Source organism: Segatella cerevisiae (genome assembly GCF_024054555.1).
GTDB lineage: Bacteria > Bacteroidota > Bacteroidia > Bacteroidales > Bacteroidaceae > Prevotella > Prevotella cerevisiae.
In genome coordinates this window covers 1-57,671 of the sequence record NZ_JAMXLY010000016.1, presented here as the reverse complement: position 1 = coordinate 57,671, position 57,671 = coordinate 1, and the positions used below count along the sequence as shown (strand labels likewise).

Genomic DNA, 57,671 nt, shown 5'->3' with positions numbered 1-57,671 from the left:
GCTTGCTTTGTAATTTCTTTCCAGACAAGTTGATGAGTTTGTCCCGCAGATAGATATAATCAAAATAGTCTCTTTGAGGCAAGCAATCGAAAATGCCCGGCATCCCTTTTTCCAAGGAGTCAACCATCTCCTGACAAACCCCGATCATCAGGAAAGGCCTCCCCATAGCGATGGCATCTTCCCGAAGTTGTTCTATCACCGCCACCGGACACGGGGAATCATCCGGTACACTATAAGTGCCATCTGCCTGAGGCACAGGTTTTGGAATAGGCGCCATATAAGCCAAATGTCTACCCGTATGGAATCGGAATATCAGATAATCATCTATGACAGCATACTGAGTATCATACAGGAAACGCCAACTGATAATATTCGCAAATGACAAATCACAATTTCGTCGTTTCCCCCATAAAGTATAATGTTGTATGAACTCCCTATCTCCCGTTCTTACATCCGAAAATTTAATCATGTCTTTAGGTTATGGAAGCCTTTCTTCCTATAACGTCATTTTACTGGTTAAGTAAAGTTGTCTTTTGTTTGACATAGTTTGCGAAAGCGGCATCGAAAGCCTGCCGGTCTTCTGCAGGTACATCCTGAGTACGTATAAAACTCTTGTAATAACTTCTGATGTCCTTGCGCATCTGGATCTGATCCAAGTTGCCGTTTTGCTTTTGTGCAAAATAGACGCGGAATATCTTATCCAGTCCTTCAGTAAACTTGGCATTGATAGCCGGGTCCAGATCACTTGCAGCAGCCTGACCTGTCGTATCCGGGGCCTGGGTCTGTTGTGGTTCAGGTGCAGCTGTCCTACTTTCAGGAACAGTATCCGTCGTGTCCTTGACAGCCTCTGTGGATGTCGAATCCTTTTCGCTCGAAGGAGAGCCGTTCTTGGAAAAGAGGATGACTGCCACCAAGATAATAACGATGAGGATGATGCCGACCACGAGAACACCTTTCTTCTTGGAGCCGCCCTCAGAACCTTCATGATTCAGGTCCTTGAGAAAAGTTTCAATGTCCAGATAACGTTCAGACCTGCCAAAGCGGCAGCATCTGTCAATGACATCCGGATATTCAGAGTACATCCCCAGGTCCTTCATGATCATTCCCAAAGAATAAATATCCGTCCTGCCGTCTACGGCAATCGTGCCGTCACGCTGCTCAGGGGCTGCATACCTCAACGAACTGGAAGGTTCGGAGAGATTATCGGCATAAGATACCCTGAAGTCAATCAACTTGACCTGATTATCCTTGGTGATCAGAATGTTCGAAGGTTTCAGATTGCGGTGCACGATATTCTTTCCGTGAATATAATCCAAAGCGTCGGCAATCTGCTCTACGATATCTTTTTTCTCAGCCGAGGTATGGTTTTCTGCAATATAGTCCTTCAGAGACCTGCCGTCGATGTATTCCAAGACGATGCATTTCCCATACTCCGGGTGATCAATAAAATCTATATATTTTTCAATATGCGGATGATCGAGATGATTGGCTGTAAGGAATTCCTTTTTCAAAAGGTGCTGTTCCTGGACCTTATCCCGATAAGGCTCTTTGAGTCCCTTCAGGACTACCCATTGGTCACCTTGATGGCATTTAATGAATCTATAAATGCCGGAAGATGGAATTTCCGTATAATCCGTATAGTTGATCTGTGACTCCCCTTTCTGATTTTCTTTCTGGCTGTCTACAGGTTCTTTATCATCTTTATCCATAAGTCTTTAGTCTTTGAAGATATTCTTATTAAAATCTGTCACAAAGGTAACACAATTCTTTTTAATGGAGAAAAAACAAGACAGAATATTCATTTATTTCTATAAAAAATCCGATCTTCTTATCGTTGCTGATCACTTCCAAGCCATTGATGAGGAATCCTCCTCAGAGAACGGGCAAAAGCATTGACGCTTTCTCCAGTTTCCTCAAGGCTTTGTTCCTGATTTGACGAACCCGTTCACGCTTCCAGCCGTTCTTTTCGCCTACCTGAGCCATGGTGAGTTTGTCTCCTCCAATGCCGTATATGCCACAGATGACAGTACGTTCACGGTCATCCAACAGTTCCAGCAGTTTCTTCACGCTTTCAGAATTGGAATCTGCCCACAACTGAGCATCAGTTCGAGGCGTATTCTTATCCTCTATCACGTGAAGGAGTTTCATCGTACTGTTCTGGCTGCCTCTAGGAACGCGCTCATCCAAGCTTCTTGAAGCTTGGAACCCGTAGCTTTTCAAGGCCTTCTCTATCGCTTCTTTGATGAATCCCGACGCATAGTTGACAAAGTGTTTTGATTTCGACGCATCATAAGTTTGAGCCGCCTTGATCATCCCCATATTTCCTTCGCCGACGAGGTCTTCAAAGTCCAACCCTTGATTTGTATAATGAAGAGCTAAAGAATAGACATATCCTTGATTGTCATTGACAAGCTTCTGTATCGTTTTCTGATCGTTCATAATAAAATGAAGTTTATTATTCTATTTCACAAAGATAGTCAAATTGGACGGAATGGAATATTTCATTCACTATCTTTAACAAATATGGACACCAAAAAAGTGACATAGAGAGCTACAAAATTGTATATTTGTAAACCTAAAATCAAAAGTGAAAATGAAAACGAGTAAATTCCTTCTTGTCCTGATGATCTTTTTCCTTGTCTTGCCTGTCAAATCCGAGAATCAGGAAAGTCGGAAGCGGTTGAAGGTAGGCCTTGTCCTGGGGGGCGGTGGAGCCAAGGGGGCTGCTGAAGCAGGTGTTCTGAAGATCATCGAAGAAACGGGAATGCCGATCGATTATATTGCCGGGACGAGTATCGGTTCCATTGTAGGGGGGCTATATGCCTGTGGGTACCGCTCCGCAGATCTCGATACCCTATTCTGCTCGCAGAACTGGAAAACGCTCCTCGCCGACAGAAATAGGGAGTTTGACGGGACTATTCTGAAGAAGAAAGACGGCATCACTTATTTTTTCGGTTTTCCCATCAGCCGTAAGAAGAGCAAATCAATTGAAGGGAATTTGGGAGCTATTCGAGGGGACAGTGTCGTGGCTTTTCTGGACCGACTCGTCAAAAGACCGGATTCCATTGATTTCCGCCAACTCCCTATTCCTTTTTCCTGTGTGGCAGTAGACCTGACAACCATGACAGAGGTTGTCCTGAAGAGCGGCAGACTGTCTCAAGCCATGCGTGCAAGTATGGCAATACCTGGCGTTTACACCCCTGAACAAATCGGAGATTATCGGTTGATAGACGGCGGGACGCTCAACAATCTTCCCGTAGACGTTGTCCGGGCAATGGGAGCTGATGTCGTCATCGCCATTGACTTGACGCAAAACAAACGCCAAGTGAGGGACAAGAGCATGAATCATAAACGGAAAGGTCTCAGTTGGCTGATTGAATGGGCCACACGAAGGCCAGATTTGGTGAAGTACAATCAGAACATCAAGGACTGTGACGTCTATATCAACCCCGACCTCAAAGGTTTCAATGCCGCCAGTTTCTCTCCGGAGAAAATCCAGGAGATGATCCAGCGTGGTGAAGCGGCAGGAGAAAAAGCAAGAGACCAACTTGTCGCTCTCAAGAAACGGGTTGACCGAAGTCGCAGCAAAACAATATCCAAATGAAATGAGCAGGAAAAACCGTTTGTCCTCCTGCTCTCTTTTTGAAATCAAAGTTTGCCACTGCGTCTACGGTAAAAACTCAAGAAAGGACGCATACCACACCTTTTTCTAATAGCATACAGTCGTCCCGATCTCATGTCGGAAAGTCACATTCAGAGTGGACGATCGGTCCCGACTGGTTCTATCTTGTCACCATCTTCTATTAATTTCACTTCTTGTTGGTCGCCAAAGCAAAGAAATAGTCACTCAAACGGTTCATATATTTCAGAATTTCCGCATCCACGGGATAGGAACGGTTGAGTGTCCAAAGCCGGCGCTCGCAAGTTCTCGTCTTACTCCTTGCCAAGTGCAGACATGCTGACAGGAGGTCACCGCCGGGGAGGACAAAATCAAATTTCTTATCCCCTGACAACTCGTCTATCCGATGTTCCAGATCTTCAGTGTCATCCTTCAATCGGATGGCTTTTACCTTTCCATTCTGTGGCAAAGCGACCATACTCATGATCTGTTTGAGATGCACTTGGACCGCCTGCAACTGATCGATCAAAGGATCCCCGTCCTTCAATAAGGCGACAACGATTCCAATGAAAGAATCCAGTTCGTCCATCTCTCCATTCGTCTCGATGCGGATATCATCTTTAGCCACTCTCTCCCCTTGTCTCAGCGAGGTATTGCCTTTGTCTCCACCCTTTGTATAAATTTTTACCATGAAGTTTTTTCTTAGAACGTTTATCTCTTTTTCGCAATCACATAGATGATCACCGGAGCACCGATCAAAGGTGTCACAGCGTTGAGCGGTATGACCCCATTCTCCCCTGGCAGACAACAGATGACGTTGCACAACAAGGCAATGATAGCACCTGTCAGGAGGGTGGCAGGGAGCAATTGCCTGTGATTGGACGTCGAGAGAATCATCCGGGCGATATGTGGCGTTGCCAGACCTATAAAAGCTATGGGACCGCAGAATGCGGTAGTCACGGCAGTCAGGATACCTGTGACAACCAATAGCCAGTTGCGGATCTGACGTGTGGAAAAACCCAGATTCTCTGCATACTGCTCTCCGAGGAGAATCGCATTCAGGGGTTTGATGAGCAGGATGGAAAGGAATAGTCCCACTGCGGTGACCGAAACGAAAACCGGCAGATCACTTAAAGAGACACTTCCGAAATTTCCCATTCCCCAGATCATATAGGATTTCACACCTTCGTCAGATGCGAAGAAGTTGAGCAGGGAGATCATAGAACCGGACAGATATCCGATCATGATTCCGATGATCAGAAGCATGATCGTATGATGGACAATGGTCGAAAAGAAAAAGATCACTCCGGTTACAATCATCGCCCCGGCAAATGCTCCCGCGAGGATCGCCAGATAACCCGAAATACTGTAAGAACCTGCAGTCACTGTGCCGCCCATGAACAGCATGACTATTGCCACGGCCAAGCCTGCACCACTGTTGATGCCGAACACATCAGGACCTGCAAGCGGATTTCTGAAAGCAGACTGCAGAAGCAAGCCACTCACGGCTAGTGCCGGACCTGCCAAGGTAGCAGTGATTGCCTGCGGTAAACGGGACTGGAGGATAATGAAGCGCCATGTCTCATTTTCAGGGTGATGCCCCAGCAGAATCCTCAGGACATCAGCTACTGGTATCCTGATGCTTCCAACTGCAAGGTTCAGGACAAACAGCATCACGATGAGGACCGCTGCCAGAATACAATATTTTATTCCTCTGTTCAAGACCCTACAAAATTACCCAATCTTTTTGAATTGGAGAAATCTCCTGCCGACTATTGCAACAATACTGGTTATCCGTTTAATTTCTTATAATACCGCAACCCTCCCCAATTTGTACCTGGATGCAGTATTTGGATCAAATCTCTCAAAAGGAAGTCCGGACGGAAAGGTGTCTGCTCAAAGAAAGGTACTTTAGAACTGTTGCACTCATAGATCTCACCGGTCTGAAAGGCCTTCAGGGCTCTATACCCCGGATATTCGGCCAAGAGTTGACTTTTGGTCATCGGTGAAGGTGCATCGTATTTAAATGCCCAGACATCCGAATTCCCGGCTTTTGCCAAAACCTGTTCGAAGGACAGAGACAAACTCCCACTGTGCTTGTCTTTTGAGAAAGCATATCGCCCGTGTGCATCTGCGATCATCTGTCCGATCGTGCTCGCCCCTCCCGGACAGTACCAAACACTGCCGGTCTTGAGCTCTGTGAGTATGGAGCGGCCTAAAGGCAGATGCGCAGCTCTCGTTTTAAGAGAAAGGTAGGTCTGACTCACAACTTGGAACAAGGAATCAGCTCTGTGCTCACACCCGAAGATCATACCATAGAACTTCATCCACTCTGCCCTACCCAAAGGAGAAGTCTCCATATAGTCGGCACATTCCACAATCGGCACACCTATCCGCTCTATTTTACCATAGCCCCCGCTATTATTAAAAGGTGAGAGCAGCAGAACTTCTGGTTTCAAACTGATGATCTTTTCAATGACCGGAGACATACTGTTACCGCAATCCGCGACCTTGCCCTGTTTTATACGTGACTGAACATCCGGGATCAAGATGTATTTCAGGTCACAGACCCCGGAAATGGCATTCGCCGCATGCAGATATTCCAGAAGTTGACAATGTGCCGTCGTCGCGATCATACTCCTGTTGACTGGCGTACGGATCACGTCTCCTTCAGGCAAATCCCGAGGCATTCTTTTTTCCGTCTTTGGGACGAGGATATACGTATGCAACAGTTGTCCTGCCTTCCATGGATTCTGGAGTTGTGCCACAGTATAATCCTTGTACTTGATGACGGTAATGCCTTTGGCATACTTGAAGGGGACAGTATCCCCTCCGACCGTGGAAGTTCTTGTCCTGGAATTTCCACAACCGAAAAGGATACTGCAAATAACAACAAAACTCAAATACCGTAATTGCTTCATATCTTATTAGTCAAGTGTTCAATTCACCTTGCCGTCAGGATTGAACAGCACATGTGTTGTCCCATAGCCGACATTCTGCAAGACCCGCAACTGTTTACCGTTTTTATCGAAGACATAGATGGAACAAGGTGCAAGATATTTTTCAGTATCCACCATATAGATATCTCCTGTTGAGGGATCGATACTCACTTGTCCGGGATTTGGCATTTTGTTCAGATCAGTTCCAGTAAACGTTGTCGTTTTTCCTGTAGAAATATCATAGCGGAAATAAGACACGGATGGGGCACTATAAAGCGCATAGATGCAGACCAGAGAATTTGACATCTGATCATATGCCATTACAGTAGCCGAAGCTATATGTGTCGCCTTGTCTGTATTGGCATCGATTACTTGGAGTTGATTGCCAGAATAATCCATATTGCTGATAAAGAAGACCTTGTCACCAACAGCAATCATCTGATCGTAAGGGTCCAACACAACAACAATATCCTTAGTCTTCTTGAACGACGCTTTGTCAATCACACTCACAGTATTACTACCAATCAATTCATAATCCGAATTGGCGACATAGATTTTATCATCAGCTATAGCAAGCCCTTCTGGATGGTCTCCCACTTGCACACTGTCTGTAATCGCATAATTAGTTGTGCTCATTTTGTAGACCTTTCCGGAATAAGCCGAGTAATACACATTGGTACCGTCTGTAACGATAGATCTCGGAGAACAGTTGCCTTTGAACTGGACAGTCTTGATAATCGTTCCGTCTAAGTTCAAGATTTCAATCTTATTGGCAGACGTACAAGTAACAAAGAGTTTGTTGCCTGTAATAACGGCATCTTGAGCATCACCCATTTCTTTTCCGTTGGCAGCTGAATAGATTTGAGATGTGACCCAGTCTTTATTTAAAGAGTCCAAACTCATAATGGATCCACTGTTAGTTTTATAATCTCCGTTGTTAATTATATACGCATAATGCGATGGCGTTGTGACCCCAGGATCAGTAACATTATCATCATCACTACTACAAGACCAAAGACTTACTGCTGCCACTAATAAAAATGACAGTTTCCATACAAACTTTTTCATATCAGGTTATTTTTAATTAATTAGATCTATTTATTCTTCAATACATTCTTTTTCAAAATCAGGAGTCCTCCTTCAGAATTTCACCGTAGCGGAGAACCGGAAAGTCATACCCGGCATAGGATAGAACCGAATGACCTCATAGTTTTTGTTTCCAAGATTCAGGAAATCCAGTTGCAGATGGAGTTGATCGGTCTTGCCCAAAGCCAGGTTCCTGGAGATAGAGATACTATGGTCGACAATGCTCGGCATATGGTTTTCCGGGCCGTTATAGGTCATCATGTACCTTGTTCCCGTCAACAGGAAATTATAGGTAAAGTCCACCCATGGAGAATGAATCATCACACTCGCACTGGCGGAATTCCTCGGAGTATAGGCAATTTGATTATTGTACGTGGGACCGCCTTTGGTGGTCTTGTCCAAGGCATGCAGGAAACCGTAGGTCAAGAGGAAATCAGTAGTCCAGTCCTTTGCCCATACCAAACCGGTATTCATCGTCACGTCAACACCCTGAGAATGGACCTTCCCAAGATTGGTCATTTTCCAGATGAACATTGTCGGAACTGCAACGATCTTATCGGTTACCAACCCATAATAGCCATCGGCAGTAAGCGCGATATGATCGACAAATCCTGAGAAATTTCTTGACCATGTCGTTCCGAAATTCCACTGACGTGTCTTCTCAGGTTTGAGTTTGGTATTGCCCATTAACAAATAATAGCGGTCGTTCAATGTAGGAGACCTGAAGATGTCCTTATAGGAAAGGCGGAATCGGAGTGGTTCGTTGAATGGCTGCCAAGACACACTGAAGGCCGGGCTCAGACGATGCAGGTCAGGAGCTGCCGTACTTTTACTGACTGTCTCATGAATGAAGGTGTACAACAGTGAGGCTGTAGCCGTCAACCGTTTCGTCTCATACTTGACGGCGAAGGCTGTCTGTGTATTTCTACGAATAGGGAAAGGACATCTGGCCAATGTCGTTGTCAGGTAATTATACTGATAATCCTCGGCCAGAGAAGCGCTCAGCCATCGGTTAAAATGATACAGGCCGGTGGAAGTCAAGTAGATCTCATTCTGCCGGTACCGCGTTTGTGTCGGCCCTGATGCCGGGACATCAAAATCACGCATCCATGAATAGTTCCACTTCGCTGCAGACTTCATTTGAAAACGGTCTGAAAAATCGTTCTCGTAAAGTGCTTGGATAAACACATTCTTTTCGGTCAGGCGTTCGGCACTATAAGTATTGTCATAAATGATTCCGCCGGGGACGCCTTTTTTGGAATTGAATCCATACACCTTGACATGAAGGGATTCCCGTGGAGTCATCAGCCAAGCTAGATTCATCTCTCCTCTCCAGGCATTGACGGTACTGTTATTGCGTATTTCGTTAATGGGTGACGTCCCGTTCATCATGTGATAACGGTAATTGCCGTCCACATGCTGATAACTGAAATAGGACGAGAGTTTGACCTTGCTGCTCAACCAGTCTGAAAGCAACACAGAGGGTTGCCACAACCCGTACGAACCCACTTTCAATGTTGTCGCTCCGGAAAAAGGATGCTTGGGATTATAGGATTCGCCATTGTCTGTCACAATGTTGATAGTTCCGGCGGACGCGTATTGCCGGGCACTCTCGAAGATATCATCCTGTTGACCGATGGTCAGATACAACCAGGAGACATTATCTAACGTGAAACGCGACAAGTCAACTTGCCCAGACTGGCAGTCACCAATTTCTACTCCATCATAATTGACACCGGTATGCTGGGAGCCAAGTCCCCTGATATTGACGGTCTTCAGGCCGCCTATACCACCATAGTCCTGAACCTGGACTCCCGCAAAATGCTTCAAGGCTTCAGAGACGTCGACCACTCCCATCCTCTCCATTTGAGAATGGCTCATAACTTCTACCGGAGATCCCGATTTCAAAGGGGATGGAACTGACTTACCATTGACCTCCACTCCTTCAAGGGCGTGTGAACGGAGGGAATCCTCCTGTGCCTGCATCGGTAATACACAGACACTAAAAGTCATGGCAAACACAACAATGAGAACTCTACTCATGAAATTTTGCAAACTTTATTATGGACTGATCCTAATCCCTCTCCTCGGAAGAATCAAGAAAAACAGACAACTGGCAGGTCTTCTGACTTGCAGCCTGAAACAATGGAACGGCCTTCCCGGCAAATACCAGTGGCACTTTGTTCCATCTAAAAAAGGCTACTTACAGCAGCGGGACTGTTCAGGTATTGCACCTGATTCCCTTTTGATCATTGGCAGATGAACCAATTGTCGCTGCAAAGGTATATAAAATATTTGAATTTCGGGGAAATATGTCCGCTTTTTATCTATAGCTGAATCCAGCGTACGGAAAAAATGCGCTCCCAACTTCTTCTTCTCCACAAAAGATTCTTTCCCTATACATTCAGACCATTATGGTGGATAATGGGTGACTAAAATGGTGGATATTGCTCTATATAAATAGGGAGACAAGGTTTTCACGTCCTCAAGGGACATAAAAACCATAGGGTCTTGATCTTGTTGCCTATCGTGCAAGTTTGAAGAAACCGGAATAATAGGAATGTAGAGAACTTCACTGATTGTGATGCAAAACTTTCGAAAACGGATACGACTCTGTCAAACACCTCAGTCCCTGAAATTCCGGTTTCCTGTCATCAAGGAATCAGACAACAGGAACTGATTTCAGAACCGGACAGGAGAAGAATCATCCTTCAACGGGAACAACCCGAAGAGTTCGCTGTCGAGGCGGTCTGTGATCTTGCGGAAATCTTCGATGCTCTCCTCAAAATGGATGTTGTCGCCATCGATAATCATCAGATTACCTTTATAATTCTTAATCCAATTCTCATAGCGCTCATTCAACCCTTTCAGGTAGTCTATGCGTATTCCCTTTTCGTACTCCCTGGCACGTTTTTGGATATGCCCGACCAGCGTTGGCACAGAGGAACGGATATAAATCAGTAAGTCCGGTAATTTCACGAGGGAGATCATCAGATCAAACAGGTCGATATAGTTGTCAAAATCACAGTCACTCATCAGTCCCATATCATGAAGGTTAGGTGCGAAGATACGGGCATCTTCGAAAATAGTCCGGTCCTGGATGATCGTATCCTTGCTCTTGGAAATTTCGACGACATCCTTAAAGCGTTTGCTCAGGAAATAGATTTGGATGTTGAACGACCAGCGTTTCATATCCTTATAGTAATCTTTAAGATAAGGATTATTGTCTACCGGTTCAAAGTGAGGTTTCCAACCATAACGCTTGGCGAGCATTTTCGTGAGCGTTGTCTTTCCGGCGCCAATGTTTCCAGCAACTGCAATATGCATTTTTTCAGATAGTTAAGTAAGTCGGATTAAATAATATGTTAATGTGATTCCGGTCTTGTTGTAGACGAATACAAGCCATAGATCTCGGCATCGATCTTCTCTGTTATCATACCGAAATCCCTGGGGACATGCTCGAAATCAAGTTCATCGACATCGATGATCAATATCCGGCCTTTATATTTGTGATAGATAAAATCTTTATAGAATTCGTTGAGGTGGTTCAGGTAATCCAAGGTCATCGTCCGCTCATAACTGCGGTCCCGCTTCTCAATGTTTTTCACAAGATGCGAAACCGAAGAACGCAGGTAGATCATCAGATCAGGCAGTTGGACCACGGACATCATGCACTGGAACAGATCCATATAGGTCTTGAAATCCAAGTCGGTCAGATAGCCCATGTCTCTGTTATTGGCAGCAAAGACATATACGCCCTCAAAAATCGAACGGTCCTGAACGACCGTTTCGTCAGTATTCCGGATCCGGAGGATATCCCGAAACCGTTGTTTGAGGAAATAGACTTCCGTATTGAAAGACCACCGATGGATATCCTGATAATATTTTGAGATATAGGGGTTATTCTCTACCGGCTCCAACATTTTTCTCCAACCGTAATGTCGGGACAGCATATTAGTCAAAGTCGTTTTCCCGCTTCCGATGTTTCCAGCAACTACTATATACACTTTTTCGTTATTTAATTGCAAAGGTAGAAAAAAACAAAGACGAGAGAAAGAAAACTTGAAATAAAAAGAATAAATATCCCGAAATAAGAGGAAAGAATTTCTTATTTGTTGACAAATATATCAATTTAATTTGCTACTTTTGCATCGCATTTGAGCAGAGTACACTATATTATGTAGTTATGTATTCAATAGGATATTAAAAAAGATAGTTTGAGGTAATGGGAATGAGACAGCTGAAAATTAATAGAAGTATTACAAATCGTTCTAGCGAAGCACTTGACAAGTACCTCGCAGAGATTGCACGTGAGCCAATGATCACCGTCGATGATGAAATCGAACTTGCCGAAAAGATCCGAAAGGGTGGCAGAGCTGGTGAACGGGCAAAGGAAAAGTTGGTGCGCGCCAACCTCCGATTTGTAGTCTCCGTAGCTAAGCAATACCAGCACCAGGGCCTTTCCCTGACAGACCTCATCGACGAAGGCAATATAGGTTTGGTAAAAGCCGCTGAAAAATTTGATGAGACCAGAGGATTCAAATTCATATCATACGCTGTATGGTGGATTCGTCAGAGTATCATGCAGGCCATAGCCGAACAAAGCCGAATCGTCCGCCTCCCTCTAAACCAGGTGGGAGCCGTAAGTAAGATCAGTCAGGCGACGAGTAAATTCGTCCAGAAGCATAACCGGCGGCCCTCTGTTCAGGAACTCTCTGAGATCCTGCATATGGATGAACTGAAAATTGAGCAAAGTCTCAATGCTGATTCCCACCACATGAGCATCGATGCCCCATTCGGTGACGACGATGACAACTCTATGGCTGATGTCCTGGCTTCCGGCAGTGATTCAAGGACTGACAAACAAGTGGACTATGAATCCATGAAGATCGATCTCGACAAGGTGCTTAACGGCGTTCTGAAAGACCGGGAATTGAAAATCCTCAAGGCTTGCTTCGGCATAGGTTGCCATGAAAGAGGCCTCGAGGAGATCGGTGAAGAGTTCGGCCTGACACGTGAACGTGTGAGACAAATCAGGGAAAAAAGCATTGCTAAGATCCGAGAAAGCGGCAACGCTAAGATCTTGATGAAATACTTGGGATAAACCAATTAGAATGAAGCACTTGACAAGAAAGAAAAATCTGTCAAGTGCTTTTTTTATCAGAGGAAATGTCATCCCGGAGCACTATGACATACCGGCATCAATAACACTTCCTATTATCCTTAAAAAGGCACTCCCCCATCCAATACCATCACAAAATCGACAGACAAGGAAATACTTTTTTATACTCAGATTGAAATTTTCAACAACCCGGAAATCATTCTTTTTCTGCAGACTGATATCCCGACAACCCGTGCAAGCCATCAGCCGGATGAAATCTTTCATTCATGAGATAGTGGGTGTCCGTCAACAGAACGCCGGAAGCTCTGTTCCACTAAACCTATGAGATCTATTCCGCTACACCTATTAAAATAGTTAACATATTGAAGTTTTCACGGCACAGCAGTTTCGAACCATTGCTTTTCCGGTCATATAGTTAATTAATAATAATATACCTCCCAAACAAATAGAGTTTTACAATAACTAAAATACCCGAACGTTAATACCATGATAAGTTTTCTTCCGAAAGGACTAATATGGTATGGTTTTTGTGGCTATAACCTTTTGAAAAGACTAAAGATATGAGACAACTGAAGATTCAAAAAAGTATAACAAACCGGGCTAGCGAGTCTCTGAACAATTATCTGGTGGAAATCGGGCGCATCCCGATGATCTCCATAGATGAAGAGACACAACTTGCAAGGATGATCAAAAAAGGAGGTAAGGAGGGTGAACGCGCTAAAGATAAACTTGTACGTGCCAACTTGCGCTTCGTCGTTTCTGTTGCCAAGCAATATCAGCATAAAGGTTTGTCTCTAACGGATCTTATAGATGAGGGTAATATCGGACTGGTGAAGGCTGCCGAAAAATTTGATGAGACGAGAGGATTCAAATTCATTTCCTACGCTGTATGGTGGATCAGACAGAGTATCATGCAGGCATTGGCCGAGCAGAGCAGGATGGTCCGCTTGCCTTTGAACCAAGTCGGTGCCTTATCGAAAATCAATTCGGAAATCTCCAACTTCGAACAGAAATTCCAGCGTAAACCCTCTGCAGACGAACTGGCGGAGTTGACTGACATCAACATAGACAAAATCGACAAGGCCATGAAAGCCGACAACCACGAGATGAGCATCGACGCGCCGTTCAGTGATGACGATGACAATTCCATGGCCGACATGCTGTCCTCTGACGACGATACACGTACTGACAAAAGAGCAGATGAAGAATCCATGAATTATGATATCGATTCCATCCTGAATCAGGTTTTAAGACCCCGTGAAATATCGATCATCAAGAAGAGTTTCGGTATCGGATGTGCCCAACAGGGATTGGAAGAGATCGGAGAAAGTTATGGTTTATCGCGGGAAAGGGTTCGTCAGATCAGAGAGAAAAGTATCATGAAAATCAGGAACAGCGGTTACGCCAAAATTCTTACGAAATATTTAGGATAGTCAACTTTCCGACTATCTTATTCCTATAATAAAAAATCCCCTTCCTGAAAAAACAGGAAGAGGAAACTATAAAGTTGGTATTTCTTTTATATCAGTTGATCACCTTCCTCACCGCCTCTTATTGATGAGGCTCTTTGAGGAGGTCATTGACGGTCTTTACCGGATTGAAAGTGATTAGCGGCACTTCCACAAAAACGGTATTCCAGTCACTCATGGCACCATTCCAAAGACCGGGCAGTTCCAATGCCTTGAGGTCACGGCCGTTCTTGCTCTTGTTGCTGACAAATCCTGTGGTACGATCCACATAATCCGGGAGATGATAGGGTTTGCCTTCAGCATCCTTTGTCGCACACACCAAGTCTACAGGGTTAAAGTGCGTACCGTGCCGGAACATCTCTACGGCTGCCGGATCCTCCTGATTGATCTGAGAAGATTCCAGGATCTGGGGACTGACCGTACCATCCTGATTATAAGCCAGGAAAGGTCCTCCGCCGGGTTCACCGACGTTTTTTACGACACCGCAGACACGGATAGGACGATGAAGTTTCTCTTTCAGGTAAATGACGAGTTCTGCATCCTCCAATTCCTTGATATCCGGTTTACGGCAACAGAGTTCCCGCTGCAGGAAATGGATGATATCTTCCAATTGCGCATGGTTATACTCCCCCTCGTCCAGCACCTTCATATAACTGAAGATCTTTTTCTGCAAGGTGACGAGCAGACCGGCCAAAACGCCTTTCCACTTCACCGTTTCAGGTTTTAAGCGGTCCTGAACGACATTGTCTATATTCTTGATGAAGATGACATCGGCATTGATCTCATTCAGATTCTCAATCAATGCGCCATGTCCTCCCGGACGGAACAGCAGCGTCCCGTCTGCATTTCTGAAAGGTGTCCCGTCAGGGTTGGCGGCAATTGTATCCGTTGACGGTTTTTGTTCGGAAAAACTGATGTCATACTTGATGCCGAATTTTGCCTCATATTGCCCTGCCTTCTCTGCCACCTTCTTCTTGAAAAGGGGAAGATGGTCATGGCTGACCGTGAAATGCACGTATGCTCTTCCATTAGAACTGGCATATAGGGCAGCCTCAACAAGGTGTTCCTCCATAGGTGTGCGTGTACCGTCCTTATAGCGATGGAACAGGAGCAGACCTTTGGGCAATTCTCCATAATCCAAGCCTTTTGCTTCAAGAAGATAAGACACCACGGTCTTGTAGGCCTTACTGTCTATCAATTCCAAGACACCTTTCCCCTCTTTATCTCTGCAAACCTTATCCAGAGCATCAAAGAAAGCGAAATTACGGATGTCTGTAAAGAATGTTTTTTCGAAATCAGTTGTAGGCACATCATAGTCGGCGTTGAGAAAAGCAAAGATATTCTTGAACATCCTGCTTGCCGCCCCTGAAGCGGGTACGAATTTGACAATGCGATGCCCCTTCTGCTTATAGTCTTCCCAAGCTTGGGAATAGGTCTCTATTTCTTCAGGACTTGGAGCCAGTATTCCTTTGCCCACTGCGGCTGCTGAGTCCAGATGAAGAAAAGGAAAACCGTTCTTGAGTTCGTCCAATTGATGATTAACTTGATCTACACTGATACCCTTTGCAGATATCTGTTTTATGTCTTCTTGATTTAGCATGACATTAACATTTGGATTAGTTAGGACAAATATAGTTACTTTTTCTGAAAAACCGAAATTTTTCAATAAAAAACAGTATCTTTGCGATAGAAATTAGTTCAATCTGCGCATGGACAACGAGGAAGAATTCAGTTTTACTCCAGAGGAGAAGAAAGAGGCTATTGATATCATCGAGCATCTCAAAACAGCCATTGGGGATTTTCTGAAGCCTGATGACCTGGACAAACTACGTCAATATATCAAAGACGGTATTGAAGAAAAGCATTTCCAGCGTGATGTCTTCGGGTTGAACCCCATCCTTCACGCTCTGCAGACCGCTCAGATCGCCGTTGACGAGATCGGATTGAAAAGAGACGGCGTCCTTGCTATCATTCTGTATCAAGGCGTCATCAACGGCTATTATACCCTCGAACAAATGAGGGAACAGTATGGCGACGGTACGGCACACATTATCCGGGGTCTCACCAGGATACATGATCTCTACAAAAAGAACCCTGTCATAGAAAGTGACAATTTCCGCAATCTTCTGATCTCCTTTTCAGAAGATATGCGCGTCATCCTGATTATGATCGCTGACCGCGTCAACGTCATGCGGCAGATCAGGGATACCAAGGCCGTCGAAGCCCGTCAGGAAGTGAGCGAAGAGGCAAGTTACCTCTATGCTCCCCTCGCCCACAAACTCGGCCTTTACCGATTGAAAATGGAATTGGAAGACTTGAGCCTCAAATACCTTAATCATGATGCTTATTACATGATCAAGGACAAACTCAATGCGACCAAACGTTCCAGGGATGCCTATATCGACCGTTTCATTCAACCGGTTAAAGAAAAACTTGAAGCTGCGGGACTCAAATTCAGGATTAAGGGCCGTACCAAGAGCATTCATTCCATCTGGCAGAAAATGCAAAAACAGAAATGCGGATTCGAAGGTATCTATGATCTCTTCGCGATCCGTATCATTCTCGATGCACCTACTACTCAGGAGAAGATGCAATGCTGGCAGGTCTACTCCATCGTCACTGATATGTACCAGCCTAATCCGAAAAGATTGAGGGACTGGTTGAGTGTGCCCAAATCCAATGGATATGAAAGCCTGCACATCACTGTTCTCGGCCCTGAAAAGAAATGGGTGGAAGTCCAGATCAGGACTGAGCGTATGGATGAGATCGCAGAACATGGCTTGGCTGCCCACTGGCGCTATAAGGGCATCAAGAGTGAAGGGGCTATTGACGAATGGCTCGCCAATATCCGGTCGGCCTTGGAAAACAATGACAACCTCCAACTCATGGATCAGTTCAGAATGGATCTGAATGAGGATGAGGTGTACGTGTTTACCCCGAAAGGTGATCTGCTCAAACTCCCCGCCGGTTCTACCGTTCTGGATCTTGCTTACCGGATTCACTCCAATATTGGGAATCACTGTGTGGGTGCCCGGATCAACGGAAGTGTCGTCAGTTTCAGAGAGACATTGCACTCAGGTGATCAGGTCGAGATATTGACCCAAAACAACCAGAAGCCGAAAAGGGATTGGCTGAACTATGTCAATACCAGTAAGGCCAGGTCCAAGATCCGCCTCGCACTGAAAGAGACACAGATCAAAGACGGACTTTATGCCAAGGAACTGTTGGAACGCCGGTTCAAGAACAAGAAGGTGAACATTGATGAAAGTGTCATGGGACACCTCATCAAGAAATTGGGATATAAAGAAATCAGCGACTTTTATAAAGACGTCTCAGACGGCAAACTTGACCCGAATGACATTATCGACAAATATCAGGAAGTCAGAGATCACCTTCTCAACATCAATAATCAAAAGGAAGCCAGGAGTGCCGAGGAATTCGAGTTCGAGGATCCTAATAATGAAGTCCTCATGAAGGATGAGGATGTCTTGACGATCGACCAAGACTTGAAAGGCATTGATTACAAATTGGCACAGTGCTGCCACCCTATTTACGGTGACCCGATCTTCGGTTTCGTGACGGTCAACGGTGGCATCACAATCCATCGTCAAGATTGTCCGAACGCACCCGAACTGCGCAAACGTTTCGGGTATCGCATCGTCAAAGCAAAATGGTCTGGAAAAGGTACACAGCAATATATGATCACACTCCGTATCATCGGCAATGATGATTTGGGAATAGTGAGCAATATCGCAAATGTGATTTCCAAAGAAGACAAACTGACAATGAGATCGATCAATATCGACAGTCACGACGGCCTCTTCTCAGGTAACATCGAAGTTTTGATCGGTGATGCCTCGAAAACCAATGCCTTGATCAAGAAATTGAGAACAATAAAAGGAATCAAACAGGTCATCCGACTCTAAGGGGAATACCTGCATAGACAAAAGGAACACGATAGAATACCAAGGCATAGAAATTGATGAGGTTTTCATATATATAAGAGGTATGAAACTCATATACCTGATGAAGATAGAGTTTGCCCGACAAACTCTATCTCAATTTGTTTCTTTTTGAAACCATTCTCAGCCGAATGTACAGATTTTCATTCAACCGTTTTGAGGGAAAGTCTGACCGTCGCAAGGAGTTTGTCCTTTGTTGCCTTGATCATCAGGATCACACTTTCACTTCTTTTTCCAATGTCAAGATAAGAGATATTAGACCTGACAGTTATTCCGTCATCTGCTTATTTATTACACACTTTGGGCAATCTGTGCAATAACTTTCTTCATACCTATAAAAAATCCCCTTCCTGCGACTCAAAACATGAATATTTTCAAGTTGCATTCTCTTATTTTCAAGAAATATGATTATCTTTGCACGGTCTTTAATAAAGGAAATCCGTGAATAAGAGCGGCTTTTCCACAAAGGATAATTGTAGAAATAATCATATTGTAATAATAGAATCTTATTATGAGCAAACAAGTTGAAAAGATTAAAGAGCTGGTCGCCAAACGCGAACAAGCCCGTCTTGGAGGAGGCCAAAAAGCCATAGACAAGCAACACGCACGGGGCAAGTATACTGCCAGAGAGCGTATTGACATGCTGGTTGACAAAGGGAGTTTCGAAGAATATGATATGTTCAAACTCCATCGTTGCCATCAGTTCGGCATGGAGAAGAAACAGGTTTATGGTGACGGCGTAGTAGCAGGTTCCGCAACCATCGACGGCCGTCTCGTATATATCTATGCTCAGGATTTCACAGTTCATGGCGGCTCTCTCTCAGAGACCATGTCTCAGAAAATGTGCAAGATCATGGATATGGCTATGAAGATGGGTGCTCCTGTCATTGGCATCAATGACTCCGGTGGTGCTCGTATTCAGGAAGGTATCGCTGCCCTCGCAGGATACGGGGAAATCTTCGAGCGCAATATTCTTGCCAGTGGAGTCATCCCGCAGATCAGTGCGATCATGGGGCCGTGTGCAGGCGGTGCCGTCTATTCCCCTGCCCTGACTGACTTTATCATGATGACTGAGGGTACCTCTTATATGTTCCTAACAGGCCCGAAGGTCGTGAAGACCGTTACGGGAGAAGTGATCGACGCTGAACATCTGGGTGGCGCCAGCGTGCACGCTTCCAAGAGTGGCGTAACGCATTTCACTGCTAAGACTGAAGAAGAGTGCATCGAACTCATCAAGACGCTTCTCTCTTACATTCCGTCCAATAATACAGAAGAGGCTCCCCGTGTGGAATGTAATGACCCGATAGACCGGACGGAAGATTCCCTGAACGAAATCATTCCGGAAGACCCTAACCAGGCTTATGACATGTATAAGGTCATCGCCGCCATTACCGACGAAGGAGAATTCTTCGAGGTCCAACCTAAGTTCGCAAAGAACATCATTACCGGTTTCGCACGTTTCAACGGACAGAGCGTAGGTATCGTCGCCAATCAACCTGCAGCCTATGCCGGTGTTCTCGATGTCAATGCCAGTCGTAAGGGAGCCAGATTCGTCCGCTTCTGCGACGCCTTCAATATTCCTATCGTATCTCTCGTAGATGTACCGGGATTCCTTCCGGGGACAGGTCAGGAATACAATGCCGTCATCTTGCACGGTGCCCAACTCCTCTATGCTTATGGTGAAGCTACAGTGCCTAAGATCACCGTCACTTTACGTAAAGCTTATGGCGGGAGCCATATCGTCATGGGGTGCAAACAGTTAAGGGCTGACCTGAACTATGCCTGGCCTTCTGCTGAGATCGCCGTTATGGGTGCCAGCGGTGCCGTTGCCATCCTTTGTGGAAAGGAAGCAAAGGCAAAGAAAGCTGCCGGTGAAGATGTCAAATCCTTCCTTGCAGAAAAGGAACAAGAATATACGGATACCTTTGCCAATCCTTATCAGGCTGCGCAGTTCGGCTACATCGATGATGTGATAGAGCCTCGCAATACCCGTTTCCGGATCTGCCGCGGATTGGCTCAACTGGCTACAAAGCGTCAGAGTCTCCCTGCCAAGAAACACGGCTGCATGCCAATGTAAAATCACCTGACTATGAAGAAAATCATGGATAAGAATATATATGCGGCAATAGCAATGGCCCTTTATGAATATGAAGGGAACAATGTGCACGACAAGGAATCCGGCACCATTACCATCAAGAAGCATCATACGCTATGGAATGCCAAATTCCAGAGTATGACAGCCAAGCCTTCCGCTAAATAAGAGTTTACAACTTCAAATTTCTATTACGAATGAAAGAATTCAAATATACCATCGATGGGAAAGAATACAAGGTAACGATCGGAGACATCGATGAAAATCATGTAGCTGACGTTACGGTAAACGGAGATTCTTTTAAGGTCCAAATGGAACAGCCTGCAGAGCCTGAAAAGAAGAAAGTGGTTCTCGGACAACCTGCAGCTGCTGAAGAAGAGGCTGCACCGGTATCTGCAGGAAACGTGGACAGCAGCAAAGCTGTCAAAGCTCCTCTGCCGGGCACGATCACGGGCATCAACGTGACTGTCGGCCAACAGGTCAAGGCCGGTGACACTCTCGTGGTCCTGGAAGCCATGAAGATGGCCAACAACATCGAAGCTGAAAAGGACGGAAAAGTGACTGCTGTCTGTGTAAAGGTTGGACAGGCAGTACGGGAGGAAGATCCTCTTGTCGTCATTGAATAATAACAGAGTTTTTAGAAACAAGGGCAGGTCTGAATACGGGCCTGCCCTTTTATATAAAGATGAAATGGACAAGGACAAACAGACAAAGAATGCTGTCATCATCGTGAGCGGAGGAATGGACTCCATCACCCTTTTGTATGACAAGAAAGATGAAATAGCCTTAGGCGTGAGTTTCGATTACGGGAGCAATCACAATGCACGGGAGATACCATTCGCCCGTTTACATTGCAAACGGTTGGGCATCCCTCACCTGACGATCAACCTGGATTTCATCCACCGCTATTTCAAAAGTTCGCTCTTGGAAGGCAGTGAGGCAATACCTGAGGGCAATTATGACGAAGAGAACATGAAATCTACAGTGGTGCCTTTCCGGAACGGGATCATGCTTTCCATCGCCATAGGTTTAGCTGAAAGCAAAGGCCTTCAACAAGTCATGATCGCCAATCACAATGGTGACCATACGATCTACCCGGACTGCCGGCCTGAATTCATAAGCGCCATAGACCAGGCAGCCACTGCCGGTACTTTCGCCCATGTGAGGGTGACTGCGCCTTATACGGAGATCTCCAAGGCAGACATCGCCCGTATCGGCAAGCGACTGGGCCTCAATTATGCAGAAACATGGAGCTGTTATAAGGGTGGAGAAAAGCAGTGTGGAAAATGCGGGACCTGCAGGGAACGGAAAGAAGCCCTGAAGGAAGCAGGCATTGACGACCCTACTGAATATGAAGAATAAACCCGAAATTGTCAAGCAGAGTTGACATTCAGACCGGACAATCGTCCGATTTCAAAAACCAATCGCAAAAAATATTAAAAACTACCGTTTTCATCTTATTTCTGTTTTCTTTTTATTAACTTTGTGTGCAAGTAAGAAGCAAAATAATAGACAATAAGAAACAACCTTTAAATATTAACGTTAAAATGAAAATCGAAGATTTCAATTTTGCCGGTCATAAGGCAATCGTACGTGTTGACTTCAATGTCCCATTGGATGCTGAAGGACATGTCACAGATGACACCCGTATCCGCGGAGCTCTGCCTACACTGAAGAAAATCCTCAATGATGGTGGCGCTCTCATCATGATGAGCCACATGGGCAAACCCAAAGGGAAGGTAAAACCCGAATTGAGTTTGAAGCATATCGTCAAAGACGTTTCCAAGGCTTTAGGCGTTGATGTCAAGTTTGCTCCTGACTGTGCCAATGCCGGAAAGGAAGCTGCCGGACTGAAAGGTGGCGAGGCTTTGCTGCTCGAGAACCTGCGCTTCTATCCAGAAGAGGAAGGAAAACCTGTAGGGATTGACAAAACAGATCCGAAATACGATGCAGCCAAAGCTGACATGAAAAAGCGTCAGGTCGAGTTTGCCAAGAAACTGGCTTCCTATGCAGACGTTTATGTCATGGATGCCTTCGGTACAGCTCACCGCAAGCACGCCTCTACTGCCGTCATCGACCAATTCTATGACAAGAACCACAAGATGCTCGGTTTCCTGATGGAGAAAGAAGTAAAGGCTGTAGACAATATCCTCAACAACATCAAACGCCCGTTCACGGCTATCATGGGTGGTTCCAAGGTCTCTACGAAGATCGGTATCATCGAGAACCTTCTGACCAAGGTAGACAACCTGATTCTTTGCGGAGGCATGACTTATACTTTTGCAAAGGCTCAAGGTGGCCATATCGGTAAATCCATTTGTGAGAATGACAAACTCGATATTGCTTTGGACGTTATCAAAAAAGCTAAAGAGAATCATGTCAACCTGGTATTGGGAACTGATTCCGTAGCTGCTGATAAATTTGCAAATGACGCCAATACGAAGGTGACACCTTCCAACGCAATCCCTGATGGTTGGGAAGGCCTTGATGCCGGTCCTGAGAGCCGTAAAGCTTTTGCAAAGGCCATCGAAGGCAGCAAGACGATCCTTTGGAACGGTCCTGCAGGCGTATTCGAATTTGATAATTTTACCGGTGGTTCAAGAGCTATTGCTGAAGCCATTGCCAAGGCTACCAAAGATGGAGCTTTCTCACTCATCGGTGGCGGTGATTCAGTAGCTTGCATCCACAAGTTCGGCCTTGCAGACCAAGTCTCTTATATTTCTACCGGTGGTGGTGCTTTACTGGAAGCCATTGAAGGCAAAGTTCTGCCTGCCATTGCCGCTATAGAAAAATAATTATCATCTAAAACAACACAGAAAGAGATGAATAAGGGACACAAGTTGCTTTTCTTGTAATCCGTTATTCATCTCTCTTTTTTTTACCATGGATTGGTTTATCAACTTATTCACAGCACAAGATTCCGTTGCCCATATTGCTCTTCTCTACTCCCTTGTCATTGCAGTAGGAATCAGTTTGGGAAAGATTAAAATCTGCGGTATATCTTTAGGGGTCACCTTCGTCCTTTTTGCAGGAATCATCGCCGGCCATATCGGTTTTACAGCGCCGACGAACATCCTTGATTTTACAAGAGATTTCGGACTGATCTTGTTTGTGTTTTGCATCGGCCTTCAGGTCGGACCCGGCTTCTTCGAGAGTTTCAAGAAGGGCGGTATCAGTCTGAATGTGCTTTCATGCATCATGATTGTTCTGAACATCGTGGTGATGTTCGCCTGCTACTATATCTTCTTTGATACCAAGGATCCTAAAAATCTTCCGATGATGATTGGCGCAATGTCCGGAGCTGTTACCAATACGCCTGCATTGGGAGCTGCCAACGAGGCAATGCAGAGCGTGTTCCGAAAAGGCGCCAACTTTGATATTGCGAATGGCTATGCCTGCGCCTATCCTTTGGGGGTACTTGGAATGATCGGAGCGACGATCGCCATCAAGTATATCTGCAGGATCAACTTAAAGGAAGAAGATGAAAAACTGAAAGCTACGGAAGATGAGAATCCGGGAGCTAAGCCTCATACGATGTTTCTGAAAGTCCAGAATGTCTATATTGCCGGAAAAACACTCCAAGAAGTCTCACAATTCTTAAAGCGTGATATTGTATGCACGAGTCTCATGCATGACGGTTCTCTGGAAACACCCAAAAGAGATACGGTCTTCCAGTTGGGAGATGAGATCCATGCGGTATGCGCCGAAGCTGACGCAAAGGCTGTTCAGGCTTTTATTGGTCCGGAAATACAACCGACCTGGCATGAAGAGGAGCAGAAACAACCGATGATTTCAAAAAGGATCATCGTCACTAATTCTGCCATGAACGGCAAAGCTCTCGGCAAACTGCATTTTGCCAGTGCCTACGGCGTGAATATCACCCGCATTACCCGACAAGACATCGACCTGTTCGCTTCCAGCAATTACCGTTTTTTGGTCGGTGACCGCGTTATGGTAGTAGGACATAAAGACAATGTAGACCAGGTCGCTGACATGCTCGGCAATTCCGTCAAGCGTTTGAATGCCCCGAATATCGTCACCATTTTCATAGGTATCATTATCGGTATCCTCCTGGGGAGTATCCCTATTGCAATGCCGGGAATCCCTGCCCCTCTGAAACTTGGCATTGCCGGCGGTCCATTGATCATTGCCATCTTGATCGGGCGTTACGGGTATAAATTCAGACTCGTTACCTATACGACGACATCCGCCAATATGATGCTAAGGGAGATAGGACTTGTCCTCTTCTTGGCCAGTGTGGGCATTAAGGCCGGTGCGGGTTTCTGGCAGACTGTCGTTCAGGGAGATGGTCTGAAATATGTCTATACCGGATTTCTGATTACTGTCATTCCAATCCTGATCGTAGGTATATTGGCACGTTTGAAGTTCCATTTCAACTATTATACGATTATGGGAATGATCGCCGGTACTTGCACAGATCCTCCTGCCTTGGCATACGCCAGTTCGATATGCAACAATGAAGCACCTGCCATCGGCTATTCGACGGTCTATCCTCTGAGTATGTTCTTGAGGATATTCACTGCAGAAATTATCGTTCTGTTTTTCTGTGGCGGTTAGGCGCTTGACCTATAGGTTTCATTAGAGCCTATACGAATGATTACAAGTGATGAAAAACCCGTTGGGACGCGTGTCCCAACGGGTTTTCTTATCTCTTAGTAGCGATGACTTCTTATGTAATGGAGGACTTCTCCATATCTCCTATTGGTATTCATAACTTTTCCGTCCTTCAAATCTTGTCCTTCCCAAATAGGAATAACGTTCCTGAAAGATGAAAGGGGTAAAACTTCTATTTGACCATCAGCCGCATCTGCCCGCTGAAGGAAATGACGATATCCACTTCGTAACTGCTTTCACTGTCAGGCGAGGCTATGACAGCCGTATAGGTCACGCCGTCACTGTCAATTGACCGGAAGACGATGTCACTCAAAATGCCTTGTTTGAGGAATGGAGCCGGAACCTGATGCTTGAAATCCTGTTTGTGGAAATCACGGGAAAAGACCTTGGATGCCCCTTGATAAAGAGAGACATTGACGATATTGTCATAATAGACATTGTCGACCTCTACGCCATCATCATTATAAGTGGGTTTGATAACCTTATAGGTCGTCGGATTGACCTGGACATAACTGTGGTAGCGCTTAGTTTGATACATCAGGACCGTATCCCGCTTCACGAGTTTGTTCTGATTGAGCGCTACTACCCGCTTCTGTCTGAAATTATCAATGTCAGAAGGGTCTTCACTCTTGATCAATTTCACGAGATCCCCGTTCTGGTTCTTGAATTGAAAGACGTGAGGCGACTGCCTGACAATAGGATATTTGACCGTTTCACTTCCTTCGAGATAAAAGGTGTCCTTGATGATTTTGAAATACGCCGGTTGACTCGTTGAGTCAGGATAATAAATGGTGTCGCCTTTAGCTCGAAAAGCCACGTCCTCCTCATCATCCTCGTCAACCCATATTCCTTGAAGCATTTTCTTTGCCTGCAAGTCCTCTTGGGGAAGCGCCTCATTTGCATTCCTGTGCCTGCATCCCGTCAAGACGAGCGCACACGCTAAGATTATATAATAGACAGTTTTTCGCATTACTTTCCAATACAATGATATTCGAAACCTATCTGATGAAGATCATCCGCATCATATATATTCCTTCCGTCCAATACAAGTCGACGTTTCATGCTGTTGCCAATGACATCCCATCTCGGCAAATGGAACTCCTTCCACTCGGTCAGGAGAAGGAGGGCATCTGCACCTTTGACAGCTTCATACATGTCCCTGCAATATTGAATATGGTCTAAAGGAATTTCTGAATTTTCTTTTTCTGCTTTCAATTTCATCCGCCGCTTGCATTCATCCATAGCGACTGGATCATAGACTTTCAACCGGCATCCGGCTTTCAGAAGAAGGTCGATCATGACAAGCGCAGTCGATTCCCGCATGTCATCAGTTTCAGGTTTGAAACTCAGTCCCCACAGTGCGATGACCTTGCCTGCAAGAGATTCCCCCGCATAAGCCTTTTGGAGTTTTTCAAATAGGATACCTTTCTGATAGGCATTGACATCTTCCACAGCCCTGAGTACCTTCATGCTATATCCCATCGTGTCTGCTGTCTTGATCAAGGCCTTGACATCTTTAGGGAAACAACTGCCCCCATAGCCACATCCGGCATAAAGGAATTTCCTCCCTATGCGCGTATCACTGCCTATGCCGGCACGCACCATATTGACGTCAGCACCGACAAGTTCGCAGAGATTGGCTATATCGTTCATAAAGGAGATTCGTGTTGCCAACATGGAATTGGCTGCATATTTAGTCATCTCGGCAGAGGGAATATTCATGAAGATGATCCGGAAGTGATTCATCATGAACGGCTTGTAGAGTTTGGTCAGAAGATGCTTGGCATGCTCGCTCTCTACCCCGATGACGACCCTGTCAGGACTCATGAAATCTTTGACGGCGCTCCCCTCTTTCAGAAATTCAGGATTGCTGGCCACATCGAACTTCACCTTCACGCCACGCCGGTCCAGTTCTGCCTGGATCGTATCGCGGACTTTCTTTGCCGTACCTACAGGGACTGTGCTTTTCGTGACTACAACTATATAATGATTCAGATTCTCCCCTATGGTCTTTGCGACCTCGAGAACATAGTGCAAGTCTGCACTTCCGTCTTCATCAGGAGGAGTACCTACGGCCGAGAAGACGATCTGCTGGTCGTTGAGGATTTCCGGCAAGGAAGTGGTAAACTTCAGGCGGCCGGCCTTCATATTCTTCTCGACCAACTCGTCCAGACCTGGCTCATAAATAGGGATTTCTCCCTTTTTCAATTGTTCTATCTTCGAGGCATTTGTATCTACACACGTCACATTGGCACCGGTATCAGCAAAACATGTTCCTGATACCATTCCTACATATCCGGTTCCTATTATGGCAATATTCACGATCTAACCTTTAGTTTAATTAATAGGTAGTCCTGTCAATCCGAATCAGGATCAATCAGTCAAACAATTCGGCATTCTTAAAGGAAGAAGCTTCAAGGTCTTTGGGAGAGGTGAGTACATCTTTTGGATCTATAGGCCATTGGATTCCGAGGTCAGGATCCTTCCAACTGATGCCTGCCTCACATTGGGGAGCATAAACATTGTCCACCTTATAAGTAAAAATGGCCTCTTTACTCAACACCAGGAAGCCATGGGCAAATCCCCGTGGAATAAAGAATTGGCGCTTGTTCTCCTCACTCAATTCCACCATGACATGCTTGCCGAAAGTCGGACTGCTCTTGCGGATATCCACAGCTACATCCAGAACCTTCCCTTTGATGACACGAACTAATTTAGCTTGGGAAAAACGACCTTTTTGATAATGGAGACCTCTCAGGACACCATAGCAGGATTTAGATTCATTGTCTTGGATGAACTCTACATGATGCCCGATGTGCTGGTCAAAGTCAGCCTGTTTCCAGACCTCAAAGAAATAGCCTCTAGCGTCCTTAAAAACTTTCGGGTCCAGAATCCAAACTCCCTTGATGTCAGTTTCTGTATATTCCATTTCCACAAATTTTAATTCATGCAAAGATAACATTTTCTCATGACTTGAAGAAAACAATCCTTCTTTTTTTGACTAAAACTCTTTTTAATTTGCATTATTCATAAAAAAGATTTAATTTTGCAAACGTGATTGAACTGCAAAGACATATTGAGATACTGCTTCTGAATAATGACTGTGTGATTATTCCGGGATTCGGTGGATTCGTAGCCCACCATGTAGAAGCAAGGTACGACGAGGGTGATGAAACTTTCTTGCCCCCGATCAGGACGATTGGATTCAATCCTCAACTCAAGATGAACGATTCTTTTCTGGTTCAATCTTATGCGGAAGCTTATGATATCAGTTATCCGGAAGCCCTCGAACGCATTGAGAATGAGGTCAATGAACTCAGACAATGCCTGGAGGAAGAAGGTAGCTACGAACTGAATAATATTGGTGTTCTCTATCTGAATGAAGACGGCAACTATGCTTTCGAACCGTGCGAAGCCGGACTCCTCACACCTGATCTGTATGGTCTGGGCGACTTTGAAATGGAGCCATTGAATGCTGTCATCCAAGTGCCCGTCAAACCCGTCCAGCCTATCAACCGGATCGAAGAGAAGCCTGCTCCGGCTTATACCGAGACTCCTATAGAAAAGGAAGTCACACCGGTGGAACAGGAGATTTCTTCTACGCCTGAAGATGACAGTCAATCCAAGACTATCCATATCAAGGTCAGTTTACTGCGCAATCTGGCAGCCGCTTGTATCGCTGTGATCGCCTTCGTCCTTTATTCCACCACATTGGGATCCAATCACGACGCTCATATTTTGAAGGGCAATATCGATGCCACCATGCTGACTAAAATCATGCCTCGGGAAGTCACGAGCGGAACTGTACTGAACCTGAAAAAGGAAAAGGCTGAAGCCGCTGCTGCGAAGGTCCGGAGTGAACAGGCTAAAGAACTTGCAAACAAAGACAACGGAAAGATAGCAGCCGATGACGGGCCTTACTATTGTATCGTTTTGGCTAGCCGAGTCACCTTATCAAATGCTAAGGACTATGTTGGAAAGCTCCAATCCAAAGGTTATAGTGACGCACGAGTATACAGGCATAAGGGATTAAGTACCAAAGTGATATATGGCAGATATTCTGATGAGGAGAAAGCTTACCATGAACTGAATCGTCTGAACGACAGAGAAGGTTTTTCTGACGGTTGGATTTTGAAAGTCAAAGACGAACCTTCGGAGGTTTCCGAAGATTGAAACAAGAAAAGATGAAACGTGTACGTTGCCCGAGATGTGAACAATATATCACTTTCGATGAAGGGAAATACCAGGATGCTGAAAAACTGATATTTGTCTGTCCGCATTGCGGAAAACGGTTTGGAATCCGCCTTGGCATTTCCAAGACATCTCCTAAAACCGGTAATGCCCCCAAAGAAAATTACGGGGCAATCCTTGTCATTGAAAACAGATTCCACTATAAACAGGTCATCCCCTTGCACTTGGGAGATAATGTCATCGGCAGATATATGAAAGGTGTTTCCATCAACTGCGCCATTGAGACCTCTGACCCAAGCATTGACATTACCCATTGTATTCTGAATGTCGGTTTGGACAAGAAAGGTCAACTCAAGTATGTTCTCCGTGACGGTCCAAGCAATACCGGCACCTTCGTAGACAATGAGATACTCGGTGACCGGGAACGACGCGTTCTCGAAGACAACAGCCTTTTTACAATCGGCGCCACTTCCATCATTCTTCTGACGGCAGACCATAAAGATTCCTAAAATTCAGACTCACCTTTCTTTAAAAGTGCAGTCTAAATTCATCTGACTGCTCTTTACCGTGCGAAATCCACTGATTCAGATCTGGGATTTCAGATAATCCGAATCCTCAAGACAGCGTGTTACAGGTATTTTAAATCCGGTACATGATGAATAAATAATGGATAAAGAAATCATTTTATACAAGAGTGTATCTACAAGCCGCCCGAATCCATCTTTATCCTCAAAATTATAGCTTTCATTCTTTTAAAAATCAGGCTTTCTTTCTTCAAATAAGAAAGTTTTTAGTAACTTTGCTTCTTGAATGTACAGGCTCCAGGCATTCGCCTGAAAGTTCCAAACTCATAAGAAATGAACAAGATATCAAAGCCTACAGCTATATTATTGCTCCATTGCCCTGACACTCAAGGCATCATCTCAGAAGTTACAAAATTCATCACAGACAATCAGGGTAACATCGTTCACCTTGACCAGTACGTGGATTATGAGGATGGCATGTTTTTCATGCGCCTCGAATGGGATTTGGAGAAGTTCGTTATTCCTAGGGAAAAACTCCATGATTACTTTGAGACACTTTATGCTCAAAGATATCAGATGGAATTCCAGTTGTATTTCAGCGATGAAAAACCGAGGATGGCAATCTTTGTCAGTAAGATGAGCCACTGTCTCTATGATCTCCTCGCCCGTTACAAATCGGGGGAATGGGATGTCGATATCCCTTGCATCGTCAGCAATCATGAAGATTTGAGATACGTGGCGGAACAATTTCAGATCCCTTATTACGTATGGTCCATCAAGAAAGACCATTCCAATAAGGATGAAGTGGAACAGGCTGAAATGCAACTTTTGAAAAAAGAAAAGGTGTCTTTCATTGTCCTCGCCCGCTATATGCAGATCATCACTGACGAAATGATCAAAGCTTATCCCAACAGAATCATCAATATCCACCATTCCTTCCTGCCGGCCTTTGTCGGTGCACGTCCCTATTATCAGGCTTGGGAACGGGGTGTCAAGATCATCGGCGCTACCAGCCACTATGTGACGGCTGAACTGGATGCAGGACCGATCATCGAGCAGGATGTCGTCCGTGTCTCTCATAAAGATACCCCTGCAAGTATGGCCCTCAAAGGGAAAGACCTGGAAAAGATCGTTCTGAGTCGCGCTGTGACCAAACAGATTGAGCACAAAATATTGACCTATCATAATAAGACGATCATCTTCAGTTGAATTGTCGATCTGTTTTTGCCAATAGGTTTGAAGACAGCGTCAACTCAGAAATATAGATGTGCAATGATCCTGAATAAGATATAATGAAAGTAGCTATCATAAAATATAACGCCGGCAATATCTACTCCATCGTACATGCGATCAAACGATTGGGTATAGACCCTGTCCTCACGGATAACCCTGAACAACTCCAAAGTGCTGACCGGGTCTTGTTTCCGGGTCAGGGCAATGCCAGAGAGGCGATGGATTACCTGAAAGCTCACCGATTGGATGAGTTGATTGCAGGTCTGAAGCAACCAGTCCTGGGCATTTGCGTAGGCATGCAACTGTTGTGCAGACATTCGGAAGAAGGCGATACTGACGGCATCGGGATTTTCGATGCAGAGGTCAAACGCTTTCACCCCCAAAGACATGAGGATAAGGTACCTGCAATGGGGTGGAATGAAATCAACATGACTCCGGACTCGGCAGAGGAAGGCGTCCTTCCTTCTCCCCTATTAAAGGATATCGGGACACATCCTTATATGTATTTCGTCCACAGTTTCTATGTTCCTAAATGTGAATGGACCATCGCCACTGCAGACTATATCCTATCGTATAGCGCAGCTTTGCATAAAGACAATTTCTTTGCCTGCCAGTTTCACCCCGAAAAGAGCGGACAGGCCGGTGAGCAAATCCTGAGGAATTTTCTGGAGAACAGCCTCGACTGACTGCCCCGGAATCCCAGACGGTAATAGAAAGATAAATCGATGAAAATAGAACTTATTCCCGCTATCGACCTCATCCAAGGACAGTGCGTGCGTCTCACTCAAGGTGACTACCAGAAGAAGAAAGTTTACGCTGAACACCCTGATGAAATAGCGAGATCTTTCGAGAAAACAGGCTTCAAGCGACTCCATGTCGTGGATCTCGACGGAGCCAAATCACAACATATTGTCAACGACTCCATCCTGCATGCCATCACGTCGACCACCCATCTGAAAGTAGATTTTGGCGGGGGAATCAAAACGGATGCAGATATCGAAAAAGCATTTCTTAACGGGGCTGCAATGGTGACCATAGGCAGTATCGCTGTCACCAATCAAGACCTGTTCTTCAGATGGCTGGATAAATATGGTCCGCAACGGATCATCCTCGGTGCCGATGTCAGAGACGGAAAGATCTCTATCCACGGATGGAAAGAGGATTCAGGAGATGACCTGTTGCCCTTTCTGAAGAAGTTTATCGACCGGGGTGTCAGGAACGTACTTTGCACGGACATCTCGAAAGACGGCACATTAAAAGGTCCTGCCGTCAAACTCTATCAGCAGATCATGGCAGAATTTCCTCAGTTGCACTTGATTGCCAGCGGTGGAGTATCCTGCAAGAAAGACATCGACGATCTGGCAGCGGCAAAAATCCCGGCCGTCGTCTTCGGGAAATCGATCTATGAGGGCCGTTTGAACCTAAAAGAAATCATCAGTGAATATGAGCAATAGAGGATTGGCTAAAAGAATCATTCCTTGCCTTGACGTCAGGAACGGTGAGACCGTGAAGGGAACGAATTTCGTCCACCTCCGCCAGGCAGGGGATCCTGTAGAACTCGCCAAGGCGTACAGTGAAGCAGGAGCAGACGAGCTGGTATTCCTGGATATTACCGCAAGTTTCGAGGGTCGCAAGACCTTTACGCAAATGGTATCGAGAGTAGCGGCAGAAATCAACATCCCCTTCACTGTCGGGGGCGGCATATCTGAGTTGTCTGATGTTGACCGTCTCCTCAATGCCGGAGCTGACAAGATCAGCGTCAACAGTGCTGCCATCCGACACCCCGAACTGATTGACGAGATTGCACGGCACTATGGTGCCCAGGTCTGTGTCTGTGCCATCGATGCCAGATACGATGCCGATGGCTGGTATTGTTATGTGGAAGGCGGAAGAAAGAGAGTGGACAGAAAACTCTTTGACTGGGCCAGAGAAGCTGCCGATCGCGGTGCAGGTGAGATTCTTTTCACCAGTATGGATCACGACGGCGTACAGAAAGGATTCGCCAATGACGCCCTGGCTGAATTGTCTGATGAACTCAGCATTCCCGTGATTGCTAGTGGTGGCGCAGGCACGATGGCACACTTCAGAGATGCCTTCACTATCGGCAAAGCCGATGCTGCCTTGGCAGCTAGTGTGTTTCACTTCGGAGAGATCAAGATCCCTGACTTGAAAAGATACCTCTGGGAACAAGGGATCAATGTGAGGTATAATCCGGATCAGGATAAGATAAAAAAAGAAGGATAGATATGGAATTAGATTTTGAAAAGATGAACGGACTGGTCCCAGCAATCATTCAGGATGCCAGGACAAAAAATGTCCTGATGCTGGGATTCATGAACAAAGAAGCTTACGAAAAGACCCTTCAAACAAAAAAGGTGACTTTTTGGAGCAGAACCCGCAAATGCCTTTGGACTAAGGGAGAAACATCTGGTCATTTTCTCGATTTGGTCAGTATCAAGGAAGATTGTGACCAGGACACTCTCCTCATCAGAGTACATCCCAATGGACCAGTCTGCCATAAAGGCACGGATACGTGTTGGGCCGAGGACAATTCCTATAATCCGATTGAGTTTCTCTCAGAATTACAGGACTTTATAGAAACCCGTCACCAGCAAATGCCGGAGGGGAGTTATACCACTGCCCTCTTTAAGAAAGGGACCAAGCGCATCGCCCAGAAATTCGGTGAAGAGTCGTTGGAAACAGTTATAGAAGCGGTCTCCAATGAGGATAGCGCTCCTTTGGTCTATGAAGCTGCAGATGCCGTCTATCATCTGATCGTCCTCCTGACAGACAAGGGTGTCCGCATCGAGGACATCGCAGCCGAACTCCTGAAACGCCATGACCCGTCGTGGGACAAAGACCGTAGATTGGCCAAGGCTAAGGGTGTCTATCATAGAAAATAATCACATATTCATAGCGTATCTCCTCGGGGGATGCGATTAAAAACGTATAGCCATGTTAATAGACTATCAGAATGTAAATGTATATCAAGAAGATAATCTGATCCTTTCCAACGTCAACTTCCATGTGGACGAAGGAGAATTTATCTATATTATAGGTAAGGTGGGATCGGGCAAGAGTTCTCTTTTGAAGACGATATACTGCGAACTTGACCTCCGGCCTGAGGAAGCTGAGAAAGCTGAAGTCCTCGGCCGTGACATCAAGATGCTCAAGAGAAAGGAGATTCCGGCTCTAAGGAAAGAGATGGGGATCATCTTCCAGGATTTCCAATTGCTTCAGGATCGTTCCATCAAGAAGAATTTCCAGTTTGTCCTCAAGGCAACCGGCTGGAAGAACAAGAAGGAAATCAACGAGCGCATAGAAGATGTCCTGACAGAAGTAGGCATGATAGACAAAATAGACCGCATGCCTCACGAACTTTCCGGCGGCGAACAGCAGCGGATTGCCATAGCTCGTGCTGTGCTCAACCAACCGAAAATCATCATCGCAGACGAACCCACTGGTAACCTGGACCCTGAGACAGCCTCCAATATTGTCAAACTGCTTAAGAACGTCACTACTACAGGGACGGCTGTCGTGATGAGTACCCATAATATCCCGATGCTGGACAAGTATCCAGGTATTGTCTACAGGTGCGAAGAGAGCGCATTCAATGATGTCACCAATCAATTCAATCCTATTGATGTCATCGAAAGCGAGGTGTGAATCTTGAAGATGACGCCCACCGTCGCAATACTGTCCCCACTCTGAAAGGTATGGAGGGCAGAGGGATTTATCTGCGCATTTTACGGATCGTATGAAACTGAATCATATACCAAAAATAGAACAAGATGAAGGTAATGAAATTCGGAGGCACTTCTGTCGGCACACCTGACCGGATGAAGTCTGTTGCCTCTTTAATCACAGAATCAGGTGAACCTACTTTTGTAGTACTTTCCGCAATGAGTGGCACCACCAACTCGCTCATAGAAATCAGCGATTATCTCTACAAGAAAAATCCTGAGGGCTCACATGATGTCATCAAAACACTTGAGAAGAAATATTTTAATGATATAGACAAACTCTATTCTACCAAGGAGATGCGACAGGAAACTAAAGAATTTCTTCAAGGGAAATTCGACTACCTGCGATCATTCTCCAAGGACCTGTTTACGAGTTTTGAAGAGAAGAATATCGTGGCCCAAGGTGAGATCCTGAGCACGAATATGATGGTCAATTATCTGAAGGAAAGAGGGATCAAAGCCATCTTGCTGAATGCGCTCGACTTCATGCGTACTGACAAGAATGCTGAACCTGACCCCCAGTATATCCGGGAGAAATTGCACGCCATCATGAACAAGAACGCCGGTTATCAGATTTACATCACCCAAGGATTCATTTGCAGGAATGCTTATGGAGAAGTGGACAATCTGCAGAGGGGCGGCAGTGACTATACCGCATCTTTGATCGGTGCTGCTCTGCCAGCTGATGAAATCCAGATATGGACCGATATCGACGGTATGCATAACAATGATCCCAGGATCGTCGAAAAGACAGATGCCGTCAGCCAACTCAATTTTGAGGAGGCTGCCGAACTCGCCTACTTTGGCGCGAAGATCCTGCATCCTACCTGCGTACAGCCTGCTAAGTATGCAGGGATACCTGTCAGACTGAAGAATACGATGGATGCCAAAGCTCCCGGTACGATCATCAACAATGACTTGGTGAAGGGAAAGATCAAAGCCGTCGCAGCCAAAGACAATATCACAGCCATCAAGATCAAATCGAGCAGGATGTTACTGGCGACCGGTTTCATGCGAAAGGTATTCGAGATATTCGAGAGTTTTCAGACGCCCATCGATATGATCACGACCTCAGAAGTCGGGGTATCCATGAGCATTGACAATCCTTCACATCTCGAGGGGATCGTAGCGGAACTGAAGAAATACGGAACGGTAACCGTTGATCATGACATGTGCATCATCTGTGTGGTAGGTGATCTGGAATGGAAAAATCTGGGATTTGAGACACTCGCCACAGATGCCATGAAGGATATTCCCGTAAGGATGATTTCCTATGGTGGCAGCAATTACAATATCTCTTTCCTCATCAGAGAAAGTGACAAGAAAAAGGCACTGCAGAATTTAAGTGATACCTTGTTTAATAAAAAATAAATGAAAGGAACATTTCCAATAAGACAATTTGAAAAGGTAGATACACCTTTTTATTATTATGATACCAATCTCCTAAAAGCCACTTTGAAAGCCATTCAGGAAGAAGAGGCCAAGCACCCGGGATTTGCAGAGCATTATGCGGTCAAAGCCAATGCCAACCCACGGATTCTGAAGATCATCTGCGAGGCAGGATTAGGGGCTGATTGCGTGAGCGGCGGTGAAATCAAGAGATGCATTGAAACCGGTTTCTCCCCTTCCAAGATCGTATTCGCAGGGGTCGGGAAAAGTGACCGGGAGATCAATTACGCTTTGGACCACAACATCTTCTGCTTCAATGTGGAGAGTGTTCCCGAACTGGAAGTCATCAATGCGCTGGCTGCACAAAAGGGTAAGACTGCCAAAGTGGCATTCCGGATCAATCCGGACATCGATGCCCATACACATGCCAATATCACGACTGGTTTGGCCGAGAACAAATTTGGAATTGCCATGCGTGACATGGAACCCGCTATTATCGAAGCTTCCAAATTAAAGAACGTGCATTTTGTCGGCCTGCATTTCCATATCGGTTCCCAAATCCTCGACATGAGCAATTTCAAAGCTTTGTGCGAACGGATCAACGACCTGCAACGCCAACTTGAAGCGCATCACATCCAAGTTCAGAACATCAATGTCGGCGGAGGTCTCGGAGTAGACTACTGTCATCCCAATCAAACTCCTATACCTGACTTCAAGAACTATTTCAATACGTATGCACAGTATCTCGAACTCCGTCCGGGACAGAAACTCCATTTCGAATTAGGCCGGTCTGTCGTTGCGCAAATGGGTTCGCTGATAGCCAAGGTCCTATATGTCAAGCAAGGTGTTGCCAAGCAATTTGCCATCATCGATGCCGGGATGACTGATCTCATCCGTCCTGCCCTCTACGACGCCTATCATAAAATAGAGAATCTCAGCAGTGATCTGCCTGAGGAAAAGTATGATGTGGTAGGACCGATCTGCGAATCCAGCGACGTCTTTGCCAAAGACTTCCAACTGAATAAATGCAGCAGAGGCGATCTGATCGCAATCAGAAGCGCAGGAGCTTATGGTGAGGTCATGGCGAGCCAATACAACTGCCGCCCTCTCCCCAAAGGTTATTTGAAGGAAGATTTCTAAAATATTCTTCTTTACAAACAAAAATATTGCTATCTTTGCACCGATGTTAGAGATAGACCAAATTACGATAATAGCCGGAATCATCATTCTGGTATTGACTCTTGCCTCTTCCCTGATGAATCCCTATCTGTTTAGGGTGAAAATTCCGGGAAGACTTGTGAGGAGGACCGGTTCTGCCGGTCATTCTGAGACCGGTCAGACAGGCAAAGATGATCAGAAGGACAGGATAACAGTTTCTCCCGAGAATTCCCAATCCGGAATTTCTCCTGAACCCATACAACAAGTGACATCGCCTTCCTCTGAAAAGAGTGAAGACCAACCGGTCAGCATCATTATCACGCCTCATGACGAGAAAGATGAGTTGGAGCGGAACCTCCCCCTTTTCCTCTATCAGGATTATGATGCCGATTTCCAGATCATTGTCGTGGCTGAAGCCCATGAAAGTGATACGGAAGATGTTCTGAAAAAGTTGAAGCAACAGTTTGGGAATCGCCTTTACTATACGATGATCCCAGACAGTAGCAGGTATATGAGTCGGAAGAAACTCCAGATCACTCTGGGAGTCAAGGCTGCCAAATACGAATGGATACTGCTCACCTCCCCCACGTGTCGTCCTGAATCGAGTTCATGGCTGAAGGCTGTATCAAAATACAGGACGCAGTGGAGCGATTTCGTCATGGGCATTACCGTCTATGACCACAATGCTTCTTCCTATCAGCGGTTCGAACACCTTTATACAGCCTTGCCTCTGATCTATCAGGCCAGACACGGGAATCCTTATCGCACGAATATGCCTTATATCTGTTTTCGTAAAAGCGAATTCTTCAAGGGCGAAGGTTTCCGGGACAATCTCGAATTGATCCATGGAGAATATGATTTCATGGTCAACAAATATGCCTTGGTAGAGCGGACTGAGATTGCTTTGGAGAGGGAGAGTTGGCTGACTGAAGACGCTCCAACTGAGAGAAGTTGGCAGGATATGCATCTGTCTTACTATGCAACACGGAAAAAACTCAAACATTCGTGGATACCGAGGATAAAATCTTATTGGAACCAACTCTTGTTGCATATCAGTTTGATCGCTGATATCCTGGTCATGATATGGAGCGGCCTGACTTACCATTGGGTTCTCTTGGGAACAGGCGGTGTAGCCCTGTTGATCTGCCTGATTGTCAGGTGGACGACAGGTCGAATGGCTCTCCATCCCTATGATGACACCGTACCGGTATTTTGCCTTCCCTTCTATGAGCTGAGTCTTGTCTGGCGCTCCTTATTCTATAGACTCCATTATTTAACGACTGACAAGTCCCATTTCACCAGTCATAAACTGTAACTGCCGGAAGGTTAACGGAGCGTATCAAGAGAGAGAACAGAAATACGCACCTTGCAACTGATGCAGAAAACAGGTATTCTTGAATAACCATTTTCAGGGATGCCTGCAAGCAAAGTCAGGATGAGCAGTCATTCCACTTGAGAGTAATGAAACGGCAAGGGCAGAAGAAACCGCACATGATCTATTTCCAAGAAAATGTACAAATTACATTATAATTCTTGTTTGTTTCGATAAAAGATTGTATATTTGGTTTTATATTTGAGTGAATATGAAGATTTATCTGTATGATAATAGATTTGTATCGAAGATTGACATCTGGCGGGACTATATGGCGCTTGTCAGAGGATGCCATCGTACAGACCAGTTGTCCGAAGCAGACCTTGTTCATATTCTGGGTGTATGGGATCACAAAGCATCGAGATTAGCCCGGAAAGCCAGGAAAATGGGGATACCTTACGTCATATCTCCGCTGGGAGGCTTGTCTTCATGGAATCTCTACCACCCTCATCTCAAGAGACGTTTCCAACGGTCCTGTTATCAGAAAGCAATGGTCCGGAAAGCGGATGCCGTCATCGTGACGACACCTCTGGAGATGCAGTTTCTCAGAAAACTCAAATGGAACTACCAGTTGTATCGCATTCCGAATCCCATCCTGACCCAGTTCTTCTCTGAGTCTGACATGAGATCGAAGATGGATGAGGTCTATGAAAAGGTCCTGACACGCCATGAAGAGATCAAAGCTGAACTTATCCGGAAAAGGAGCGGAGAGGATACACCTGAGCACATCATCCTCAGACAACTATTGCAGATCCATTCCAGGATGCCGCATCGGAACATCCCCCAAACTTATCTGGATGCCCTGCAGACCCTTCTCCATGATACGGATTATAATGATGATATCTTGGCTGAAGAACTAAAGGAACAGAAGATTCTGAAGTTCTCCCGTCGCATTTTCCAAGTCATGACCACCCGTACCGGTCTGACAGAAGGTTTCATGCCGGTCGAAAGTTTGAAAGACAGGAAAGTCAAGAGAATCTTGGGCTATTGCAGACCGCAACAGCAACCGGCAGAAAGTCACGCACCTGTCCACAAACCAGTGGAAGACGTCCAATCTCCGGGCATCGATCCCCAGGCCACGGCATTGTAGTATTCGTCAAACACATAACCGAGATCAAATCTTAAGCTCCATGAAAACAAAAAGTCACAAAAAAATGAAACATTATCCTATTGACAAAGACATGAGGTATCTGAACCTTCTATCAAAAAGTTTTCCAAATATAGCATCTGCAAGTACTGAGATCATCAACTTGGCCGCTATCCTGCATCTCCCGAAAGGGACAGAGCATTTCCTGGCTGATATTCACGGTGAGTATGAGGCTTTCCAGCACGTGCTGAAGAACGCTTCCGGAAATATCCGAAGAAAAGTGAATGAACTTTTCGGAAACTCTCTCCGCGAACAGGACAAACGGGAGCTCTGTACACTGATCTATTATCCTGAGGAAAAACTCGAACTTGTCAAGCAGAAAGAAAAAGATATCAATGACTGGTATCACATCACCCTGCATCGCCTTGTGGCTGTCTGCCGGGATGTATCCAGCAAATATACCCGTTCGAAAGTCAGGAAATCGCTCCCTCAAGATTTCTCCTATATCATCGAGGAACTCCTTCACGAGCATACTGAAGATTCGAACAAGACGGCTTATGTCAACGTGATCGTCGACACCATCATCTCCACCGGCCGTGCCGATGCCTTTATCATCGCCATCGCCAAAGTCATCCAGAGACTTGCCATCGACCAACTTCACATTTTGGGAGATATCTACGACCGTGGACCGGGTGCGCATATCATCATGGATACCCTGAGGAATTACCATTCCTGGGACATCCAATGGGGCAATCACGACATGCTCTGGATAGGTGCTGCTGCCGGGAATGATGCCTGCATGTGCGAGGTGATCCGCATCTCCTTGCGCTATGCTAACCTGACTACTCTGGAAGAGGGATACGGTATCAACCTGATGCCTCTGGCTACCTTTGCCATGGCGACGTACAAGGATGATCCCTGTGAAGAATTCCTGCCCAAACTGGGTGGGGACATCGCTCATTTGGACGAACGGACGCAAAGGTTGACGGCACAAATGCACAAGGCCATAGCTGTCATACAGTTTAAGGTCGAAAGCCAACTCTATAAGATCCATCCTGAATGGAAGATGACCGGGCGCTGTCTATTGGATAAGATCAATTATCAGAAAGGTACCATCAGTTTGGACGGACAGACTTATCCGCTGACCTCTTGTCATTTCCCGACCATCGATCAGAAGAATCCTTATGAACTGACCAAAGAGGAGAAATTCCTGGTCTGCAAACTCCACCACTCCTTTGCCGTCAGCGAGAAATTGCAGGGACATATCCAGTTGATGCTCGCTCATGGCAGCATCTATGCCGTGTTCAACAACAATCTGTTGTTCCATGCTTCGTGCCCGCTCAATGAAGACGGCACATTAAAAGAGGTGGAGATCTATCCCGGACGGCACTACAATGGTGCGGAACTGATGCGGCATATCGAAATCATGGTTCGCAATGCCTTTCAAACTGATACAGACCCGGAAGAGCGTCAGTATGACATTGATTTCTTCCTCTATCTCTGGTTGGGACCTAACTCTCCCCTCTTTGACAAGAGCAAGATGGCAACGTTTGAACGTTATTTCATCAGTGACAAGGCGACCTGGCATGAAGAAAAAGGGAATTATTTCAAACTCCGGGATGATGAGAAAGTAGTCGATCATATATTGGATGCCTTCGGGGCAAAAGGTCCCAACAGGCATATTATCAATGGACATGTACCAGTGAAAGCAGCCCAAGGAGAAAATCCGATTAAGGCCAACGGCAAACTGTTGGTGATTGACGGGGGATTCTCCAAGGCTTATCACAGCGAAACCGGTATAGCCGGTTACACTCTGGTCTTCCACAGCCGAAGTTTACAACTCGTACAGCATGAACCTTTTACAAGTCAGGAAGATGCCATCAGAAGAGGTACGGATATTAAGTCTACCACACAACTCGTAGAGTTGAGCAATCACCGCCTTCTCGTGGCTGATACGGATAAAGGAATAGAATTGCGCCATCAGATTGAAGACCTCGAAGAACTGCTCTATGCTTATCGCCACGGCATCATCAAGGAATCTGAAAAGAAGAAATAAATGTTTTTCGCTCTCTTCGTGAAGAACGTTCTCTTCACGAAAAGCCTTATCAGTTAAAGTGCAGAATGTTCCTCAACCCTCAGTCAAACGTACGCTGAGGATTATCTGCCCTTAGTTTTGTGCTTTCCCGAATCTCTCATAAGCCTTTTGTCTTACGGGAGTCCGTCGGTTTTCAGACCTGATAGTGCCGGAATTTCTTTCTCAGACATTCAGGACAGATGCCGGTAATCAGGTAGTTGGCAGAATGAACTTCATATTTGTCTGACAGACAGACAGTAGGCAAAGGAATGTCATATAAGCATGTTGTCTGATGACATTCCTCACAATAGAAATGGACGTGCATGTCATCATCTTCAGTTTCAGTGCTGCAATGGCTCATGCAAAGTTCATATCTGATGCTCCCCGCTCCATCTTCAATGGTATGGACCAGGTGTTCTTCTTTGAAAAGAGTCAAGGCACGGGAAATATTGGATTTATCAATCGTCCGGATAGCTTCCTCCAATTCCCTGAGGGACAAAGGATGATTATCCTTGGCAGCCAATGCTTCTGCGATGATAATGCGGTTGGCAGTCGGCCTTATGCCATGTCTTTGTAAAAGTTTAATACAGACTTTTTCTTCCATTTATAAATCCTCTCCATAAAATATCGCCTTTTTTACAAGGCTCACTGCAGCGCTTCCCGGAATTGTACACAACCGGCAAACTGCAGAGCAGATCTCCTGCTACCCTATTTCTGCAAAGCGATATTATAATTATCGTAAGCCATATCCCCGGTAATGTCTTTGATCACTTTGACAGCAGGAGGAAAGTGAACATCTTCCTTTTCTGCAACGCCCTTCACTTCCAAAGTAATGAGATGATTGATCGGTTCCAAGAAATGATCGAGTTCAAAAAACTGCCCTTTCCAGATAAAAGTCTTCCGTATTTTCTTGATGGTCTGTCTGTAAGGGTCAGCCTGCCTGAGCAGAGAAGCATAAAGATTATTGGTCAAAGTGCGCTCGGTCTCTATTCTCTCGTCATCAGCAACCTTTTTCTTCGTTGTCAGGATATTGACCTTCTTCCCTTTCCATACCCGCCTGCGCAAGCGCATTTCACACCCCGGCTCAGCAGTCAGATAAGTCTGGATAATCTCGCTTTCAATACATTCCGGAATCGGGGCTGTGACTTCCACGACATATCTCCGTTCCTTTTCGATAGGCTGCGGCAGAGCGAGGACGTCAGAGATCTCCTTGATCACACGCCGGAGTTTGTTCTCAAAGTTATCATGATTGTTGATGACTCTCAGATGCGGGTGTCCCATCCAGGCGTTGATGATTTTCTTGTCCAGTAGCCGTGCCAGTTGCAGTCCTTCTTTTCTCTGTTTGTTATTGGCCGTGGTATAGTATTTCTCTGCCCCATTGGCAGCAGAGACCAAGTGCAGCACGGCATCATAGCGGTTGCGGAGGCTTTCAGTATCAGTCCCGCATGCACGTGTTATTTTCTTCCACATTTCCGGAGTAAGATAAGTGGAAATATCCAGTGTGCCCCGGTCGCAGACAATGACAGAAGGTTTGCCATAAGCCTTTGCCATCTTCAAGAATTTATCCTCCAAGCCTATCTGAGTCTCGAGAGTAGCCTGCTCCTCTTCATAAAAGAAAGTTTTATTATCCGTCAGATAATCCACGCCTCCTTGCGAGAACAAGGTAGGGACTTCAGGGATTGTGAACACTTTGAAGCCTAGACTTGAAAAATGCTCCATGATCTTTACCAATGCTGTCGTCTTACCGGCACAAGGACCACCTGTAAGGACTATTTTCTTTATTTCTTCCATGAATTGACAAGCAAAAGGCGCGAAATCCTCGCGCCCCACTCTTTAACTAATTGTTTTATTCAACAAGTCTTGCCCCGTTCGGCAGGCGTTGACTCTTAACATTACTCTGATTAAGGAAATTCTTTTCGCGTTACAAATATATGAAAACCTGATAATTCTGCCAAATTATTTGGATGTTTTTTGTCTCAGAATGGCATATACCCATCCTAATATCAGGAATCTACCATTTCAGATAACCGTATTTCTCTTTGAACCACAATTGGACGGCATTGATGATGTTCTGCCAGATCACATAAGCACAAGGTGCCAGAGCCGTATACGGATTCAGGAACCTGATCGTCAACCAGATTCCCAGAACGGTATTCTTCTGTCCCAAAGCCTGACCGGACTCTATACTGTCGTGGTAATGTCTGCCGACAGCCTTGCCTATCGTAAACTGCAGGAAAGACAGGACAAGAGGAATAATGATGAGTATCGTCAATGCAAAAGCGGAAACAGGAGCATGGATGATATTCTTGGCAGTCAATCCCATGATAATCGCCAGATTGAGGGTCCACAAATAAAATGCAATGTTTTTAAGATGGTTGAGCCAATTTGAAAACTTGGGCATAAACTTTCGGGTAAGCAATGCCAGCACCAATGGAACGATCAGCACCATCATTACCCCTTTGAAAACCATGAAGAACGCTGCGAGAAATGAAATTTCTTCTCCTCTTTCAACTAATGGGAAGAACAGAGGGATAATCAGTGCCGTCACACCATTATCTATCAGGAGGTAGATGGTCAGTGATGCTATATCTCCCCCCAGTTTTTCCGTAATCACCGGGGCTGCTGCTGCAGTAGGACAGACGAAACAGATAAAGACTCCTTCTACAAGAATTTTTGTTTCCGGGTTATGTATGAATTGTATTGCTATGACTGTCAGTCCGGCGAGAACAATCCTCGTCCCCTGCAAGAGGAAATGCCATTTACGGGGTTTCATATCACCTAGTTGGATTTTACAAAAAGTGATATACAACATGATTGATATGATATACGGCATGAGATCAACCAATTTTGGTCCCATATAATCTCCGGTAGATTGCAGGAATGGAATTTCCGAGAATAACAGATAAATGATTGTTCCGAAAATTAAGGCACAAAGCAGTGTCCAGTTTTTAATAAAAGCAATTAAACGCATCCAAAAGTTTATTATACTGCCTGCAAAATTAGACAATTTAAATGAAAACTAACCATAATCAATTATTTATTTTTAAGTACATTTAGAAGAATTCATCAATCTATAACATCATTTATCACATCCATTTATTCTTCCAATCAATTCCTTTATTCTGTCAAAAGGTTGTTTTTTGAAGAAAGACAGAACAACAATGAGTACTCTATTAGGTATTTTTCGAAAATGGTAAAAAACTTTACCTACTCTTAGGTATTGCAATAACTCTTAATAACCTTTACTTTTGCAAACTGATTTTATGATTTTTTAGTTCTAGAAAACATAAAGAACAAAATCCCAATTGCCTTTATATCCTACGACATAATTCTATGCAGTAGTCATACTGTAAATACTGTTGTGCGGACTACTATTCTAGACAGTTAAAACGGATCATTCAGGGTTCTCCGGCTTCAAGACGCAAACTTACAGTATTGCATTTCAGGCGGTTGTTTGACAGTGATAACGTCATTAGTATCCCTAATGGAAATTAATATTTACTCAATGGTTTAAATTATTCATTCATGAAAAATGTTAAATTAAAGTTCCTGTTTTCGGGATTGTTCGTTTTCCTGACAGGTACTTCCGGGTATTGCGGTGCATACGCCTCAGACCTGGTCAGGGTGGAACAACAGGCAGGTATGGTTACGGGCTACGTACTTGATGAGAAGGATGAACCTATCATCGGGGCTACGATCAAGTCAGGGTCCAAAGACGGGACAGTGACAGACATCAACGGGAAATTCTCCCTCAATGTCCCGGCGGGAACAAAACTTACCGTTTCCTATATCGGCTATAAGCCCCAAACTGTCAAGGCAGGGAACAGTCCGTTGAAGATACATCTGGTTGCAGACGACAAAACTCTGAACGAGGTCATCGTCGTAGGCTATGGTACAGTCAAGCGCAAGAACTTTACCGGTTCTGTTGCTACAGTTGATGTAGCCAAATCCCCTGTTTCATTGACTCCAGCAACAGATGCTATGGCTACCCTCCGAGGTACTGTCAGTGGTATTTATGTGGCTCCAAGTCAATGGTCCGGTCGAATTTCGACATTACAAGTTAGAGGCCAGAAAGCAGTCAACGGCGGTTCCGCCCCTCTTATCATATTGGACGGTATGATTTTTACAGGTCAACGTCGAGATATTGATCCTAATACTATTGAAAGTATAAGCGTCCTGAAGGATGCAACTTCACTGGCAGCTTACGGCTCTCAGGCAGCAAATGGAGTGGTCATGATCACGACGAAGAAAGGAGTGGAAGGCAAACCAAGGATCAGTTTCAACTCTTCTTGGGGACTGTCCTCACCAACATTTAAGCCTGATGTCTTGAGCCCTTCCGACTATGTCAAGAAGGTTAATCTTCAGAATGGCCTTGCCGAAGACGCTGACCCGACGTGGATGAAATCCTTCGAGTACAGCAATTATAAGGCTGGAAAAACTACTAACTGGTTCGATTACAGTACAAGGACAGGAGTAGTACGGGATTACAATGCTTCTGTCTCGGGAGCTTCAAAGAACATCAATTATTTTTTCTCAGGCTCTTTTATCAATCAAACAGGTGTCGTGATCGGTGACGGTTTTAAACGGACCAATCTACTGATGCGCCTGCAGAGTGACATCACCAAATGGTTGCAGATCGGTACAGAATCATCCTACACCTATAATGATTATTTAGATCCTACACCTTATAATCTTTATGAAGCTGTCAGACTAAGCCCTTATGGCAGAGCCGAGAGACCTGATGGAGCGGGATTAGAGAAATATCCGGTGAATGAAGGTACCGATAGAACAAATCCTTTGTGGAATGCCAAAAGCGGAACTTATAGTAATGTTGAAACCTATGATGTACTTAATCTAAGAGGCCATCTGCTTTTAAAATGCCCTTGGATAGACGGACTGACTTTTAAAATGAGCGGTAACTCTACTATAGAGAATGACTATTATGATAATTTTATTCATGAAGGGTATTATGTTCAGGAAGGCGATAGTGAAGACCGTTATTCTCCTTCCACCATTTCGCAGTATCTTTCTTTAGCTAATGGATATAACGATCGTTATAAAAATGTTTACTGGGTTTGGGACAACATTCTTGATTACACTCATGAGTTCGGACCGCATTTTATTGATATAACTTTGGTATATACCAGAGATTCCAAAACTGAGGAAGGTCACGGCTATACAGCTTCAGACTTCTCCTCGCTTGGCAATACAACCTTAGGCTATTGGGGACTGAATTATGCCACCAACGTGAAAATTGATGTAAGTAGTTATGATAAGCATAATGATGTCGGCTATCTGGCACGCCTGAACTATTCTTATAAAGACACTTATCATTTGGACCTGTCTGTACGCCGTGACGGTTCCTCCGTTTTCGGTGACAACAACAAATGGGGGATCTTCCCTGCAGTGGGGATGGCATGGACAGTCTCTAACGAATCCTTCATGAAAAAGGTCACACCGGTTTCCTATTTGAAACTGAAATTTTCCTGGGGCAAGAACGGAAGCCAGAACCTCAGTCCTTACGAAACTCTGTCTCAAATTACTTTGGGCGAGGCAGGAGGCTTCAGCTATCCCTTTGGCAATACTTCAGAGGCAAGCTGGGCACAAAGAATTAAAACACTCGGCAACAAGGATCTGGCATGGCAAAAGACGCAGTCAATCAATTACGGTTTCGAGCTTGGGCTGCTGAAGGACCGCATCACCTTCGACTTTGACGGCTATTTCTCCAAGACGACTGACCAGATCTTCAGCCGCTCCATTCCTGTCATCATCAATGGTCTGACGAGTTTAGAGGAGACGATGGGGCAGATCAATAATTCAGGAATTGAACTTACGCTCAACACGAAGAACATCGAGACAAGGGACTTCCAGTGGGAATCCCAACTGATCTATTCTTTGAACAGGAACAAACTTAAGTCTCTGTACGGTGACGGCAAGGATGATGTAACTAACAGTCTGTTTCTGGGTAAATCCCTCGGTGCCATCTACGGCTATAAGAATATCGGTATTATCCAGTGCGCCTACGATGCCAGCGGCAAACCTGCCTATGATGCCAACGGCAATTTGGAAGTAGCAGACGCAGACAAGGCCTATGCAGCAGCCAACGGTGCCAAACCAGGTGACGTCAAATTTGAGGATGTAAACGGTGACGGGAAGATTACTTCCAGTGACCGTAAGATTTTGGGCTATACCGTCCCTAATTTCACCATGAGCCTGGGCAATACACTGACATACAAGAACCTGCAACTCTACTTCCTCTTTACTGGGACTTTCGGGGGTGACGGATATGGCAGAAGTACAAATATATACGCCTATCGTACCGCATCTGATTTCTATGGTGACAATAATTTAAATCACGGTTGGTGGACACCTGAGAACCGGAGCAACAAGTACCCGAGTGTCACCTATAACAATGACAATTATACCCCGGTTCAGGGTTTTGGTTTTGTACGTCTCTCCGACCTGACGCTGTCTTATTCGTTCACGCAGCCCTGGGTGAGGAATCTTAGAATCTCAAATCTTCAGGTTTATGTTGCTTGCAAGAACCTGTTTACCATAACTAATTGGACGGGGGGTGATCCGGAAGTCCAACAAACTCTAACAAGTAACAAGAGCTATCAATACCCTGTATCAAAGACTGTCTCTTTCGGTCTAAAACTCACGTTCTAATTCAATCTCAAGTTAATATGAAAATCAAGAATATATTAATGGTTTCCGCCGTCGCAATGCTGGGCTTCACGTCCTGCAACGACAACGACTTCCTCAAGGAAAATCCGAAGTCCACCTATACGACTGACAATGCCTTCAATACCGTCGACCAGGTCAAGGCCTGCGTGACGAACCTCTATGTGCAGATCCGCTACTGGTACCAGATCGACAACTTCTGGACGGGCGTGGGCGCCGACGAGATGGACACGCCCTACTTCCGCAGTACCGGCAACGGCTACAGCAACTTCTCCAACTGGTCCCCGACCTCGAGCTACTCGAACAACATCTTCAACGCGCTCTACCAGCTGGTCAACTATTCCAACCAGGCCCTGGAGGGCTACAACTCCCCGAACATCACCTGGGACAATGCCCGGGAGAAGGCCGAGAACTACGGCGAGATGATGTTCTTCAGGGGCTACGGCTACCTGTCTCTGGGCGAGCTCTTCGGGGGCGTGCCCCTCGTGGACAGGTTCTACGAGACGCTCAAGCTCGACTTCAGCCGCTCCTCGAGGGCTGCGACGTACAGGTTTGCGATCAACGACCTGAAGCGCGCGGCCTCCAACCTGCCCGAGTATCCCTCGGAGGCAGGAAGGGTGGCACGCGGCGCGGCCTGCCACTTCCTCTCCGAGGCCTACCTTGCCCTGGCAACGATCAATGACAACAACGTCGCCCAGTTGGATACGGCCATCGCCTATGCCGACACGGTCATGGCGATGCACCCCCTGATGACCTCCCGCTTCGGCACGAGGACGGTATCGGGGAACACGAAGAACGGCGTGGACTCCTACTACAAGGACGGCAACGTGTTCTTCGACCTCTTCCAGGAGGGCAACTACGACCATTCCGAGGGCAACACCGAGGCGGTCTGGACCCTGGAGAACGACTATACGGTCTACCACAAATACGCCGGCGACAACTACGTTCCGTCACCGAAGAACTTCTCTCCGGTGCTGCGTGACGCCGTCTGGGGCTCCGCCTACAGGAACACCGGAGGCGGCGCAGGCCCCTGGGCTACGAACGTCAACACGGCCGACTATCCCGGCGGTAACGTCAGCGCCTACCTCGGCGGACAGGGCACGGCGGTCTACTCCCCCACCGACTACGTGATCGAGCAGATCTGGAACAACGACGAGGGTGACATCCGCAATGCGCCCTGCAACATCAGGCGGACCTTCGTCTGCACGGACACGAAGAGCAGCATGTACGGCAAGGCCTGCGGCATAGACGTGCTCGACGCCGGCTCGCAGAGGATCACGGAGTTCTTCCCGATCTGGACGAAGTTCGCCCCCGTGGACGACTGGGGGTATGACGACATCAGCGACGGCGGTGACCGCTCGCAGATATACAGCGACCGCTATGCGGTGCGTTCGGCGGAGACCCTGCTGCTCCGTGCGGAGGAGAAGCTCCGCAAGGGCGACAAGGCAGGCGCTGCCGCCGACGTCAACATCCTGAGGAAGCGTGCGCAGTGCAAGGTGCTGGCCACGGCTTCGGACATGACGCTGCAGTACATCCTCGACGAGCGTGCGCGGGAGTTGTACGGCGAGGAGCGCCGCTGGGTGACCCTCCTCAGAATGGGCAGTGACGGCATCAAGAGCATCAACGACCATGCCATGTACATTGCCTACCAGCCTTACTGGAAGGGATATTTCAAGGCTTCCCAGCAGCCCGTCACGAAGTGGACGCTGTGGCCGATACCTCAGGCTGTCATTGACGGCAACTCACAGGCCAAAATTGATCAGAATACAGGTTGGTGATCAGATTAGGCAAGTGAACAATCCTTTCCGGGAGCAACGTATGAGTTGCTTCCAAAGGAATATCTATAAAGGATCTCTCCATTCGGGCAATACCGGATGGAGAGATTTTTGTTCTATAGGTCGAGGGATGCAATATTCGCAGAAAGTATGTACAAAGAGAGATAAATATAATAAAGTGAAATAAATTCAGGATTTGAATAGGTCCCTATTAGGGCTTAATTTGGAATATACCTTAAATTAAGTAACAATATCTTTCGATTTCTAAAACAATCATAATTTTAGGGGATTGTCTAACTGCTAAAAAGTGTGTAACTTTGCGAAGGTTTTTTAAGGTAATGCTCTACCATACGATGGATATTAAAAAATACCACTATTTAACCATTTGTCTTTCATCGGTTTCCCTTGAAATAATTTCTGATTTTCTGATGTGCGGACCTCCACACCATGTACAGCTGTTGCGGTATGGGAATTGAGGTGTTTTTGACACTTGATGGCCCTTGCCCAATAGGTTTTTGTTTTCTGAAGTTATTAGTGATAATAGATATATACAAGATCATAAAGAATTATTCAATAGATTAAATCATTGGTTCATGAAAAATGTTAAGTTGAAGTTCCTGTTTTCAGGATTGTTCGTTTTCCTGACAAGTTCTTCCGGGTATTGCGGAGTGCGTGCCTCAAACCTGATCAAGGTCGAGCAGCAAGCCGGTACAGTTACAGGCTACGTACTTGATGAAAAAGATGAGCCCATCATCGGAGCTACGATCAAAGCAGGTTCCAAAGACGGGACGGTGACAGACGTCAACGGAAAATTCTCCCTCGACGTGCCGGTGGGGACAAGACTAACGATTTCCTATATCGGCTACAAGCCCCAAACAGTCAAGGCAGGGAACAGTCCGTTGAAGATACATCTGACTGCCGACGACAAGACTCTGAATGAGGTCATTGTCGTAGGCTATGGTACGGTCAAACGCAAGAACTTTACAGGTGCTGTTTCCACTGTTGATGTAGCCAACTCTCCCATCTCTTTGACTCCGACTGTAAATCCCATGGATGCGCTCCATGGTACTGTCAGTGGCGTTATAGTAACTCCTGAATATGATGCCGGTAGAGTTTCATATATGCAAATCCGAGGTCAGAAAGCCGTTAGTGGTGGTTCTGATCCTCTAATCGTAATGGACGGTGTGATATTTACAGGGAAGCAGCGTGATATTGACCCTAATATTATCGAGAGTATAAGTGTTCTGAAAGATGCGACATCACTTGCAGCCTACGGCTCCCAGGCTGCAAAAGGTGTGATCATGATCACTACTAAGAAGGGCGTAGAAGGCAAACCGAGAATCAGTTTCAACACTTCTTGGGCAGTGTCTTCACCGACCTGTAAACCGGATCTCCTGAGTCCTTCAGACTATGTCAAGAAAACCAATCTCTTGAACGGTCTTTCAGAAGACGCTGACCCGACATGGATGAAATCCTTCGAGTACAGCAATTACAAAGCAGGAAAGACGACCAATTGGTTTGACTATAGTACGAGAACCGGCGTGGTACAAAATTACAACGCTTCTGTCTCGGGTGCCTCCAAGAATATTAATTATTTCTTCTCAGGATCCTATGTTGACCAAAAAGGTGTTGTTATTGGTGACGATTATTCCCGAACTTCCATGACGATGCGCCTGCAGAGTGACATTACGAAATGGCTCCAGATCGGTGGTGAGACTTCCTACACCTATAATGACTATTCCGGGCCGACAACGTATAACCTTTATCAAGCTGTCAGGATGAGTCCCTATGGCAGACCAGAGCGTCCTGATGGAGCAGGGATGGAAAAATATCCGGTGAATGAGGGGCCTATAAACCCTATGTGGAATATAACAAGCGGAAATAAGGATAATACTGAAACTAACAGTACGCTTGGCCTAGGCGGACACCTGTTGATCAAATGCCCTTGGATAGACGGCCTGACCTTCAGAATGAATGGGTCATATTCTTTGGGACACGGTGTAACTGACCAGTTTACCCATGAAGGTTATTATGTTCAGGAAGGTGAGAGTGAAGACCGTTATTCCCCTACTACGGTTTCCCAGTACCTATCTCAGGCCAACGGTTCTACTAATCGTGAAAAAATCAACAATTGGGTCTGGGACAATATTCTGGACTACACTCATGAATTCGGACCACACTTCGTCGATCTGACATTGGTATATACCAGGGATTCACAAACTGATGATGTCCGCAGTTTTTCAGGTTCAGACTTCTCTTCCTTGGGTAATACTACGCTAGGCTATTGGGGACTGAACTATGCAACTGTACAAAAGATCAACGCTCCTACCTATACCAAGCACAATGACATCGGCTATCTGGCACGCCTGAACTATTCTTTCAGGGATACCTATCATTTGGATCTGTCCGTACGTCGTGACGGCTCCTCTGTTTTCGGAGAAAACAACAAGTGGGGCATCTTCCCTGCAGTGGGATTGGCATGGACAGTCTCAAACGAGTCTTTCATGAAGAAAGTCACCCCGGTATCTTACTTGAAACTGAAACTTTCATGGGGTAAGAACGGAAGCCAGGATCTCAGTCCTTATGAAACTCTTTCAAAAATCACTTTGGGTGAGGCAGGCGGCTTCAGCTATCCCTTCGGCAATACTTCAGAGGCAAGTTGGGCTCAGAGAGTTACGACCCTCGGCAACAGTGACCTGGCATGGCAGAAGACGCAGTCCGTCAATTACGGTTTCGAACTGGGCCTGTTGAAGGACCGCATCAGCCTCGATTTCGACGGCTATTTCTCCAAGACGACTGCCCAAATGTTCGACCGCTCCATTCCTATTATCATCAACGGTCTGACGACTTTAATGGAGACGATGGGTCAGGTCAACAACTTCGGAATAGAATTCACCCTCAATACGAAAAACATCGAGACGAAAGACTTCCTGTGGGATTCACAGTTGATCTATTACCTGAACAGAAATAAGCTAAAATCCCTCTACGGTGACGGCAAGGATGACCCAAACAACAGCCTGTTCCTGGGCAAGTCCCTCGGCGCCATCTACGGTTACAAGAATATCGGTATTATCCAGTGTGCCTACGATGCCAACGGCAAGCCCGTCTATGACGCCAACGGCAATTTGGAAGTGGCTGCCGCAGACAAAGCCTACGCTGCAGCCAACGGTGCCCAACCCGGTGACGTCAAATTTGAGGATGTAGACGGTGACGGGAAGATCACTTCCAATGACCGCAAGATCCTGGGCTATACTGTCCCGAATTTCACCATAAGCCTAGGCAATACCCTGACATACAAGAATCTGCAACTCTACTTCCTTTTCTCAGGAACATTCGGGGGTGACGGATACGGTCGCTATGTCAATACCTATGCTTACCGTACGGCATCAAGTTTAACAGGTGACAACAATCTGAATCACGGCTGGTGGACACCAGAGAACGGAAGCAATAAATACCCGAGTGTCAGCTATAACAACGGCAACTATACCCCAGTCCAGGATTACGGCTTTGTACGCCTTTCCGAACTGACACTGTCTTATACATTCAGACAACCTTGGGTGAGGAATCTGAATATATCCAATCTTCAGGTCTATGTCGCCAGCAGGGATCTGTTTATCATAACCAATTGGAAGGGCGGCGATCCGGAAATCCACCAGACTATAGAAAATTCTTATGCTCTTTATAACAGTCCTATTTCTAAATCTTTCTCTTTCGGTCTAAAACTTACGTTCTAATCCAATCTCAAATCGTATAGTCGTTTCCGGAGTAACCGTATGAGTTGCTTTCAGAGGAATATCTATAAAGGATCTCTCCATTCAGGTAATACTGGATGGAGAGATTTTTTGTAAAGGACATTCGGAAAACAAAAAGACAAACCATCAATATTTTCATTTGTGTATGAGTGAGATGGTTATCCTCACAGGTCAGGTGTCACCGAATGAATAAAAAGTAATAACATCTAACCATCAATAAACAGTCAGAACCAGGATAAGAGATTTGAAAATCGGGACAAAAGTTTAAAGGGTATACCTATTTTTAGTGACAGAACAAAAGGCAAGTGTGCACGACCAGGACACAGGACGAATGAATACGAACAAGTTTTTAATCAGAAGATCACAATCCGACTCGGACAATATGATGGTCTTATAACTTCAAAGCTTAGAAAGTGGCGGAACAAGCATTAGAGCGCACTTCTTGTGAGAAAAAGATCTTTAATAATCTATAAATATTTTCTATAGTTAAGAGATTTATTAACGGTTTTGTCTATTTAAGGATTTTCAAAAAGAAAGATAAATATCATATTTGTATCAAAAACGATACTTAACAATACGAATAAGTTAGTATTCGTCATATAGAAGGCTAAAATTTTACCTACTTTTAAGTATTGCAGTAGAAATTAATAACATTTATTTTTGTAAACGGATATTGCAAAAACTTAATAATAGGAAGAAACCTCTAATCAACAAAATAAATAAGGAATATAATTTTAAAATAAAATAGAATGAACAAAATCCCTATTACCCTTGTTATCTGCACAACAATGTTATGCAGTAATGCCATTAATGCTGTCGCGCAAATCAGCGCTGCAGACAGTGTTATGAATCATGTCAAAGGTAACCGACTCAGTGTAGGAGGCTATGGCGAAGTGGCTTACAGCCGCATGTTTTACAGTGACAATGTATACCGGTATTCCAAACCTGGGGATTACAAAAATGATCCCAGTCACGGTCGCTTTGACATCCCTCACGCCGTGATCTATCTGGGGTATGACTTCGGAAAGGGATGGACGATGGGATCAGAGATCGAATTCGAACACGGCGGCACCGGCGCCTCCTTTGAAAAAGAGTATGAAGAAGGCGGTGAATGGGAAAGAGAGATAGAAAAAGGAGGTGAAGTAGAGTTGGAACAGTTCTGGCTGCAGAAATCATTCTGGAATAAAAAATTCAATATCCGTGCCGGTCATATCGTTGTTCCTGTCGGTCTGAACAACAGCCACCACGAGCCTCTTAACTTCTTCACAGTTTATCGGCCTGAAGGAGAGAACACCATCCTCCCTTCCACCTGGCACGATACAGGCGTCAGTTTCTGGGGCATGCTCCCTCACTGGAAATATGAACTGCAATTTCTTGCAGGTCTGGATGCCATGTTCTTCAATACGACAGGATGGGTGCACAACGGCACACAGGATCCGTTCGAATTCAAAGTAGCAAATAAATATGCCCTTGCAGCACGTGTGGACAATACCTCCTTCAAAGGTTTGCGCCTTGGTTTGAGCGGTTATATCGGACAGAGCATCGACAATTCCTATACCAGGGACGCCAACGGCCAGGCATCAGACTACAAGGGTACCGTCGCCATAGGCAGTGTTGACTTTACATTCAACCGGTACAACTGGATTGTCCGCGGACAAGCAGATTACGGTTATCTCAGCGATGCCTATGACCTCTACTATCTGCCGGGAAGACAGACGAACACCTCACCTTACGAAGGTTCCTATGTGGGAAAGAATGCAGTAGCCATGGGAGTAGAAGCAGGATACGACATCTTCTCACAGATCAGCAGTTTGAGACAAGATCACCAGAAACTCTATGTCTTCGGCCGTTACGAGTACTACAACCCTTATATCCGGGACCACAGACAACCCAAAATCGAATATACGAAAAAGCAGAATTTAGTCTTTGACATCAATTACTACCCGATGCCGCAAATTGTAATCAAGGCAGACTACAACCAAAGACTCCTGAAAAACCCTTATAATAACGAACCCAGTATCAACATCGGAATAGCTTATGAAGCCTTCTTCCTATAACCTCATCATATCAATGGCACACATGGAAGAACACAAAGAAAGACATCTATCAATACAGCCATCAATAATTACACATAACAAAATCAATTAAAATGAAAAAACATTTTCAAAACGCCCTGCTCCTATCGGCAGCATTCGCAATGACCATCAGTTTCAACGCATGTAGCAGCAGTAACGATGATGACGACGCAGGTGGCGGTACAAGCCAACTCAGTGAAAGCGACAAATATCTTCAGAGTGTGCTTTCTTCCTATGTTGACAACACTGTCAACCCGACCTATGATTCTTTAGCCGTAAAATGTACGGATCTCTATAACGAAGTCAGCGATCTGCTGACCGCCTCAAAGAAAAATGCCGTCACTCAAGACATGGTAGACAAAGCCTGTGCAAGTTGGCGAAATTCCAGGAAATTCTACGAGAGCAGCGAGGCTTTCCTTTTGGGTGCCGCTTCAGATTATGACATCGACCCGCATATCGATACGTGGCCTCTTGACCTGTCAGCTTTCCACACACAACTTACCAATGCAGACATGGTCGAAAGACTTGCTGGTGACGACGGAGATGTTGTCGCCAATGGTGACCTGGGGCAGACTCTTCTGGGATTCCACGGAATAGAATTCATCCTCTTCAGGGACGGTAATCCAAGGGATGCCAGTGAACTGAATGCCAACGGCCATGACTCATGGAAACGCAACGGACTGGATTTCACCAAACTCACAGGCGATTACGAACTGACCTTCGCTAGAGCTGTGACAGGGGACCTCAGGAACAGCGTGTATCGTCTGGAATGTTGCTGGAACGAGGATGCGCCCAAGGATCACCGCTCACTGATAGAAGAGCGCCTGGAATGGAACACCTATATGATGAGCAACAACAGTGTGACCTACGGTGAGAATATGAAAAAGGCTGGTCAATCCGGCTCACTCTATACGACCGTCAAGAGTGCCATCTCTGCTATCCTCGTCGGTGACAAGGGATGCGCAGGTATTTCAGATGAAGTCGGTTTGACTAAGATCACCAATCCTTTTTCCGGACAAGATCCTAGTTATATAGAATCCCCCTATTCTTACAATACCCTGACTGATTTCTGGGACAACATCCAGAGCATTGACAATGTGTGGAACGGCGGTACAGAAGGCAACCGGTCAGAAAATTCTATGGCCAATTACTTCAAGAAATATAATTCGGCAATAGGTCAGGAAGTACAGAATGCCATTGACGATGCCCAGGCAAAGATCAAGGCTATCCCTGCCCCATTTGAAAACAACTTCAATCTCCCTGCCAACAAAGCCACGATACAGGCAGCCATTGACGCTTGCAAGACGCTGACGGATGCCTTGACTAAAGCAGATGACTTTGTACAGTCAAACAATAAATAATTTTGCAAAACATTTATGATAATGAGGAAAAAGTACAAACATTTATTTCTTTTAGGGTTGGCGGTTACTGTCATGGCCGGATGCAGCGATGACAATTCCGCCTCCTCTGTCAATCCCAATGAGAATATCGGGAAAGCTACAGGAAACTTCACTGCGGCTGAATGGTATCCTGGAGGCGAAAAAGGAACGACGAGTAATGAGCAAGAGGGTGTGTCAAAAGATACATCCTCTTTTTTGTTTCTCATTCTCAGTTATCTTTGCCATTTACTGTCAGGCTGCGATTTTTCCATCGCACATGATCAATTGCAGTGTATTCTGCCTCAGACAAG

The 57,671-nt window shown here is 45.6% G+C and carries 45 protein-coding genes, 1 pseudogene and 1 riboswitch (1 of these 47 running past the window's edge); of the genes and pseudogenes, 29 read left to right on the top strand and 17 right to left on the bottom strand.

From position 1 onward, the window contains the following. The 3 genes from NG821_RS05890 to NG821_RS05880 all read right to left on the bottom strand — a co-directional run. A protein-coding gene (locus NG821_RS05890; RefSeq protein WP_252760734.1) for a GNAT family N-acetyltransferase crosses the window boundary here: on the bottom strand, window positions 1–469 show its start. Its footprint begins 1,298 nt before the window's first position; only the first 469 of its 1,767 coding nucleotides appear in the window; it begins with the start codon at window positions 467–469; its stop codon lies off the left edge, out of view. Window positions 470–509: 40 nt separating this feature from the next. Then, window positions 510–1,709, bottom strand: coding sequence for a serine/threonine-protein kinase (locus tag NG821_RS05885; protein WP_252760733.1), 1,200 nt, complete (start codon window positions 1,707–1,709; stop codon window positions 510–512). A gap of 163 nt (window positions 1,710–1,872) precedes the next feature. After that, the gene (locus NG821_RS05880; protein WP_252760732.1) at window positions 1,873–2,439 is read right to left on the bottom strand and encodes a sigma-70 family RNA polymerase sigma factor; all 567 of its coding nucleotides are present in this window, start codon (window positions 2,437–2,439) and stop codon (window positions 1,873–1,875) included. A 154-nt stretch (window positions 2,440–2,593) separates the two neighbouring features. Between NG821_RS05880 and NG821_RS05875 the strand changes: the two genes are divergently transcribed. Beyond that, window positions 2,594–3,604, top strand: a complete 1,011-nt coding sequence (locus NG821_RS05875; protein WP_252760731.1) for a patatin-like phospholipase family protein — start codon at window positions 2,594–2,596, stop codon at window positions 3,602–3,604. A gap of 205 nt (window positions 3,605–3,809) precedes the next feature. Here the strand turns inward: NG821_RS05875 and NG821_RS05870 are convergent, their stop codons facing one another. The 7 genes from NG821_RS05870 to NG821_RS05840 all read right to left on the bottom strand — a co-directional run bounded on the left by NG821_RS05870 (window position 3,810) and on the right by NG821_RS05840 (window position 11,651). Continuing rightward, window positions 3,810–4,310: a cob(I)yrinic acid a,c-diamide adenosyltransferase gene (locus NG821_RS05870; RefSeq protein WP_252760730.1), complete on the bottom strand. Its 501-nt coding sequence runs from the start codon at window positions 4,308–4,310 to the stop codon at window positions 3,810–3,812. A gap of 20 nt (window positions 4,311–4,330) precedes the next feature. Further along, window positions 4,331–5,341 carry an iron ABC transporter permease gene (locus NG821_RS05865; protein ID WP_252760729.1) on the bottom strand — a complete coding sequence of 337 codons (1,011 nt, stop codon included), beginning with the start codon at window positions 5,339–5,341 and terminating at the stop codon, window positions 4,331–4,333. A gap of 68 nt (window positions 5,342–5,409) precedes the next feature. Further along, window positions 5,410–6,540: an ABC transporter substrate-binding protein gene (locus NG821_RS05860; RefSeq protein ID WP_252760728.1), complete on the bottom strand. Its 1,131-nt coding sequence runs from the start codon at window positions 6,538–6,540 to the stop codon at window positions 5,410–5,412. Window positions 6,541–6,558: 18 nt separating this feature from the next. Next, window positions 6,559–7,626, bottom strand: a complete 1,068-nt coding sequence (locus NG821_RS05855) for a YncE family protein (protein ID WP_252760727.1) — start codon at window positions 7,624–7,626, stop codon at window positions 6,559–6,561. Window positions 7,627–7,698: 72 nt separating this feature from the next. Then, window positions 7,699–9,687, bottom strand: coding sequence for a TonB-dependent receptor plug domain-containing protein (locus NG821_RS05850; protein ID WP_252760726.1), 1,989 nt, complete (start codon window positions 9,685–9,687; stop codon window positions 7,699–7,701). A 55-nt stretch (window positions 9,688–9,742) separates the two neighbouring features. Next, a riboswitch (cobalamin riboswitch) is annotated at window positions 9,743–9,928 on the bottom strand. A gap of 398 nt (window positions 9,929–10,326) precedes the next feature. After that, the gene (locus tag NG821_RS05845) at window positions 10,327–10,971 is read right to left on the bottom strand and encodes a deoxynucleoside kinase (protein WP_252760725.1); all 645 of its coding nucleotides are present in this window, start codon (window positions 10,969–10,971) and stop codon (window positions 10,327–10,329) included. Between the two features lie 38 nt (window positions 10,972–11,009). Beyond that, entirely contained in the window at window positions 11,010–11,651 is a 642-nt protein-coding gene (locus tag NG821_RS05840) for a deoxynucleoside kinase (RefSeq protein WP_252760724.1), read from the bottom strand. 224 nt (window positions 11,652–11,875) lie between these two features. On the opposite strand from NG821_RS05840, the gene NG821_RS05835 reads away from it, so the two are divergent. After that, the gene (locus NG821_RS05835) at window positions 11,876–12,748 is read left to right on the top strand and encodes a sigma-70 family RNA polymerase sigma factor (RefSeq protein WP_252760723.1); all 873 of its coding nucleotides are present in this window, start codon (window positions 11,876–11,878) and stop codon (window positions 12,746–12,748) included. Between the two features lie 578 nt (window positions 12,749–13,326). Next, entirely contained in the window at window positions 13,327–14,199 is an 873-nt protein-coding gene (locus tag NG821_RS05830; protein WP_252760722.1) for a sigma-70 family RNA polymerase sigma factor, read from the top strand. A gap of 118 nt (window positions 14,200–14,317) precedes the next feature. Here the strand turns inward: NG821_RS05830 and NG821_RS05825 are convergent, their stop codons facing one another. After that, window positions 14,318–15,835, bottom strand: coding sequence for a DUF4301 family protein (locus NG821_RS05825; protein ID WP_252760721.1), 1,518 nt, complete (start codon window positions 15,833–15,835; stop codon window positions 14,318–14,320). Between the two features lie 109 nt (window positions 15,836–15,944). Here NG821_RS05825 and NG821_RS05820 point away from each other — a divergent pair, with 109 nt between their 5' ends. The 7 genes from NG821_RS05820 (at window position 15,945) to NG821_RS05790 (ending at window position 24,867) form a co-directional block, all read left to right on the top strand. Further along, the gene (locus NG821_RS05820; protein ID WP_252760720.1) at window positions 15,945–18,161 is read left to right on the top strand and encodes a RelA/SpoT family protein; all 2,217 of its coding nucleotides are present in this window, start codon (window positions 15,945–15,947) and stop codon (window positions 18,159–18,161) included. A gap of 547 nt (window positions 18,162–18,708) precedes the next feature. Next, a complete protein-coding gene (locus NG821_RS05815) occupies window positions 18,709–20,274 on the top strand; it encodes an acyl-CoA carboxylase subunit beta (protein ID WP_252760719.1) in 1,566 nt (521 codons plus the stop codon). A gap of 12 nt (window positions 20,275–20,286) precedes the next feature. Beyond that, window positions 20,287–20,457: a hypothetical protein gene (locus NG821_RS05810; RefSeq protein WP_252760738.1), complete on the top strand. Its 171-nt coding sequence runs from the start codon at window positions 20,287–20,289 to the stop codon at window positions 20,455–20,457. A gap of 29 nt (window positions 20,458–20,486) precedes the next feature. Next, a complete protein-coding gene (locus NG821_RS05805) occupies window positions 20,487–20,915 on the top strand; it encodes a biotin/lipoyl-containing protein (RefSeq protein WP_252760718.1) in 429 nt (142 codons plus the stop codon). Between the two features lie 64 nt (window positions 20,916–20,979). Continuing rightward, window positions 20,980–21,651, top strand: a complete 672-nt coding sequence (queC, locus tag NG821_RS05800; RefSeq protein WP_252760717.1) for a 7-cyano-7-deazaguanine synthase QueC — start codon at window positions 20,980–20,982, stop codon at window positions 21,649–21,651. Window positions 21,652–21,836: 185 nt separating this feature from the next. Continuing rightward, complete coding sequence (locus NG821_RS05795; protein ID WP_252760716.1) at window positions 21,837–23,084, top strand: phosphoglycerate kinase; 1,248 nt, start codon at window positions 21,837–21,839, stop codon at window positions 23,082–23,084. A gap of 88 nt (window positions 23,085–23,172) precedes the next feature. Continuing rightward, the gene (locus NG821_RS05790; RefSeq protein ID WP_252760715.1) at window positions 23,173–24,867 is read left to right on the top strand and encodes a putative transporter; all 1,695 of its coding nucleotides are present in this window, start codon (window positions 23,173–23,175) and stop codon (window positions 24,865–24,867) included. Between the two features lie 229 nt (window positions 24,868–25,096). Here NG821_RS05790 and NG821_RS05785 read toward each other — a convergent pair whose 3' ends face one another. From NG821_RS05785 to rfbC, 3 genes are read right to left on the bottom strand one after another with little or no spacing between them, the layout of a single operon-like run. Then, a complete protein-coding gene (locus NG821_RS05785; protein WP_252760714.1) occupies window positions 25,097–25,894 on the bottom strand; it encodes a DUF4738 domain-containing protein in 798 nt (265 codons plus the stop codon). Continuing rightward, window positions 25,894–27,246, bottom strand: a complete 1,353-nt coding sequence (locus tag NG821_RS05780) for a UDP-glucose dehydrogenase family protein (RefSeq protein WP_252760713.1) — start codon at window positions 27,244–27,246, stop codon at window positions 25,894–25,896. Before NG821_RS05780 ends, NG821_RS05785 begins: the two co-directional genes overlap by 1 nt. A gap of 55 nt (window positions 27,247–27,301) precedes the next feature. Continuing rightward, the gene (gene rfbC, locus NG821_RS05775) at window positions 27,302–27,853 is read right to left on the bottom strand and encodes a dTDP-4-dehydrorhamnose 3,5-epimerase (protein ID WP_252760712.1); all 552 of its coding nucleotides are present in this window, start codon (window positions 27,851–27,853) and stop codon (window positions 27,302–27,304) included. Window positions 27,854–27,978: 125 nt separating this feature from the next. Here rfbC and NG821_RS05770 point away from each other — a divergent pair, with 125 nt between their 5' ends. The 13 genes from NG821_RS05770 to NG821_RS05710 all read left to right on the top strand — a co-directional run bounded on the left by NG821_RS05770 (window position 27,979) and on the right by NG821_RS05710 (window position 41,677). Further along, the gene (locus tag NG821_RS05770) at window positions 27,979–29,097 is read left to right on the top strand and encodes an HU domain-containing protein (RefSeq protein WP_252760711.1); all 1,119 of its coding nucleotides are present in this window, start codon (window positions 27,979–27,981) and stop codon (window positions 29,095–29,097) included. 11 nt (window positions 29,098–29,108) lie between these two features. Beyond that, a complete protein-coding gene (locus NG821_RS05765; RefSeq protein ID WP_252760710.1) occupies window positions 29,109–29,624 on the top strand; it encodes an FHA domain-containing protein in 516 nt (171 codons plus the stop codon). A gap of 348 nt (window positions 29,625–29,972) precedes the next feature. Beyond that, window positions 29,973–30,848 (top strand): formyltetrahydrofolate deformylase, encoded by an 876-nt coding sequence (gene purU, locus NG821_RS05760; protein WP_252760709.1) that lies wholly within the window; start codon window positions 29,973–29,975, stop codon window positions 30,846–30,848. An 83-nt stretch (window positions 30,849–30,931) separates the two neighbouring features. After that, complete coding sequence (gene hisH, locus NG821_RS05755; RefSeq protein ID WP_252760708.1) at window positions 30,932–31,558, top strand: imidazole glycerol phosphate synthase subunit HisH; 627 nt, start codon at window positions 30,932–30,934, stop codon at window positions 31,556–31,558. A gap of 39 nt (window positions 31,559–31,597) precedes the next feature. Further along, window positions 31,598–32,326, top strand: coding sequence for a 1-(5-phosphoribosyl)-5-[(5-phosphoribosylamino)methylideneamino]imidazole-4-carboxamide isomerase (hisA, locus tag NG821_RS05750; RefSeq protein WP_252760707.1), 729 nt, complete (start codon window positions 31,598–31,600; stop codon window positions 32,324–32,326). Beyond that, window positions 32,316–33,116, top strand: a complete 801-nt coding sequence (gene hisF, locus NG821_RS05745) for an imidazole glycerol phosphate synthase subunit HisF (protein WP_252760706.1) — start codon at window positions 32,316–32,318, stop codon at window positions 33,114–33,116. The genes hisA and hisF overlap by 11 nt, the downstream gene beginning before the upstream one ends. 2 nt (window positions 33,117–33,118) lie before the next feature. Beyond that, window positions 33,119–33,775: a bifunctional phosphoribosyl-AMP cyclohydrolase/phosphoribosyl-ATP diphosphatase HisIE gene (gene hisIE, locus NG821_RS05740; protein WP_252760705.1), complete on the top strand. Its 657-nt coding sequence runs from the start codon at window positions 33,119–33,121 to the stop codon at window positions 33,773–33,775. A 52-nt stretch (window positions 33,776–33,827) separates the two neighbouring features. Beyond that, a complete protein-coding gene (locus tag NG821_RS05735; RefSeq protein WP_252760704.1) occupies window positions 33,828–34,538 on the top strand; it encodes a cell division ATP-binding protein FtsE in 711 nt (236 codons plus the stop codon). Between the two features lie 125 nt (window positions 34,539–34,663). Further along, on the top strand, window positions 34,664–35,986 hold the full coding sequence (locus tag NG821_RS05730; RefSeq protein WP_252760703.1) for an aspartate kinase: 1,323 nt from the start codon (window positions 34,664–34,666) through the stop codon (window positions 35,984–35,986). Next, entirely contained in the window at window positions 35,987–37,144 is a 1,158-nt protein-coding gene (lysA, locus tag NG821_RS05725) for a diaminopimelate decarboxylase (protein WP_252760702.1), read from the top strand. Window positions 37,145–37,187: 43 nt separating this feature from the next. Beyond that, a complete protein-coding gene (locus NG821_RS05720) occupies window positions 37,188–38,477 on the top strand; it encodes a glycosyltransferase family protein (protein ID WP_252760701.1) in 1,290 nt (429 codons plus the stop codon). Between the two features lie 268 nt (window positions 38,478–38,745). Continuing rightward, on the top strand, window positions 38,746–39,624 hold the full coding sequence (locus tag NG821_RS05715; RefSeq protein WP_252760700.1) for a glycosyltransferase: 879 nt from the start codon (window positions 38,746–38,748) through the stop codon (window positions 39,622–39,624). Window positions 39,625–39,688: 64 nt separating this feature from the next. Next, a complete protein-coding gene (locus tag NG821_RS05710) occupies window positions 39,689–41,677 on the top strand; it encodes a fructose-1,6-bisphosphatase (protein WP_252760699.1) in 1,989 nt (662 codons plus the stop codon). 172 nt (window positions 41,678–41,849) lie between these two features. On the opposite strand, the gene NG821_RS05705 is transcribed toward NG821_RS05710, so the two are convergent. The 3 genes from NG821_RS05705 to NG821_RS05695 form a co-directional block, all read right to left on the bottom strand. Next, window positions 41,850–42,299: a Fur family transcriptional regulator gene (locus NG821_RS05705; RefSeq protein WP_252760698.1), complete on the bottom strand. Its 450-nt coding sequence runs from the start codon at window positions 42,297–42,299 to the stop codon at window positions 41,850–41,852. 104 nt (window positions 42,300–42,403) lie between these two features. Beyond that, window positions 42,404–43,486 (bottom strand): AAA family ATPase, encoded by a 1,083-nt coding sequence (locus NG821_RS05700; protein WP_252760697.1) that lies wholly within the window; start codon window positions 43,484–43,486, stop codon window positions 42,404–42,406. Window positions 43,487–43,706: 220 nt separating this feature from the next. Next, on the bottom strand, window positions 43,707–44,666 hold the full coding sequence (locus NG821_RS05695) for a transporter (protein ID WP_252760696.1): 960 nt from the start codon (window positions 44,664–44,666) through the stop codon (window positions 43,707–43,709). 554 nt (window positions 44,667–45,220) lie between these two features. Between NG821_RS05695 and NG821_RS05690 the strand changes: the two genes are divergently transcribed. The 6 genes and pseudogenes from NG821_RS05690 to NG821_RS05665 all read left to right on the top strand — a co-directional run. After that, window positions 45,221–48,364 carry a SusC/RagA family TonB-linked outer membrane protein gene (locus tag NG821_RS05690; protein ID WP_252760695.1) on the top strand — a complete coding sequence of 1,048 codons (3,144 nt, stop codon included), beginning with the start codon at window positions 45,221–45,223 and terminating at the stop codon, window positions 48,362–48,364. Window positions 48,365–48,381: 17 nt separating this feature from the next. Next, window positions 48,382–50,157: a RagB/SusD family nutrient uptake outer membrane protein gene (locus NG821_RS05685; RefSeq protein WP_252760694.1), complete on the top strand. Its 1,776-nt coding sequence runs from the start codon at window positions 48,382–48,384 to the stop codon at window positions 50,155–50,157. Between the two features lie 590 nt (window positions 50,158–50,747). Further along, on the top strand, window positions 50,748–53,888 hold the full coding sequence (locus NG821_RS05680) for a SusC/RagA family TonB-linked outer membrane protein (protein WP_252760693.1): 3,141 nt from the start codon (window positions 50,748–50,750) through the stop codon (window positions 53,886–53,888). Between the two features lie 767 nt (window positions 53,889–54,655). Then, complete coding sequence (locus NG821_RS05675; RefSeq protein ID WP_394802061.1) at window positions 54,656–55,963, top strand: hypothetical protein; 1,308 nt, start codon at window positions 54,656–54,658, stop codon at window positions 55,961–55,963. A 92-nt stretch (window positions 55,964–56,055) separates the two neighbouring features. Continuing rightward, on the top strand, window positions 56,056–57,342 hold the full coding sequence (locus NG821_RS05670; protein WP_252760692.1) for an imelysin family protein: 1,287 nt from the start codon (window positions 56,056–56,058) through the stop codon (window positions 57,340–57,342). Between the two features lie 21 nt (window positions 57,343–57,363). Continuing rightward, window positions 57,364–57,671, top strand: a pseudogene (locus NG821_RS05665) (hypothetical protein); the annotation flags it as partial.

Bases quoted from the DNA above. Each gene is read 5' to 3' on its own strand.
- hisIE (WP_252760705.1), top strand. From the start codon at position 33,119: ATGGAATTAGATTTTGAAAAGATGAACGGACTGGTCCCAGCAATCATT.
- NG821_RS05765 (WP_252760710.1), top strand. From the start codon at position 29,109: ATGAAACGTGTACGTTGCCCGAGATGTGAACAATATATCACTTTCGAT.
- NG821_RS05670 (WP_252760692.1), top strand. From the start codon at position 56,056: ATGAAAAAACATTTTCAAAACGCCCTGCTCCTATCGGCAGCATTCGCA.
- hisH (WP_252760708.1), top strand. From the start codon at position 30,932: ATGAAAGTAGCTATCATAAAATATAACGCCGGCAATATCTACTCCATC.
- NG821_RS05850 (WP_252760726.1), bottom strand. From the start codon at position 9,687: ATGAGTAGAGTTCTCATTGTTGTGTTTGCCATGACTTTTAGTGTCTGT.
- rfbC (WP_252760712.1), bottom strand. From the start codon at position 27,853: ATGGAATATACAGAAACTGACATCAAGGGAGTTTGGATTCTGGACCCG.
- NG821_RS05825 (WP_252760721.1), bottom strand. From the start codon at position 15,835: ATGCTAAATCAAGAAGACATAAAACAGATATCTGCAAAGGGTATCAGT.
- NG821_RS05735 (WP_252760704.1), top strand. From the start codon at position 33,828: ATGTTAATAGACTATCAGAATGTAAATGTATATCAAGAAGATAATCTG.
- NG821_RS05815 (WP_252760719.1), top strand. From the start codon at position 18,709: ATGAGCAAACAAGTTGAAAAGATTAAAGAGCTGGTCGCCAAACGCGAA.
- NG821_RS05805 (WP_252760718.1), top strand. From the start codon at position 20,487: ATGAAAGAATTCAAATATACCATCGATGGGAAAGAATACAAGGTAACG.
- NG821_RS05795 (WP_252760716.1), top strand. From the start codon at position 21,837: ATGAAAATCGAAGATTTCAATTTTGCCGGTCATAAGGCAATCGTACGT.
- NG821_RS05830 (WP_252760722.1), top strand. From the start codon at position 13,327: ATGAGACAACTGAAGATTCAAAAAAGTATAACAAACCGGGCTAGCGAG.
- lysA (WP_252760702.1), top strand. From the start codon at position 35,987: ATGAAAGGAACATTTCCAATAAGACAATTTGAAAAGGTAGATACACCT.
- queC (WP_252760717.1), top strand. From the start codon at position 20,980: ATGGACAAGGACAAACAGACAAAGAATGCTGTCATCATCGTGAGCGGA.
- NG821_RS05720 (WP_252760701.1), top strand. From the start codon at position 37,188: ATGTTAGAGATAGACCAAATTACGATAATAGCCGGAATCATCATTCTG.
- NG821_RS05880 (WP_252760732.1), bottom strand. From the start codon at position 2,439: ATGAACGATCAGAAAACGATACAGAAGCTTGTCAATGACAATCAAGGA.
- NG821_RS05870 (WP_252760730.1), bottom strand. From the start codon at position 4,310: ATGGTAAAAATTTATACAAAGGGTGGAGACAAAGGCAATACCTCGCTG.
- NG821_RS05710 (WP_252760699.1), top strand. From the start codon at position 39,689: ATGAAACATTATCCTATTGACAAAGACATGAGGTATCTGAACCTTCTA.
- hisA (WP_252760707.1), top strand. From the start codon at position 31,598: ATGAAAATAGAACTTATTCCCGCTATCGACCTCATCCAAGGACAGTGC.
- NG821_RS05700 (WP_252760697.1), bottom strand. From the start codon at position 43,486: ATGGAAGAAATAAAGAAAATAGTCCTTACAGGTGGTCCTTGTGCCGGT.
- NG821_RS05810 (WP_252760738.1), top strand. From the start codon at position 20,287: ATGAAGAAAATCATGGATAAGAATATATATGCGGCAATAGCAATGGCC.
- NG821_RS05785 (WP_252760714.1), bottom strand. From the start codon at position 25,894: ATGCGAAAAACTGTCTATTATATAATCTTAGCGTGTGCGCTCGTCTTG.
- NG821_RS05845 (WP_252760725.1), bottom strand. From the start codon at position 10,971: ATGCATATTGCAGTTGCTGGAAACATTGGCGCCGGAAAGACAACGCTC.
- NG821_RS05690 (WP_252760695.1), top strand. From the start codon at position 45,221: ATGAAAAATGTTAAATTAAAGTTCCTGTTTTCGGGATTGTTCGTTTTC.
- NG821_RS05860 (WP_252760728.1), bottom strand. From the start codon at position 6,540: ATGAAGCAATTACGGTATTTGAGTTTTGTTGTTATTTGCAGTATCCTT.
- NG821_RS05675 (WP_394802061.1), top strand. From the start codon at position 54,656: ATGAACAAAATCCCTATTACCCTTGTTATCTGCACAACAATGTTATGC.
- NG821_RS05790 (WP_252760715.1), top strand. From the start codon at position 23,173: ATGGATTGGTTTATCAACTTATTCACAGCACAAGATTCCGTTGCCCAT.
- NG821_RS05820 (WP_252760720.1), top strand. From the start codon at position 15,945: ATGGACAACGAGGAAGAATTCAGTTTTACTCCAGAGGAGAAGAAAGAG.
- purU (WP_252760709.1), top strand. From the start codon at position 29,973: ATGAACAAGATATCAAAGCCTACAGCTATATTATTGCTCCATTGCCCT.
- NG821_RS05680 (WP_252760693.1), top strand. From the start codon at position 50,748: ATGAAAAATGTTAAGTTGAAGTTCCTGTTTTCAGGATTGTTCGTTTTC.
- NG821_RS05835 (WP_252760723.1), top strand. From the start codon at position 11,876: ATGAGACAGCTGAAAATTAATAGAAGTATTACAAATCGTTCTAGCGAA.
- NG821_RS05855 (WP_252760727.1), bottom strand. From the start codon at position 7,626: ATGAAAAAGTTTGTATGGAAACTGTCATTTTTATTAGTGGCAGCAGTA.
- NG821_RS05685 (WP_252760694.1), top strand. From the start codon at position 48,382: ATGAAAATCAAGAATATATTAATGGTTTCCGCCGTCGCAATGCTGGGC.
- NG821_RS05875 (WP_252760731.1), top strand. From the start codon at position 2,594: ATGAAAACGAGTAAATTCCTTCTTGTCCTGATGATCTTTTTCCTTGTC.
- hisF (WP_252760706.1), top strand. From the start codon at position 32,316: ATGAGCAATAGAGGATTGGCTAAAAGAATCATTCCTTGCCTTGACGTC.
- NG821_RS05730 (WP_252760703.1), top strand. From the start codon at position 34,664: ATGAAGGTAATGAAATTCGGAGGCACTTCTGTCGGCACACCTGACCGG.
- NG821_RS05705 (WP_252760698.1), bottom strand. From the start codon at position 42,299: ATGGAAGAAAAAGTCTGTATTAAACTTTTACAAAGACATGGCATAAGG.
- NG821_RS05715 (WP_252760700.1), top strand. From the start codon at position 38,746: ATGAAGATTTATCTGTATGATAATAGATTTGTATCGAAGATTGACATC.
- NG821_RS05885 (WP_252760733.1), bottom strand. From the start codon at position 1,709: ATGGATAAAGATGATAAAGAACCTGTAGACAGCCAGAAAGAAAATCAG.
- NG821_RS05695 (WP_252760696.1), bottom strand. From the start codon at position 44,666: ATGCGTTTAATTGCTTTTATTAAAAACTGGACACTGCTTTGTGCCTTA.